Annotated in this window: 44 protein-coding genes, 1 tRNA gene and 1 riboswitch; of the genes, 20 read left to right on the top strand and 25 right to left on the bottom strand. The window is 67.3% G+C overall.

All coding sequences use genetic code 11. The features are described 5' to 3' along the window. Nucleotides 1–26: 26 nt before the first annotated feature. Nucleotides 27–1,250 (bottom strand): GAF domain-containing sensor histidine kinase, encoded by a 1,224-nt coding sequence (locus tag VOI27_RS20035; RefSeq protein WP_323767866.1) that lies wholly within the window; start codon nt 1,248–1,250, stop codon nt 27–29. A gap of 460 nt (nt 1,251–1,710) precedes the next feature. Here VOI27_RS20035 and VOI27_RS20030 point away from each other — a divergent pair, with 460 nt between their 5' ends. Beyond that, entirely contained in the window at nt 1,711–2,043 is a 333-nt protein-coding gene (locus tag VOI27_RS20030) for a hypothetical protein (protein WP_323767864.1), read from the top strand. A gap of 42 nt (nt 2,044–2,085) precedes the next feature. On the opposite strand, the gene VOI27_RS20025 is transcribed toward VOI27_RS20030, so the two are convergent. The 5 genes from VOI27_RS20025 to VOI27_RS20005 form a co-directional block, all read right to left on the bottom strand. Further along, entirely contained in the window at nt 2,086–3,618 is a 1,533-nt protein-coding gene (locus VOI27_RS20025; RefSeq protein WP_323767862.1) for an altronate dehydratase family protein, read from the bottom strand. Then, nucleotides 3,615–4,625: a zinc-binding alcohol dehydrogenase family protein gene (locus VOI27_RS20020; protein ID WP_323767860.1), complete on the bottom strand. Its 1,011-nt coding sequence runs from the start codon at nt 4,623–4,625 to the stop codon at nt 3,615–3,617. Before VOI27_RS20020 ends, VOI27_RS20025 begins: the two co-directional genes overlap by 4 nt. After that, nucleotides 4,622–5,398: an ATP-binding cassette domain-containing protein gene (locus VOI27_RS20015; RefSeq protein ID WP_323767859.1), complete on the bottom strand. Its 777-nt coding sequence runs from the start codon at nt 5,396–5,398 to the stop codon at nt 4,622–4,624. Before VOI27_RS20015 ends, VOI27_RS20020 begins: the two co-directional genes overlap by 4 nt. Nucleotides 5,399–5,473: 75 nt before the next feature. Further along, on the bottom strand, nt 5,474–6,412 hold the full coding sequence (locus VOI27_RS20010; RefSeq protein WP_323767857.1) for an ABC transporter substrate-binding protein: 939 nt from the start codon (nt 6,410–6,412) through the stop codon (nt 5,474–5,476). Nucleotides 6,413–6,498: 86 nt separating this feature from the next. Further along, nucleotides 6,499–7,533 carry an ABC transporter permease gene (locus VOI27_RS20005; protein WP_323767855.1) on the bottom strand — a complete coding sequence of 345 codons (1,035 nt, stop codon included), beginning with the start codon at nt 7,531–7,533 and terminating at the stop codon, nt 6,499–6,501. Nucleotides 7,534–7,681: 148 nt separating this feature from the next. Here VOI27_RS20005 and VOI27_RS20000 point away from each other — a divergent pair, with 148 nt between their 5' ends. After that, the gene (locus VOI27_RS20000; RefSeq protein ID WP_323767853.1) at nt 7,682–8,584 is read left to right on the top strand and encodes a GntR family transcriptional regulator; all 903 of its coding nucleotides are present in this window, start codon (nt 7,682–7,684) and stop codon (nt 8,582–8,584) included. A 2-nt stretch (nt 8,585–8,586) separates the two neighbouring features. Here VOI27_RS20000 and VOI27_RS19995 read toward each other — a convergent pair whose 3' ends face one another. Together VOI27_RS19995 and VOI27_RS19990 are read right to left on the bottom strand one after the other, a co-directional pair. After that, a complete protein-coding gene (locus tag VOI27_RS19995; protein ID WP_323767848.1) occupies nt 8,587–9,555 on the bottom strand; it encodes an aldo/keto reductase in 969 nt (322 codons plus the stop codon). Between the two features lies 1 nt (nt 9,556). Next, complete coding sequence (locus VOI27_RS19990; RefSeq protein ID WP_323767846.1) at nt 9,557–10,648, bottom strand: mannitol dehydrogenase family protein; 1,092 nt, start codon at nt 10,646–10,648, stop codon at nt 9,557–9,559. Between the two features lie 61 nt (nt 10,649–10,709). Here VOI27_RS19990 and VOI27_RS19985 point away from each other — a divergent pair, with 61 nt between their 5' ends. The 3 genes from VOI27_RS19985 (at nt 10,710) to hpaR (ending at nt 12,431) form a co-directional block, all read left to right on the top strand. Continuing rightward, nucleotides 10,710–11,552 (top strand): amidohydrolase family protein, encoded by an 843-nt coding sequence (locus tag VOI27_RS19985; RefSeq protein WP_323767844.1) that lies wholly within the window; start codon nt 10,710–10,712, stop codon nt 11,550–11,552. Next, complete coding sequence (locus tag VOI27_RS19980; RefSeq protein WP_323767843.1) at nt 11,549–11,878, top strand: L-rhamnose mutarotase; 330 nt, start codon at nt 11,549–11,551, stop codon at nt 11,876–11,878. The genes VOI27_RS19985 and VOI27_RS19980 overlap by 4 nt, the downstream gene beginning before the upstream one ends. A 124-nt stretch (nt 11,879–12,002) precedes the next feature. After that, complete coding sequence (gene hpaR / locus VOI27_RS19975; protein ID WP_323767840.1) at nt 12,003–12,431, top strand: homoprotocatechuate degradation operon regulator HpaR; 429 nt, start codon at nt 12,003–12,005, stop codon at nt 12,429–12,431. A 36-nt stretch (nt 12,432–12,467) separates the two neighbouring features. Here hpaR and kduD read toward each other — a convergent pair whose 3' ends face one another. From kduD to uxaC, 3 genes are read right to left on the bottom strand one after another with little or no spacing between them, the layout of a single operon-like run. After that, complete coding sequence (gene kduD, locus VOI27_RS19970) at nt 12,468–13,214, bottom strand: 2-dehydro-3-deoxy-D-gluconate 5-dehydrogenase KduD (protein ID WP_323767838.1); 747 nt, start codon at nt 13,212–13,214, stop codon at nt 12,468–12,470. After that, nucleotides 13,211–14,032 carry a 5-dehydro-4-deoxy-D-glucuronate isomerase gene (gene kduI / locus VOI27_RS19965; protein ID WP_323767836.1) on the bottom strand — a complete coding sequence of 274 codons (822 nt, stop codon included), beginning with the start codon at nt 14,030–14,032 and terminating at the stop codon, nt 13,211–13,213. Before kduI ends, kduD begins: the two co-directional genes overlap by 4 nt. Nucleotides 14,033–14,048: 16 nt before the next feature. After that, nucleotides 14,049–15,452, bottom strand: a complete 1,404-nt coding sequence (uxaC, locus tag VOI27_RS19960) for a glucuronate isomerase (RefSeq protein ID WP_323767834.1) — start codon at nt 15,450–15,452, stop codon at nt 14,049–14,051. Between the two features lie 132 nt (nt 15,453–15,584). Between uxaC and VOI27_RS19955 the strand changes: the two genes are divergently transcribed. The 5 genes from VOI27_RS19955 (at nt 15,585) to VOI27_RS19935 (ending at nt 18,980) form a co-directional block, all read left to right on the top strand. After that, nucleotides 15,585–16,205: a TIGR02466 family protein gene (locus VOI27_RS19955; protein WP_323767832.1), complete on the top strand. Its 621-nt coding sequence runs from the start codon at nt 15,585–15,587 to the stop codon at nt 16,203–16,205. Between the two features lie 72 nt (nt 16,206–16,277). Then, nucleotides 16,278–16,460, top strand: coding sequence for a hypothetical protein (locus VOI27_RS19950; RefSeq protein WP_323767830.1), 183 nt, complete (start codon nt 16,278–16,280; stop codon nt 16,458–16,460). Nucleotides 16,461–16,544: 84 nt separating this feature from the next. Continuing rightward, a complete protein-coding gene (locus tag VOI27_RS19945; protein ID WP_323767827.1) occupies nt 16,545–17,471 on the top strand; it encodes a bifunctional riboflavin kinase/FAD synthetase in 927 nt (308 codons plus the stop codon). Further along, nucleotides 17,468–17,938 carry a YcgN family cysteine cluster protein gene (locus VOI27_RS19940; RefSeq protein WP_323767825.1) on the top strand — a complete coding sequence of 157 codons (471 nt, stop codon included), beginning with the start codon at nt 17,468–17,470 and terminating at the stop codon, nt 17,936–17,938. The genes VOI27_RS19945 and VOI27_RS19940 overlap by 4 nt, the downstream gene beginning before the upstream one ends. Nucleotide 17,939: 1 nt before the next feature. Further along, nucleotides 17,940–18,980, top strand: coding sequence for a threonine aldolase family protein (locus VOI27_RS19935; protein ID WP_323767823.1), 1,041 nt, complete (start codon nt 17,940–17,942; stop codon nt 18,978–18,980). A 263-nt stretch (nt 18,981–19,243) separates the two neighbouring features. Here VOI27_RS19935 and VOI27_RS19930 read toward each other — a convergent pair whose 3' ends face one another. The 4 genes from VOI27_RS19930 to VOI27_RS19915 form a co-directional block, all read right to left on the bottom strand. Beyond that, nucleotides 19,244–20,614 (bottom strand): glutamate--cysteine ligase, encoded by a 1,371-nt coding sequence (locus tag VOI27_RS19930; protein WP_323767821.1) that lies wholly within the window; start codon nt 20,612–20,614, stop codon nt 19,244–19,246. Between the two features lie 61 nt (nt 20,615–20,675). After that, the gene (locus tag VOI27_RS19925; protein WP_323767819.1) at nt 20,676–21,197 is read right to left on the bottom strand and encodes a hypothetical protein; all 522 of its coding nucleotides are present in this window, start codon (nt 21,195–21,197) and stop codon (nt 20,676–20,678) included. Next, nucleotides 21,194–22,048, bottom strand: coding sequence for a GNAT family N-acetyltransferase (locus tag VOI27_RS19920; protein WP_323767817.1), 855 nt, complete (start codon nt 22,046–22,048; stop codon nt 21,194–21,196). The genes VOI27_RS19925 and VOI27_RS19920 overlap by 4 nt, the downstream gene beginning before the upstream one ends. Further along, a complete protein-coding gene (locus tag VOI27_RS19915; protein ID WP_323767815.1) occupies nt 22,045–22,785 on the bottom strand; it encodes a 16S rRNA (uracil(1498)-N(3))-methyltransferase in 741 nt (246 codons plus the stop codon). Before VOI27_RS19915 ends, VOI27_RS19920 begins: the two co-directional genes overlap by 4 nt. A 12-nt stretch (nt 22,786–22,797) precedes the next feature. Here VOI27_RS19915 and ubiA point away from each other — a divergent pair, with 12 nt between their 5' ends. From ubiA to VOI27_RS19900, 3 genes are read left to right on the top strand one after another with little or no spacing between them, the layout of a single operon-like run. Further along, the gene (ubiA, locus tag VOI27_RS19910; protein ID WP_323767813.1) at nt 22,798–23,790 is read left to right on the top strand and encodes a 4-hydroxybenzoate octaprenyltransferase; all 993 of its coding nucleotides are present in this window, start codon (nt 22,798–22,800) and stop codon (nt 23,788–23,790) included. 60 nt (nt 23,791–23,850) lie between these two features. Beyond that, nucleotides 23,851–25,755: an OmpA family protein gene (locus VOI27_RS19905; protein ID WP_323767811.1), complete on the top strand. Its 1,905-nt coding sequence runs from the start codon at nt 23,851–23,853 to the stop codon at nt 25,753–25,755. Continuing rightward, nucleotides 25,748–26,080, top strand: coding sequence for a hypothetical protein (locus tag VOI27_RS19900; protein WP_323767809.1), 333 nt, complete (start codon nt 25,748–25,750; stop codon nt 26,078–26,080). The genes VOI27_RS19905 and VOI27_RS19900 overlap by 8 nt, the downstream gene beginning before the upstream one ends. A gap of 217 nt (nt 26,081–26,297) precedes the next feature. Here the strand turns inward: VOI27_RS19900 and aroC are convergent, their stop codons facing one another. Next, nucleotides 26,298–27,413, bottom strand: a complete 1,116-nt coding sequence (aroC, locus tag VOI27_RS19895) for a chorismate synthase (protein ID WP_323767807.1) — start codon at nt 27,411–27,413, stop codon at nt 26,298–26,300. A gap of 95 nt (nt 27,414–27,508) precedes the next feature. Next, nucleotides 27,509–27,615, top strand: a riboswitch (TPP riboswitch). A gap of 34 nt (nt 27,616–27,649) precedes the next feature. On the opposite strand from aroC, the gene VOI27_RS19890 reads away from it, so the two are divergent. From VOI27_RS19890 to VOI27_RS19880, 3 genes are read left to right on the top strand one after another with little or no spacing between them, the layout of a single operon-like run. Next, nucleotides 27,650–28,636 (top strand): thiamine ABC transporter substrate binding subunit, encoded by a 987-nt coding sequence (locus VOI27_RS19890; protein ID WP_323767804.1) that lies wholly within the window; start codon nt 27,650–27,652, stop codon nt 28,634–28,636. Continuing rightward, nucleotides 28,612–30,114: a thiamine/thiamine pyrophosphate ABC transporter permease ThiP gene (locus VOI27_RS19885; RefSeq protein ID WP_323767802.1), complete on the top strand. Its 1,503-nt coding sequence runs from the start codon at nt 28,612–28,614 to the stop codon at nt 30,112–30,114. The genes VOI27_RS19890 and VOI27_RS19885 overlap by 25 nt, the downstream gene beginning before the upstream one ends. Further along, on the top strand, nt 30,107–30,799 hold the full coding sequence (locus VOI27_RS19880; RefSeq protein WP_323767800.1) for an ATP-binding cassette domain-containing protein: 693 nt from the start codon (nt 30,107–30,109) through the stop codon (nt 30,797–30,799). Before VOI27_RS19885 ends, VOI27_RS19880 begins: the two co-directional genes overlap by 8 nt. Nucleotides 30,800–31,027: 228 nt before the next feature. Here VOI27_RS19880 and VOI27_RS19875 read toward each other — a convergent pair whose 3' ends face one another. The 7 genes from VOI27_RS19875 to dapF form a co-directional block, all read right to left on the bottom strand. Continuing rightward, the gene (locus VOI27_RS19875; RefSeq protein WP_323767798.1) at nt 31,028–31,822 is read right to left on the bottom strand and encodes a cytochrome c1; all 795 of its coding nucleotides are present in this window, start codon (nt 31,820–31,822) and stop codon (nt 31,028–31,030) included. Between the two features lie 18 nt (nt 31,823–31,840). Further along, a complete protein-coding gene (gene petB, locus VOI27_RS19870) occupies nt 31,841–33,184 on the bottom strand; it encodes a cytochrome b (RefSeq protein ID WP_323767796.1) in 1,344 nt (447 codons plus the stop codon). 12 nt (nt 33,185–33,196) lie between these two features. Continuing rightward, nucleotides 33,197–33,760, bottom strand: a complete 564-nt coding sequence (gene petA / locus VOI27_RS19865; protein WP_323767794.1) for a ubiquinol-cytochrome c reductase iron-sulfur subunit — start codon at nt 33,758–33,760, stop codon at nt 33,197–33,199. A 315-nt stretch (nt 33,761–34,075) separates the two neighbouring features. After that, nucleotides 34,076–34,681, bottom strand: coding sequence for a glutathione S-transferase (locus VOI27_RS19860; protein WP_323767792.1), 606 nt, complete (start codon nt 34,679–34,681; stop codon nt 34,076–34,078). Between the two features lie 44 nt (nt 34,682–34,725). Next, entirely contained in the window at nt 34,726–35,355 is a 630-nt protein-coding gene (locus VOI27_RS19855) for an FMN-binding negative transcriptional regulator (RefSeq protein ID WP_323767791.1), read from the bottom strand. A 3-nt stretch (nt 35,356–35,358) separates the two neighbouring features. Beyond that, the gene (gene mtaB, locus VOI27_RS19850; protein ID WP_323767789.1) at nt 35,359–36,612 is read right to left on the bottom strand and encodes a tRNA (N(6)-L-threonylcarbamoyladenosine(37)-C(2))-methylthiotransferase MtaB; all 1,254 of its coding nucleotides are present in this window, start codon (nt 36,610–36,612) and stop codon (nt 35,359–35,361) included. Further along, the gene (gene dapF / locus VOI27_RS19845) at nt 36,609–37,445 is read right to left on the bottom strand and encodes a diaminopimelate epimerase (RefSeq protein WP_323767787.1); all 837 of its coding nucleotides are present in this window, start codon (nt 37,443–37,445) and stop codon (nt 36,609–36,611) included. Before dapF ends, mtaB begins: the two co-directional genes overlap by 4 nt. A gap of 107 nt (nt 37,446–37,552) precedes the next feature. Between dapF and VOI27_RS19840 the strand changes: the two genes are divergently transcribed. The 3 genes from VOI27_RS19840 to VOI27_RS19830 all read left to right on the top strand — a co-directional run bounded on the left by VOI27_RS19840 (nt 37,553) and on the right by VOI27_RS19830 (nt 40,227). Next, nucleotides 37,553–37,628 (top strand) — tRNA-Lys (locus VOI27_RS19840). A gap of 230 nt (nt 37,629–37,858) precedes the next feature. Then, nucleotides 37,859–39,514 carry a mechanosensitive ion channel family protein gene (locus VOI27_RS19835; protein ID WP_323767785.1) on the top strand — a complete coding sequence of 552 codons (1,656 nt, stop codon included), beginning with the start codon at nt 37,859–37,861 and terminating at the stop codon, nt 39,512–39,514. A 233-nt stretch (nt 39,515–39,747) separates the two neighbouring features. Next, on the top strand, nt 39,748–40,227 hold the full coding sequence (locus tag VOI27_RS19830; RefSeq protein ID WP_323767783.1) for a DUF4188 domain-containing protein: 480 nt from the start codon (nt 39,748–39,750) through the stop codon (nt 40,225–40,227). 159 nt (nt 40,228–40,386) lie between these two features. Here VOI27_RS19830 and egtD read toward each other — a convergent pair whose 3' ends face one another. Beyond that, on the bottom strand, nt 40,387–41,337 hold the full coding sequence (gene egtD / locus VOI27_RS19825; RefSeq protein ID WP_323767781.1) for an L-histidine N(alpha)-methyltransferase: 951 nt from the start codon (nt 41,335–41,337) through the stop codon (nt 40,387–40,389). Next, nucleotides 41,337–42,599 carry an ergothioneine biosynthesis protein EgtB gene (egtB, locus tag VOI27_RS19820; protein WP_323767779.1) on the bottom strand — a complete coding sequence of 421 codons (1,263 nt, stop codon included), beginning with the start codon at nt 42,597–42,599 and terminating at the stop codon, nt 41,337–41,339. Before egtB ends, egtD begins: the two co-directional genes overlap by 1 nt. Nucleotides 42,600–43,295: 696 nt before the next feature. Here egtB and VOI27_RS19815 point away from each other — a divergent pair. Next, the coding region (locus VOI27_RS19815; protein WP_323767777.1) for a class I SAM-dependent methyltransferase at nt 43,296–44,015 on the top strand (720 nt) is incomplete at its 3' end.

The following is a 44,015-nucleotide window of genomic DNA, read 5'->3' as shown; positions in this document are numbered from 1 at the left end:
CGATCGGCGGGTCCGGCTGCGAACGCTCAGGCGAAGAGCGGCAGGCGGAAGGCGAAGGTGACCTCGCCGTCGCCGCTCTTGACCTCGAGATGGCCGTTGTGCGCCGTGGCGATGGCCGAGGCGATGTAGAGCCCGAGGCCGAGACCGTCGCTGCCCGACTCCGCCGCCCGACGGAAGGGCTCGAAGAGCTTTCTGGCCAGGTCATCCGACAGCGCCGGGCCGCGATTGGTGACGGCGATGGTCAGCCCGGCGTCATCGCAGAAGGCCGCGACCTTGATCGGTCCGTCCTCAAGACCGTGCTGCACCGCGTTCGACAACAGGTTGGCCACCGCCTGCGCCACCCGCGGCGCATCGCAGCTGACCGGGCGGTCGATATCGAGATCGAGCCGCACCTCATGCGCGGGGTGAGCGATGCGCACCTCCTCGACCACCTGGGTGATCGCCTGGCGGATCGGCGCATCGGAGGTCACCGAGACCGAGAGCCCGCCGCCCAGCCGCTGCTTGGCGTGGATCAGCATGTTGCCGATCAGATCCTCCATCCGCAGCACCGCCGCGCGCATCAGCGAGACGGTGGTCTCGCCGCGCTCGGTCAGGGTCTCGCCGCGCAGCTGGCGCAGGCCGGCGCCGAAGGCGGTCACCGGGTTGCGCAGGTCGTGGCCGAGGATGGCGACGAATTCCTCGCGCGCGGCGGCCAGACGGCGCTCGTGTTCGACCATCTGCTCCTGTGCCTCGAGCCGCATCTCGGTGTCGAGGATGCGGCCGATCAGCTCGGCGAACATCTTGAACATCGCCTGCACCTTGGCGCGTTTCACCCGCCGCGGCACCGTGTCGATGCCGCAGAGCGTGCCGAAGAAGCTGCCGTCGCTGCGGTAGATCGGGATCGAGACATAGCTGACGATGCCGAACTGCTGCGCGATCGGATGGTCGAGATAGGTCTCGTCTCTGGTGACATCGTCGAAGATCACCGGCAACTTGGTGTCCCGGACGGTCTGGCAAAAGGTGCTCTTGATGTCGATCTCGTCGCCGCTATCAAGGTTGAACTGGATGTCGTCGGCGGTGCGACAGGCGACCCAGCGGTCCTCGGTGACGCGCGACACCGCGGCAAAGCGCATCTCGGTCGCCAGGCGCACCGTCTCGAGAATGACCGTCACCGTCTCGCTGGCGGCGATCAGGTCGATGTCGTTCTGAAAGTCATGGCTCCCCGCGCGATAGGCCTGATGGTCCTGCATGCGGGTCTTGATATCGGTCATTTCGGTCCTGCCTGTAAATCCTGCCTGTCGGCCAGCCTGCCGGGGTCGTGCTGACCCCAGTTAGACCGGAAACTTCGACCCTGGCCAAGGGGTTGGACGGAGTCTTGTGGCCGGCCGGATCGAATTTCCCTGGCTTGGCAGGGATCGGACCGGTTCGGCCGGAGACGTCGTTCGTGAAACAGCCGTCCCGGGGCCGCCGGGGCGTTTTTCCGGGATCGGCCCGGCGCTTCGCCTTAGGACATATCAGATCGGCTGCAAAGCCGCAAAATGGCGGATTTTCCCAAGGTCGCGACTGCGTGACCGCGCCGGACCGCCGAGCCGTGGTCCGTCAGGCGCCTGTCAGAAAGTTTTCGGAAAACCGCCGCAATCCCGCCCCGATCGCCTGCGACCTGAGACCCGGCCGGATCGCGCCCGACGGGCGCTTCGCCGCCGGCAGACCATGCTTATTCGGAGACAGACCATGATTGATCGCAGATGCTTTATCCTCGCCGCCCCGCTGGCCGCGCTCGCAGCCGGAGCCTCGGCGCAGGCCGGCGGCGTCACCCTCGACGAGCTGCGCCGCGAGTTCGAAAGCCGCCCGGCCAGCACCCGTCGCGGGGTGCAGAACAGCCTCAAGCTCTCGGGCTATTACACGGGCGCGCTGGACGGGGCCTGGGGCCCTGCGACGGCGAATGCCTTCCGCGCTCTGATGGCTTCGGCGCGCTATCGCCGGCACGCGCCGCACTGGACCTGGGCCCGCCACGTGCAGGTGATCGAGACCCTGTTCTTCCTCGATTCAGACGCCTATCTCTGACGTCTTTGCAGCGGGCAGCCCTGTCAGGCCGCCCCTTGTGCTTCACATCACCGCGCCGATCTGCCAGGGCACGAATTCCACCGCGCCAAAGCCCTGCGCCTCGCTCTTGGTCTGCGTGCCGGACGCCACCGAGAGCAGCAGGTCGAAGATTTCCTGCCCCTTGGCCGCGAGGCTGACACCGTCGAGGATGTCGCCGCAGTTGACGTCCATGTCGGGCTCCATCCGGCGCCAGAGATCGGGGTTCGAGGCGAGCTTGATCGAGGGCACCGGCTGATAGCCCGAAACGCTGCCCCGCCCTGTGGTGAAGGCGATCAGGTTGGCACCAGAGGCAACCTGTCCGGTGACCGAACAAGGATCGTAGCCGGGGCTGTCCATGAACACGAAGCCCGGTGCATCGATCGGCTCGGCGTATTTGTAGACGCCGGAAAGCGGTGCGCTGCCGCCCTTGGCCACGGCGCCCAGAGATTTCTCGAGGATAGTGGTCAGCCCGCCGCGCTTGTTGCCGGGGCTTGGGTTGTTGTCCATCTCGCCGAGGTTGCGGGCGGTGTAGTCCTCCCACCAGTCGATCAGGTCGATCAGCTTGCGGCCGGTGGGGGCATCCACGGCGCGCCGTGTCAGCAGGTGTTCGGCGCCGTAGATTTCCGAGGTTTCCGACAGGATCGAGGTGCCGCCGTGGCGCACCAGGAGGTCAGAGGCCACGCCCAGCGCCGGGTTGGCGGTGATGCCGGAATAGCCGTCCGAGCCGCCGCACTGCATGCCGAGCACGAGGTGGCTGGCGGGGGCCGGCGCGCGGGTCGCCTTGTCAGCCTCGGCGGCAAGATCGCGCAGGATCCACAGGCCCTTGTCGACGGTGGCGCGGGTGCCGCCCTGCTGCTGGATCGTCATGTAGCGAAAGCGCGCGCTGTCCTTGAGCGCCTTGCGGTCGATCAGATCGGGGATCTGCATCACCTCGCAGCCCAGCCCGACCATCAGGATGGCACCGAAATTGGCGTTGTGGCCATAGCCCGCGAGGGTGCGGAACAGGGTCTCATAGCCTTCGCCGCCGCCGGACATGCCGCAGCCGGTGCCATGCACGATCGGCACGATGCCGTCGACATTGGGGAAACCGGCCAGCAGATCGGCGCGCTCGGCCGCCTCGGCGATGAAGCGCGCGACCGAGCCGGCGCAGTTCACCGAGGTGAGGATGCCGATGTAGTTGCGGGTGCCGACCCGACCCGAGGGGCGGTGGAAGCCCATGAATTCGGCCGCGGACTCGGGCGCTGGCAGCGCCTCGGCACCGGCGCCAAAGGCGTGGTCCTGCTTGTGTGCGCCCATCCCGAGGTTGTGCACATGCACATGCGCGCCGGCGGCTATATCGGCGATAGCCACACCGATGATCTGGCCGTATTTCAGGATGGTCTCGCCGGCGGCAATGTCGCGCAGGGCGATCTTGTGGCCCGCCGGCACCGTCTCGCGCAGGCGCACCCCCTGTGGCAAAGTGGTGTCCTCGGGCACCTTGCGCAGGGCCACGAGCACGTTGTCGGCGGGGTGCAGGCAAAGGGCAAAGGGCTGGTCGGTCATCGTTTCGTCCTTCATGGGGTCACCAGGACCTTTATCAGGTGGTCGCGGTCATCGGCGAGGCCGGCAAAGCGCGCCGGCAGGTCCTGAAGCGGCACCACCTCCGAGGCGATGGCGTCGGTGGGCACCGCGCCACTGCGGATCGCCGCCATCACCCGGTCGAAGTCGGCCTTCAGCGCGTTGCGGCTGCCGATGATGCGCGATTCGCGCTTGTGGAACTCGGCGTCGGCAAAGGTGATGCTCTCCTTGACCACGCTGACCAGCACGGTGCTGCCGCCATGCGCCACCAGCGGAAAGCCCGCCTCGATCGCCTTGGCATTGCCGGTGGCATCGAACACCAGGTCGAACCCCTCGGCCAGATCGCCGGACAGGATATCGTCGCCCGGCTGATGGGTGTCGTCAAAGCCGAACACCTCGCGCGCCTTGGCCAGACGCTGGGCGCTGAGGTCCATCAGGTGCACCTCGGCCCCGGCGATGCGGGCAAAGAGCGCGGTGCCAAGCCCGATCGGCCCGGCGCCGGTCACCATCACCCGGTCGCCGGCGCCGCAGCCCGAGCGTGCCACCGCATGGGCGCCGATGGCGAGAAACTCGACCATTGCCGCCTGCTCTGGCGTCAGCCCCTCGGCGGGATAGAGGTTCTGCTCGGGCACAGCGATTCTGGCGCACATGCCACCGTCGGTATGCACGCCCAGCACCGCGATATCGCTGCAACAGTTCGGCTTGCCACGGCGGCAGGCCCGGCAGCTGCCGCAGGACAGATAGGGGTTCACCACAACCAGCGTCCCGGCGTCAGGCCCGTCGGCCAGATGGCCCGAGAGTTCGTGGCCAATGACGCGCGGGTAGTCCAGAAACGGGTGCTTGCCCTCGAAGATATGATAATCGGTGCCGCAGATGCCGATCGCGGCGATATCGACCAGCCGGTGTCCCGCGGGGGCCTCCTGCGGCAAGGCACGCTCTTCCAGCGCAAAGGTGCCCGGCTCGACACAGAGCCCGCATGTCATCACGTCCTGCACGCTATCCTTCATTGCGCCGCCTCCAAGTTGCGGGCCGTCCAATCGGCCGGCAGTTCGCCCTTGACGATCAGGCTGAGCACGTCGTCCTTTGTCACCTCGTCGATGCGATGCGCGCCCACGAGCCGGCCCTTGTTCATCACTACCACGCGGTCGCAGAGGTCGAAGACATCGTGCATGTCGTGGCTGACCAGCAGGATGCCGATGCCCTCGGACTGCAGCTGGCGGATCAGGTCGGCAACCATCGCGGTCTCCGACGGGCCGAGCGCCGCCGTCGGTTCGTCCATGATTAGCACGCGGGTATCGAAATAGATCGCCCGGGCAATCGCGATCACCTGCCGCTGGCCGCCCGAGAGCGAGGAGACCGGATCCTGCAGGTTCTTGAAGTTCGGGTTGAGCCGCGCCAGCACCTTGCGCGATTCCGCCAGCATGCGGGCATCGTCGAGATTGCCTAGCCGGGTCTTGAGCTCGCGGCCGAGAAACAGGTTCGACGGCGCGTCGAGGTGGTCGGCCAGCGCCAGCGTCTGGTAAATCGTCTCGATCCCGGCCTCGCGGGCGTCATTGGGGTCGGCAAAGCTCACCGTCCGGCCGTTGACGCGGATCTCGCCGGCGTTGGGGATCATCGCCCCGGCCAGAATGCGCATCAGGCAGGACTTGCCGGCACCGTTGTGGCCCAGCACGCCGACCACCTCGCCGGGATAGAGGTCGATCGAGACGTGATCGACGGCGCGCACGCCGCCGAAGTGCTTCTCGATGCCGGTCATTTCTACCAGGGGGGGCTGCGACATGGGGTGCCTTTCTGCCGGGGTCGTCGTTTGTTGCGGATCGGAGGGCGCGCCGCGACGCGCCCTCCGGCAGTCTGCTCAGTAGAGCACGTTCTGGGCGACGTCGGTGTCGATGTTCTCCTTGTCCACCAGAACCACGCCGGTGTTGATGAAGCTCTCGACCTCTTCGCCGTTGAGAATGTCGATGATCGCGTTCACGCCCTTTTCGCCCATCGCAAAAGAGCCCTGCACCGCGGTCGCCTCCATCAGCCCGTCGCGCACGAACTGCTGCAGATCGCCGTTGCCGTCAAAGCCGAGGGCGACCAGCTGACCGCCCTTGCCCGCCTGCATGATGGCGCGGCCCATGCCGACAGCGGTCGGCTCGTTGGCACCGAAGATGCCGACCAGATTTGGGTTCGAGGCGAGGATGTCGGTGGTCTGGTTCAGCGCCAGTGCCATCTGGCTCTGAGAGTAGTACGGCCCGACGATCTCTAGGGCGGAATTGGCCTCGATGTAGTCCGAGAAACAGCCCACGCGGCCGATTTCCGAGCCGACGCCCGCGACATAGGACATCACCGCGACCTTGCCCTCGGTGCCGGCCTCCTCGATCATCCGCTTAGCGACTTCCTCGCCGGCGGCGCAGTTGTCGGTCGACAGGAACGCCTGGTAGGTGCCCTCGGCGCTCTCGGTCAGGGCGCTGTCGATGATCACCACCGGAATGCCGTTCTCGTAGGCGCGCTTGACGGCCGGCGCCAGCGCTTCCGGGTCCGAGGGCGCCAGCACGATGCCGGAGACGCCGCGGTTGATCGCGTTCTCGACGAGGTTGACCTGGTCGGCCACCGCGCTCTCGGTCGCCGGGCCGTCGAAGCTGAAGCTGTGCTCGGACTGGTCGGCAATGGCCGCCTCGGCGCCCTTGTTGACGTTCTGCCAGAAGTTCGAGCTGGTGGTCTTGACGATCACCGCGATCTCGCCGGCGGTGGCCATCCCGGCCGAGAGCGCCATCACCGACGCGAGCATTCCAAGCTTAAGGGTCTTCATCTCATTCCTCCTCAGTTGAGATTATGGGTCTTGGTCTTATCTTCTGGCCCGGCCGCCGCCCTCGCGGCGCCGGGCCACGTTCCGGCTCAGCGCCGGTTGCGCATCTGGTCGATCCAGACCGCGCCGATCACCACCGCGCCGATCACGATCTGCTGGATGAAGGCGGAGACGCCCGCCATGTTCAGCCCGTTGCGCAGGATGCCGATGATGAAGGCGCCGATCATCGTGCCCGACACGGTGCCGACGCCGCCCGAGAGCGAGGCCCCGCCGATCACCGCTGCGGCGATGGCGTCAAGCTCGTACATCACCCCTTCGCTGGGCTGCGCCGTGACCAGCCGCGACATCAGCACGTTGCCCGCGAGCCCCGCCAGAGCACCCGACATGACATAGGCATAGAGCTTGGTCTGATCGACGCGCACGCCGGAGAGCCGCGCCGCCTCTTCATTGGAGCCGGTGGCATAGATGTGCCGGCCGATCTGGCGACGGCGCAGCATGTAGGCGGCACCAGCCGCGACAATCAGCAGCAGGATCGCGGGATAGGGGATGCCGGGAAAGATCACCTTGGGAAAGCCGTTGGGCTGCATCTCGACCATGCGTAACAGCGCGCCGTTGCCAAGCCGGCCAAAGGCCTCACCCAGCTGCGAGATCGGCGCCGCGCCGGTCAGTTGCAGCGCCAGGCCGCGGGCCATCAGCATCATGCCCAGCGTTGCCACGAAGGGCGGAATCTTCATCCGGGTCACCACCAGCCCGTTGACCGCACCGCACAGCCCGCCGATCACCACGCCCAGCGCCATCGCCGGAGCCACCGGCACCCCCGCCTTGACCGCCATCGCCGTGCCCACACCGGAGAGCGCCAGCACGGAGCCCACCGAAAGGTCGATACCGCCGGTGATGATCACCATGGTCATGCCGATGCCCAAAAGCCCGATCACCGAGGTCTGCAGCAGGATCGTCAGCCCGTTGTTGACCGAAAAGAACGCTTGGCTCGCTAGCGAGAACCCGGCCACCAGAAGAAGCAGCGTCAGCAGCGCCGAAAGGCGGTGGATCTTGGCCGCCTCCGGCATCAGGGCCGCCAGTGGCGTCGCCCCGCGGCTGGCTGCGGGTTTGGTTGCGTCTGACATGCGCCTCCCCTTCATCACTGACCTGTTCACTGTCTCTGCATTTAATTATTTAGTACATAAACAAGCCTCGCTTGATCTCGTCAATTGTTTTTTATAATATTGTACAAATACACTCTGGCCCGCACGCGGCGGGCGGAAAGGCAGCGAGATGGCGCGCAGTGACACCAGGTACCGTGAGGCCTTCAACCGCATCCTGGGCTATTGCGAGACTTTGCCGCCCGAGGCGCCGATCCCCTCGGAAACCCGGCTGGCCGAGATTGCCGGCGTCAGCCGCACGGTGATCCGCCGCTGCCTGACCCGGATGGAAGAGCGCGGGCTGATCTCCTGGCGGGGCCGCGACAAGCACCTGTTGCGCCAGCCCCGTCCCGAGGATCGCATCGCCCTGCCGGAGGCACCGGCCGACCGGCGCGATCTCGAGCAGCGGTTCCTCGACTGGGTGCTGCGGTTTGACGTGCCGGCCAACACGCCGCTGTCGGTGGCGGAACTGTCGCGCACCTTCGACGTGCCGCAATACGATCTCAAGGAATTCCTCGCCGGCCTCAGCCGCTTTGGACTGGTGTCGCGGCGGCCGCAGGGGGGCTGGATGCTGCTCGGCTTCACCAAGGGTTTCGCCATCGAGCTGTCGGACTTCCGCTCGGTGCTCGAGCTCAACGCGGTGACCCAGGTGGCCGAGGCACCGGTCGACCACCCGGTCTGGGCCGAGCTGGCGCAGCTGCGCGCCGATCACCTTGCTCTGAAACAGGCGATCGACGGCGATTTCCACGAGTTCTCGAAGCTCGACGAGCGCTTTCACCTGGCGATCAACTCGGTGGTCCGGAACCGGTTCATCGCCGAGTTCCAAAAGGTGATCTCGCTGATCTTTCACTACCACTACATGTGGGACAAGTCCGAGGAAAAGCACCGCAACGCCGCCGCCATCGATGAGCACCTGACAATCATCGACGCGCTCGAGGCGCGCGATGCCGGGGCCGCGCGGGAGGCCGCGCAACGCCACCTGCGCACCTCCAAGACGACGCTGCTGTCTTCGCTGCGCCATCACGATCTGGGCTGAGCTCAGGCCAGCATCTCCGCCAGACCCTCGGGCACCGGTGCCGCCAGCGCATCGAGGTTGCGGGCAAGCGACCCTGGTTTCGCGGTGCCCAGCAGCACCGAGGCGGTGGCCGGATGGCGCATCGCGAACTGCAGCGCCGCGGTGGCCAGCGGCACGCCCAGCGCCTCGGCCTGCGCCTGCAGCGCCGCCACCCGGCCCAGCACCTCTGTCGGCGCGGGGCCGTAGTCATAGGTCGCGCCTGCCACTGGCCCGGTGGCCAGAATCCCTGAATTGAAGATGCCGCCCAGCACCAGGCTGGTCCCCGCCGCGCGACAGGCCGGCACCAGCTCGGCCTCGGCGGCGCGGTCAAGCAGCGTCAACCGACCGGCCAGCAGGATCACGTCGAGCGGCCCGGCGTTCTGCATCACGTCGAGGCAGACCTCGCATTCATTGACGCCCAGACCGAAGGCCTTGATCCGCCCCTGCTCCTTCAACCGCACCAGCCGGGCATAGCCGCTGCCGAGAAACGCCTCGCGATGCGGCGCATTGCCAGCAACGCCGTGGGTATATTCCCCGATATCATGCACATAGAGGATATCGACATGGCTGCGCCCAAGCCGTTCGCAGCTCTGCTCGAAGCTCTCCTGCAGCCCGTCGCCGGAATAGTCGTAACGCACGTCGTTCTGCGCCGGGTTGACATAGCAGTCGGCCTCGGCGATCGGCACCTTCGCCGGCGACAGCACCCGCCCCACCTTGGTCGAGATCACCGCCTCGGGACGCGATGCCAGAAAGGCGCCCAGCCGCGTCTCTGACAAACCGCGGCCATAGTGCGGCGCGGTGTCGAAATAGCGGATGCCGGCCTGCCAGGCGGCGGCGAGCACCGCCACGACATCGGCGTCGCTGGCTTCGCGATAGAGGTTGCCGATGCTGGCGCAGCCAAAGGCGACCTCGGTGACCGACAGGTCGGTGGTTCCGATGCGGCGTGTCTTCATGTCATTTCCCCTCGAGTGCGGCGCGCAGTTGCGGTTTGGCGGATGTGTCGCCGTTCTCCTCGGCCCAGGTCAGGAAGGCACCGATGCGCCGCTCCAGCTTTTCGCCATGGTTCTGGGCGATATCCTCCAGTCGGTGATCGAGGAACGGGTTGGCGAACCGCTCGAGCGTGGTCTGCACATAGTCCGCCACGCCATCGCCCTCGCCCGCGGCGGCAAAGCCCGGCATGACCTCCTGCGCATAGACCCCGCGCAGCCTGTCCGCCCAGGCGGCATCCGCCATCACCTCGCGCACCAGCGTCGCGCCGGCGCGGTCGCGTGACAGCCAATCGGCGACGATCCAGCTGTGGCCGAGGTTGAGCACGAACAGCTTGCGCCGCTCGATCGGCCCGAGATCGGGCACCACCCGTATTGCCGGATGAGTGCAGGGCAGCACCAACCGCGGCTGCGCCTTGATCGCCCAGAGCGCATAGGGCTCGGCGATCGCGCCGGCCGGCTGCAGCGGCTCCGAGACGATGCGGTCGACCAGCGAATTGACCCAGACCACCTCGTCGCGGAGCCAGTCGCGATAGGCCTGCGGCATGGCCTTTGCCGCCGTCAGCACGAGATCGCGCAGCACCGTGCCATTGTTGCGCACCAGTTCGGTCGGCATGATCTGGGGCGCGGTGCCGCCGGCGTCGAAGCGCGCCCGCAGCAGATGCGCCAGCTTGGCCGGGTAGGACATCGCCATGTCGAAAGTCTCGCCCCGGTCGGCGGGCTGCGGCGCGAACCCGGCGTCAGCGGTGTTCGACAGGATGATCTGCACCTCGGTGGCGATCAGCCGCCTGACCTCGTCCAGGTCCGGCCCCAGCGACAGCCCCCGCGCCACCGAGGTGACATGGCGGGTCTCGTCCAGCGCCGCGCCGTCCTGCAGGCCGCGGATCCGGACATCGTAGCCCCGCGCCAGCGCCTTGACCCGGCCGGCGCGCGAGGCGTCGCCGCTCGACTGCACCACCACCAGCGGCTGGGTGTCGGGCAGCGCCTCGGCCAGGAACAGATCGGCATGGGCCTGCAGAAAGCGGCTGGTGCCGAACTGCAGGATGGATAAATTGGCCATTGACGTACCTCCCGATTTGGTTTGTTATTATTTAGAACAATGCAGCTTGCAAGGAAATTTCGTGACCATCGACGCGCATCAACACTTCTGGCGGATCGACCGGGGCGACTATGGCTGGATGGATGACAGCGTGGCCGCGATCCGGCGCGACATCCTGCCACCGGACCTCGCCCCGCTGGCCGCCGCCTGCGGGGTGCGCGGCACGGTCGCGGTGCAGGCCGCGCCGACGCTCGAGGAGACCGCCTTCCTGCTGGCGCTGAGCGACGACGCGCCGCTGATCCGCGGCGTGGTGGGCTGGCTCGACCTCACCGGCGACGTCCCGGCGCAGCTGGCGCGGCTGGAGCACCCGTTGCTGCGCGGCATCCGGCCGATGCTGCACGACATCCCCGAGACCGACTGGATCCTGCGCGACGACGTGCTGGCAGGGCTGCGCGATGTGGCGGCGGCCGGGCTGCGCCTCGATGCGCTGATCACGCCGCGGCACCTGTCGGTCATCGACACGCTGGCGCGCCGCCTGCCCGATCTGCCGATCATCATCGACCATTGCGCCAAGCCGCGGTTTGCCGGCGACGATCCCGGCGACAACTGGCGCGCCGGCATCGCGGCATTGGCCCGGCACCCGCAGGTCAGCTGCAAGCTCTCTGGTCTGGCCAATGAATACGGCCCCGGCTGGTCGGCCAGAACCCTGCGGCCGGTCTTCGACCACGTCCAGGGCTGCTTCGGGGCCGACCGGCTGATGTGGGGCAGCGACTGGCCGGTGCTGGAGCTGGCCGGCGATTACGCAGCCTGGCACGACACCGCGCAGACGCTGGCCGCAGAGCTTTCGATCCCCGAGCGCGACGCGCTCTTTGCCGGTACGGCGCGCCGGGTCTACGCGCTCGACATCACAGGAGACACCGCATGAAACGCATGGCCCATGTCATCGGCCTGAAGCCGGAACACGCCACCGAATACCGTCGTCTGCACGCCGAGGCCTGGCCACAGGTGCTCGACCGGCTGCGGCGCTCGAACATCACCAACTACTCGATTTTCCTGCGCGAGCCCGAGATGCTGATGTTCAGCTACTGGGAATACACCGGCAGTGATTTCGACGCCGACAGCGCCGCCATCGGCGCCGACCCGGTGACCCGCGACTGGTGGAAAATCTGCGGCCCGATGCAAAGCCCGCTCGAGACCCGCGCCGAGGGCGAATGGTGGGCCGGCATGGAGGAGGTCTTCCACCTCGACTGACCGTCCGCGGACCGCTGCGAATTGGGGCATCGCCCGCGGGCCGATTGGTGCTAAAATGTGGTGTGAGATCAGGCCTTGTCGCCCCGACTCGGTCGCATCGCCACGACGCATCACGAGGATCGGCATGACCGCCAGGCTGCCAGCCCCCCACCGCTCGCTTCCGATCGCCCTGCTGCGGGCGCGCGAGGGGGTGATGGCCCCGATCCGCGACATGCTGGCCGAAACCGGCATCACCGAGCAGCAGTGGCGGGTGCTGCGGGTGCTGTCCGAAGATGGCGTGATGGACACCAAGACCCTGGCCAACCGTGCCTGCCTGTTGTTTCCCAGCCTGACCCGCATCGCCTCGACCCTGCGCGACAAGGGGCTGGTGACCCAGACCCGCGACACCCGCGACCGGCGGCGGCAGTTCATCGAGATCACGCCCGAGGGTCAGGCCTTTATCGACGCCAATGCCGCCCGTGCCGCGCGGATCATCGACGGCTACAAGGCGACCCTCGGCGCCGAGGCCTACGAGCGCCTGCTCGACCTGCTGGCCGAGCTCGACCCCCACTGAGGGGGCGCGGTGACGGCCCCGACCCTGCGTCCGCGATCAGCGGGCCAGCCAGCCGCCGTCGACGTTGAGCACCGCGCCGGTGACATAGTTCGACGCCGGCATGCACAGAAACGCCACCGCCCCGGCGATATCGGCCGGATCGCCCCAGCGGCCCGCCGGGATGCGGCCGAGGATTTCCGCCGAGCGCTTGGGGTCCTTGCGCAGGTCGGCGGTGTTATTGGTGGCGATATAGCCCGGTGCCACGGCGTTGACGTTGATGCCATGCGCCGACCACTCGTTGGCCAGCAGCTTGGTCAGCCCCGCCACGCCATGTTTGGCCGCGGTATAGGCCGGCACCCTTATGCCGCCCTGAAAGCTCAGCAGCGAGGCGATGTTGACGATCCGCCCGCCGCTGCCCCGCGCGATGGCCGCCTTGCCGAAGGCCTGGCACATCAGGAACACCGCCTTGAGGTTCACGTCCATCACGTCGTCCCAGTCGGCCTCGGTGTAATCCTCCGAATTCGCCCGGCGGATGATGCCGGCGTTGTTGACAAGGATGTCGAGATCACCGGCCTCGCCCAGCCGCGCCGCCGCGGCCACGGGATCGGCGAGGTCGAGCAGCAGCGCCTCGCCGCTGCCCCCCGCCGCCTCGATCTGCGCCACCGTCTCGTCGCAGGAGCGCCGGCCGACGGCCACCACATGTGCGCCGGACTCGGCCAGCCCGACCGCGATCGCCTGGCCGATGCCGGTGTTGGCGCCGGTGACCAGCGCCCGCTTGCCGGTGAGCTGGAACGCGCCGCTCATCGCAGATCCTCCATTGCGACCATGTCCATGTCGGTGAAGTCGACGTTGTCGCCGGCCATCGCCCAGCAGAAGGTATAGGCCGAGGTGCCCGCCCCGCAGTGGATCGACCAGGGCGGCGAGATCACCGCCTCCTCATTGGCCATGACGATATGGCGGGTCTCTTCGGGCTTGCCCATGAAGTGAAAGACGCGCTGATCCTCGGGGATGTCGAAATAGAGATAGGCCTCCATCCGGCGATCATGGGTATGCGCCGGCATGGTGTTCCAGACCGATCCGGCGGCGAATTGGGTATACCCCATCAGAAGCTGGCAGCTGTCGCAGACCTCGGGGTGCAGGAACTGGATGATCACCCGTTCGTTGGCGGTCTCGCGCGCGCCCATCTCGACCCGGCGGGCATCCTCGAGACGGATCAGCTTGGTCGGGCAGGACCGGTGCGCCGGGGCAGACAGCACGTAGAAGCGCCCGCCAGAGAAGGTCACCGCACCGGCGCCCATACCGATATAGAGCACCTCGCCGCGGCCCAGCGTGTGGGTCTCGCCGCCGACCTCGACCGCGCCGCTGTCGGCCAGGTTCAGGATGCCCATCTCGCGGCGGTCAAGAAACGACGCGGTGCCGGTCTCTGGGACATTGTCGAGCGTCAGCGGGGTGCCGTCTGGCACCACCGAGCCGAGGATCAGCCGGTCGTAATGCGAATAGACCAGCTTGATCTCGCCGGCGGCAAACAGCCCGCCGACATGGAAATGCTCGCGCAGCCCCTCGGTGTCGAGGGTCTTGGCGGTGGCAGGATCGATGGCATAACGGGTTTCGGCGGTCGTCATGGAATTCCTTTCGGCGTCAGAGGTTGTAGGCTGCCTTGGCAAGCCCGTAGGTCAGGTCATGCGCCAGCTCGAAGGCCTCGGCCTCGCGCAGGCGGCCGGTGCAGACGAGGGTGGCGAGATAGGCGCAATCGGACCGGCGGGCGACGTCATGCCGGGCCGGGATCGAACAGAAGGCGCGGGTGTCGTCGTTGAACCCGGCGGTGTTGTAGAAGCCGCAGGTCTCGGTGGTGGCCTCGCGGAACCGCTTGATGCCCTCGTAGCTGTCAAAGAACCACCAGGGCGGGCCGAGCTTCAGCGCCGGATAGGCCCCGGCCAGCGGCGCAAGCTCGCGGCCATAGGCGGTCTCGTCCAGCGTGAAGAGAATGATGGTGAGGTCTGGCTCGAGGCCGACCGCGTCGAGCAGCGGCTTGAGCGCGGCGACGTAGTCGGTGCGGCCGGGGATGTCGAAGCCTTTGTCGCGGCCATGGCGGTCAAAGACCGTGGCGGAATGATTGCGCCGGCTGCCCGGGTGGATCTGCAGCACCAGCCCGTCGTCAAGGCTCATCCGCGCCATCTCGGTCAGCATCTGGCCGCGGAACCGGTCTGCCTCTTCCGCCGTGGCCTGCCCGCTGCGCACCCTGTCGTAGAGCGCGGCGGCGGCCTCTGCGCCCAGATCCTCGGTGCGCGCCGTGGGGTGGCCGTGGTCCGAGGCGGTGGCGCCGTGCTCCTTGAAGACCGCCCGCCGCGTGCGATGCGCCGCGAGGTAGCCGGCCCATGTGGTGGTGTCCTCGCCGGTGATCTCGCCCAGCGCGGCGAGGTTTTCGGCAAAGCCCTCGAACTCGGGATCGACCACCGCGTCGGGGCGGTAGGTGGTGACGATCCGCCCCTGCCAGCCGCTGTCACGGATCATCCGGTGCCAGCGCAGGTCGTCGAGCGCGCCCTCGGTGGTGGCCAGAAGCTCGATGTTGAACCGCTCGAACAGCGCCCGGGGCAGATAGGCAGGCTGCGCCAGCCGCGACTCGATGTGATCGTAGTGCGCCTGCGCCACCTCGGCGCTGAGCGGCGTGTCGAGGCCGAAGACATGCTCGAAGGAATGCTCCAGCCACATGGCCGAGGGGGTGCCGCGAAACAGGTGGAACTTCTCGGCAAAGCGCTGCCAGATCCGCTGCGGATCGCGCTCGGTCGCGCCGCCATCGGCCCGCGGCACGCCGAGGTCGGTCAGCGCCACGCCTTGGCTTACCAGCATGCGAAACACATAGTGGTCGGGGATCACGAACAGCTCGGCCGGATTGGGAAAGCGCTGATTCTCGGCAAACCAGCGTGGATCGCAATGGCCGTGCGGGCTGAGGATCGGCAAATCCTTGATGCTGTCATAAAGCGCCCTGGCCGTTTCACGCAGGGTCGGCTCGACCGGAAACAGCCGATCTGGATCGTTCAGCATGGCGGGGATCCTTCGGGGAAAGTCAGCAAATGCACTAATATTCTAGACTACCAGTTGTGTCAAACTCCTGTGCGCGGCGCGGGCCAAGATTTGGCCTCGCCGAATCCTGCGCCGCGCGCTAGATCGCACATCATGGCACATATCCGCTCTCTCTTTGTCACCCGACTGTATCGCGCCGCCCTTGCCGAGCAGAGTCCCGCGATCGACGCCGGCCAGCTCGAAGCCTCCTGTCTCTCGATCGCCGAGGATGACGAGGCCGGTCAGGATTGGTGCGAGGCCAATGACTACCCCGGCTATACCTCCTATGCCTCGCTGAGCGATCTGCCGTGGCGGTTTCCGATCTTTGCCGATCTGGTGGCGTCGCTCGATGCCCATGTGGCGGCCTTCGCCGAGGATCTGGAGTTCGATCTCGACGCGCGCCAGCTCAAGCTCGAGGACCTCTGGATCAACATCCTGCCGGAGGGCGGTTTCCATTCCTCGCATCTGCACCCGCATTCGGTGATTTCCGGCACCACCTATGTCGCGATGCCAGAAGGCGCCTCGGCGCTCAAGCTCGAGGATCCGCGCTCGGCCCGGATGATGGCCGCCCCGCCGCGGCGCAAGGGCGTGCGAGAGGATCTCCGCACTTTTGTCTACGAATCCCCCGCCGTCGGCGAAGTTCTGCTCTGGGAGAGCTGGTTGCGCCATGAAGTGCCGATGAACACCGCCGAAGAGCACCGGATCTCGATCAGTTTCAATTATACTTGGAGTTGAGCGCACCAGCCGCGCCGAAATGTGCTATATTCCCTGCGCCCAAGTGAGTCTTTAGGTACGGGAGTAACCACCATGAATGCGATAGAAGTCACCGACTACGCCAGCCGACTGGTCTCGGCCCATGGCGACAAGGCGATCGTCGAAGTGTCGCAGAAGATGCGCGACTGCGAGGCCCAGGGCAGGACCGACGAAGCCCGCGACTGGGCGCGCGTGCGCGAGACCATCCACCGGATGCGCGGTCCGCGGCAGAAATAGCCCTCGGGGTGTGACGCAACGGGCAGAGGCGACGGGCAAACGCCGCCTCTTGTCAGCGGCTGGCGGCGAGGCTACCCCTGCGCCATGCGTATCATCCGCGATTATCAGTTCACCCGGCCGCCGGATCGCGGCGCCAGCGTTGCCATCGGCAACTTCGATGGCGTGCACCGTGGCCACCTGTCGGTGATCGACCTTGCCCGCCGGCCCGATGCGCCGCTGGGGATTCTCACCTTCGAGCCGCACCCGCGGGAATTCTTTGCCCCCGAGGCGCCGCCGTTCCGGCTGATGTCGCCAGAGGCGCGTGCCGCGCGGCTCGAGAAGCTGGGCGTCGAGGTGCTCTACGAGCTGAATTTCAACCACGCCATGGCCGGCCTTAGCCCCGAGGAATTCTGCGCCCGCGTGCTGCGCGACGGTCTGGGCCTGCGGCACGTGGTGGTGGGGGCGGATTTCTGCTTTGGCCGCAAGCGCGCCGGCACCGCCAAAGACCTCGTGCGCTTCGGCCGCGAGATGGGCTTCGAGGTCACCATCGCGCCGCTGCTGCAAAAGGGCACGGCACAGGTCTCCTCCACCGCGATCCGACAGGCTCTGACTGACGGCAAGCCCGAGCTGGCGGCCGAGATGCTGGGCCATTGGCACCGCATCGCCGGCCCGGTGGTGGGCGGCGAACAGCGCGGCCGCACCTTGGGCTTTCCCACCGCCAACATGGACCTGACCGGGCTGCACCTGCCGGCCTTCGGGGTCTATGCGGTGCTGGTCGATGTCACCGACGGTCCACATAAAGGCAGCTATCGCGGCGCCGCCTCGCTCGGCGTGCGGCCGCAATATGCCGGCGAGGTGCCCAACCTCGAGACCTTCCTGTTCGATTTCTCCGGCGATCTCTACGGCGCGCATCTCTCGGTCGGGCTGGTCTCCTATCTGCGCCCCGAGACGACCTTTGACAGCGAGGCCGCCTTCGTGGCCCAGATGCAGGCCGATTGCGCCCGCGCCCGCGATAGTCTGGCCGCGCGATGAGCGATCCGATCGACCGCAAGGGCCTGGCGCCGCGTTTCTGGGAGAAGAAGGCACTCAAGGACCTCTCGCCACCGGAGTGGGAGGCGCTCTGCGACGGCTGTGGCAAGTGCTGCCTCAACAAGCTCGAGGACGAGGACACCGGCGAGGTCGAGCTGACCTGTGTCGCCTGTCGGTTGTTCGACGACAGCAGTTGCCGCTGTTCGCAATATGAGATCCGCCACGAGTTCGTGCCGGAATGCATCGTGCTGACCCCGGCGAATATCGACAGCCACGCCTACTGGATGCCGCGGACCTGCGCCTATCGGCTGCTCTGGCAGGGCAAGCCGCTGCATGACTGGCACCCGCTGATCTCGGGCACCCCCGACAGCGTGCATGCCGCCGGCGTATCGATGCAGGACAAGACGGTGCCCGAGTTCGAGATCGACGAGGACGACTGGGAAGACCATATCATCGAGGAGCCTGTCTGAGATGTTTTTCGCCTCCGACAACACCGGCCCGGTCCACCCGCGCGTGATGCAGGCGTTGGTGCAGGCCAACGAGGGCCATGTGCCCTCCTACGGCAGCGACGACCTGACCCGCGCGGTCGAGACGCGGATCCGCGAGGTCTTCGAGGCGCCAGAGGCCGCGGTCTACCTTGTGGCCACCGGCACCACCGCGAATGCCTTGGCGCTGGCCTGCCTGTCGCGGCCCTGGGACACGGTGTTCTGCACGCCAGAGGCGCATGTGCAGGTCGACGAATGCAACGCGCCCGAGTTCTACACCGGCGGCGCCAAGCTGACGCTGGTGGGCAAGGCCGACCGGATGACCCCGCCGGAGCTCGACGCGGCGCTGGTCCATCATGGCTCTGGCGACGTGCATATCGCCCAGTCCGGGCCGGTGACGCTGACCCAGGTGACCGAGAACGGCAGGCTCTACACGCTGGACGAACTGCGCGCGCTCTGCGACCTGGCCCGGCGCCATGGCAGCCCGGTGCATCTGGATGGCGCGCGCTTTGCCAATGCGGTGGCCGCTCTGGGTTGCACCCCGGCCGAGATGACCTGGAAGCTGGGCATTGATGCGGTGAGCTTTGGCGGCACCAAGAACGGGCTGATGGGGGTCGAGGCGGTGGTTCTGTTCGACCCGGCCCGCGCCCGCGAGTTCGAGCTGCGGCGCAAGCGCGGGGCGCATCTGTTCTCCAAGCACCGCTACCTCGCGGCGCAGATGCTGGCCTATCTCGAGGACGGGCTGTGGCTGGAGATGGCGGCGCAGGCCAACGCCAATGGTGCGCGTCTCGCCGAGGGGTTACGGGGCTGTCCGCAGGTGGTGTTCGACTACGAGGTGCAGGCCAACATGATCTTCGCCACTCTGCCGCGGGGTCTGCATCGCAGGCTGCACGAGGCCGGCGCGAAGTATACGCTGTTTGGGTCACTGGAGGGACCGGAGGAGGACACGGTGCGCGCCCGCTTCGTCTGCGACTGGTCGCTGCGCGCCGAGGAGATCGACCGGTATCTCGCACTGCTGAACGCCTGATCCCCGCCACGAAGTCGCGCGATCGCCGACCCGCGGGGTGGCGACGCAACGGCAGTGACTGGCACTTTATCCCTCGATACCCGAAGAAGCTCGCGATGGCGTGATACGGCCAGCCAAATCGCCGCCCGTCACGCGGTGGGCGGGCCACTTAAGAGCGGCGCACCTTTGGTGCGACGGGGCGGGTCGGCGATCGCGCGGCGGCCTGCGGCCTTGACTCCGCGCTGGGTGAGTCACATCGGTCGGCGCGTGAAGCCAGCCTGCACTCAGTACGAATGCGCCGCGAAAATCCGCGTCAGGTCGCCATCCCAGTCGCCGTCATATTCTTCCAGCAACTCATCCGCCGGCACCTTGCCGCTCTCTACGCTCTCGCGCAGCGCGTTGAGGAAATGCGTCTCGTCCGGCACCAGCCCGCCGGAACCCGCACGCCCCCGCGCCACCAGACCGGCCTCCGAGATCGCCAGCACCTCGCGCGCCAGATCGTGCATCTTCACGCCGCCCGCCTCGGCCTGCAGCCCGTCCACCGAGGCCGCCACCCGCAGCGCCTCGCGGGTCTCGGCATCCCAGCCCTTGACCAGATCGCAGGCCGCGTCCAAAGCGCCCTGATCATAGGTCAGCCCGACCCAGAAGGCCGGCAGCGCGCAGAGCCTGCGCCACGGCCCGCCATCGGCGCCGCGCATCTCGATGAATTTCTTGACCCGCGCCTCGGGGAAAAGCGTGGTCAGGTGATCCGCCCAGTCGCTCATCAGGGGCTTCTCGCCGGGCAGCGCCGGCAACTCGCCGTTCAGAAAATCGCGGAACGACAGGCCCAGCGCGTCGATATACTGACCGTCGCGATAGACGAAATACATCGGCACATCGAGCGCGTAGTCGACCCAGCGCTCGAACCCGAAGCCTTCGTCAAACACAAACGGCACCATCCCGGTGCGCGCATCATCGAGATCACGCCAGATCCGCGACCGCCAAGACTTGTGGCCGTTCTTCTGCCCCTCGAAGAACGGCGAATTGGCAAACAGCGCGGTGGCCACGGGCTGCAGCGCAATCGCCACCCGCATCTTCTGCACCATGTCGGCCTCGGAGCCGAAATCGAGGTTGACCTGCACCGTGCAGGTCCGCCGCATCATCGACCGGCCCATGCTGCCGACCTTGCCCATATAGGCATCCATCAGCTTGTAGCGGCCCTTCGGCATCAGCGGCATCTCGTCGTGGTCCCAGATCGGCGCGGCGCCGAGGCCGATAAAGCCGACGCCGATCTCGTCGGCGATATCCTTGACCTCGCGCAGGTGCACGTTCACCTCGTCGCAGGTCTGGTGGATGGTCTCCATCGGCGCGCCCGACAGCTCCAGCGCACCGCCCGGCTCGAGACTGACGTTGGCGCCATCCTTTTCCAGCCCGATCAGCTTGCCGCCTTCGGTCACCGGCGCCCAGCCATGCCGGTCGCGCAGCCCCGAGAGCACTGCCTCGATCGAGCGCGCACCCTCATAGGGCAAGGGCTTCAGCGTGTCCTTGCAGTAGCCGAACTTCTCGTGCTCGGTGCCGATGCGCCAGTTTTCCTTGGGTTTGCAACCGGATGCGAGGTAGTCGGCCAGTTGCTCGGGGCGTTCGATCACACCGCCGCCGGATTGAGGAATGGACATGGGCGCAGCTCCGATCGTGGCCTTCAGGGTGTGCAAGGGATGGGCGGAAATGCCCCGGCTGTCAATGCAGGGCTCGGACCTCAGCATGGCGCTGCCAGATCACCGCCTCGGTCGCGCTGTCGCGCGCCAGCTCGCGCAGCATGTATTCGGTGCGCAGCCCCGGCAGGGTGGTGAAGGCATCGAACAGCTGGTCGGCGCCCTTGGCGGTGACGGGAATGTGAAGCGGGTCATGGCCGGGCTGCACAAGGACCCATTGCGCCGGCTGGCCCCGCCGGTCGAGGCCGAGGCGCGAGAGATCGGCCATATCCACCGCGCCGCCGGTGAGCGGGCCGAAATAGGCCACCCGGCCCTCGGTGATCTGCACCACCCCCGGCCCGTCGGCGCCGTCACGAAACCGGCCGCGCTGCAGCCCGAGCACCAAGAGCGCCAGCGCCATGAGCGAGAGCAGATGGCCCAGCCCGTTGATCATCCAGCCGGTGGCCCCAAAGCCCCACCAGAGCCCCAGTGCCAGCAGCGCGCCGCCGGTCAGCACCTCGCGCCAGCGCCAGAGCGTGGCGCGCACCTCCGGGCGGACAAAGCTCATGCCGCCACCCCCAGCACCTGCGGCGCCTTCAGCATCGCCACCCGGTAGTGGCCGATGTGACGAAAGCCGATGCGCTCATAGGCGCGCGCGGCGCTGGTGGAGGCGGCAAAGAGGATCGCGGTCTCAACATCCTCGGCCCGCAACCGGTGCAGCTGCGCCGCCACCACGCGCCCGGCAAGGCCCTGCCCGCGCAACGGCGGAGGCACAAAGACGCCGCCGATCTGCACCGCGCTCCCGGCCCGCACGGTGTGCTGCGACAGGGCCACTGGACGGCTGTCCTCGATCAACAGCACATGCCGGTCCGATCCCACCGCAGCCCGCGCCCGCCGCGCCGCCTGGGCCTTGGCCTGCGCACCGGTGGCCAGCCCGGTGTCGAGGTGATAGGCCAGATACCAGCCCTCGAGCATCTCGAGATCGCCAGCCCCGGGCGCGCGGATCACCTCGGCAGACGCGCCCAGCGCCTCCAGCTCGAGACGATAGAGCGGCTCGATCTCATCCATCTGCCAAGCGTCACGCGGCAGAGCGAGCTCGGCCAGTACCCGCTCGACCTGCCCCGCCACGCCGGTGATGCCCACGATCCGGTGGCCCTGCAGCGCCGACGCGAAGGCGCTCGCCGCCTCCCGGGGGATCGCCGGCATCTGGCACATCAGGTCGCCATCGGGGGTCACGCCGAACACGCCGGAGAGCCGCCCCGCCTCTTCCCAGAGGAAGTAACGCGTCGCCTTGGGATCGGTCGCGCGCTCCAGCCCATGCGCCTCGAGATTGCCGAGCAGGAACATCGAGGTCTCGACATGGGCGGCGAGGAACGCGCGCAGGGTGCCGACGTCCTCCGCACCGGCCGGCCGCATCATTGCCAGTCTCCCAGCGCCGCCTGCCAGAGCGTCAGCGCCGCCACCGCCGCGGTCTCGGCGCGCAGGATGCGCGGGCCCAAGGCCACCGGGTGGGTGAAGTCGAAGCCCTGCAGCCGGGCGCGTTCGGGCTCGGAAAACCCGCCCTCAGGGCCGATCAGGATCGCCCAGGGACCGGCGGCCCGGTCGCGCAGGGCGAGGAGGCCCGCAAGGGCCGAGGAGCCCCCCGCCTGCGCCTCGTCACAGAACAGCAAACGCCGCTCGGCCGGCCACTGATCGAGCAGCCGCGACAGCTTTTGCGGTTCCGCCACCTCCGGCACATAGGTCGCGCCACATTGCTCCGCCGCCTCGATCGCATGCAGCCGCGCCTTGTCGACGCGCAGGCGCTCGGAATTGGTGAACTCGGTCAGCACCGGCTGCAGATGCGCCACCCCCATCTCCACCGCCTTTTCGACGATGAACTGCGTCTGCGCCTTCTTGACCGGGGCAAAGACCAGCCAGAGATCCGGCGGCGCGGCTTGCGCCCGGCTCTGTTCGCGGCAGACCAGCACGCCGCCGCGCTTGCCGACCTGGGCCACCTCGGCACGCCATTCGCCGTCAGCCCCGTTGAACAGCAAGAGCTCCGCCCCGGCCTCCAGCCGCATCACCCCGAAGAGGTAATGCGCCTGCGCCCGTTCCAGAGGAATGGTTTGCCCCTGCCCCAGCGGGTGCTCTACATACAGCCTGACCGTGCCACTCATGGGATGACAGATATGACAGAGCAGAGCCCGACGCCAGAGGTCTTGGAGGGGCAGGCGACCCCTGACGCCGACGGTCAGGTGTCCGACGCGGTGCGCGGCAACTGGGTCGACCGGCTGGCCCCTGCCGCCACCCGACCCTACCTGCGGCTGAGCCGTGCCGACCGGCCGATCGGCACCTGGCTGCTGCTCTTGCCCTGCTGGTGGGGGCTGCTGCTGGCGATGCTGCACACCGGTCGGGCGCAGTGGCACGACCTGTGGATCTTTGCCGGCTGCGGCCTGGGCGCGCTGCTGATGCGTGGCGCCGGCTGCACATGGAACGACATCACCGACCGCCATATCGACGGTTCGGTGGCGCGCACCGCCTCGCGGCCGATCCCCTCGGGGCAGGTCTCGGTCACCGGCGCGCTGCTGTGGATGGCGGCGCAATCGCTCGTGGCCTTTGCCATCCTGCTCAGCTTCAACATGGCCGCCATCGTGCTTGGCATTGCGGCGCTGGTGCCGGTGGCGATCTACCCCTTCGCCAAGCGCTTCACCTGGTGGCCACAGGTCTTCCTCGGGCTGGCCTTCAACTGGGGCGCGCTGCTGGCCTGGACGGCGCATACCGGGCGGCTCGAGTGGCCGGCGCTCGTGCTCTATCTCGCCGGGATCGGCTGGACCTTGTTCTACGACACGATCTACGCCCATCAGGACAAGGAGGACGACGCGCTGATCGGGGTGAAATCCACCGCCCGGCTGTTCGGGACCGCCACGCCGAAGTGGCTCGGCCGCTTCCTGCCGGCCAGCGTCAGCCTGATGGGGCTGGCGATCGTCCTGGCGGTACCACGCGAGGGGCTGCTGGCGCTGGTGATCGCGCTTGGCGGGCCCTGGGCGATGGGCTGGCACATGGTCTGGCAGATGCGGATGCTCAGGATGGACGACATGGACCGGCTGCTGATGCTCTTCCGCTCGAACCGCAACGCCGGGCTGCTACCTGTGCTGTTTTTCGCCGCCGCGCTGCTGGCCTGATTGAAACCGCCCGGCGACCGGCGTATTGCTCTGCAACCGTTCACAGTCCGGACCCGCCTTATGCGTCTTTCGACCTATGTGCTGCCCGCCTCCTCCTTCGCCGTTGCGGCGGTCCTGTCCATCGTCGCCGCCGGCTTTGCGGTCACCCTTGTCGAAGACGCCTCGGAAGAGGCCGTCACCGAGCAGTTCCAGACCGCCGGTCTGAGCTGGGCCTCGGTCGATGCCACCGGGTTGCAGGTCTACCTGTTCGGCACCGCGCCCACCGAGGCGGCACGCTTCCGCGCCCTGTCGAACGCCGGGCAGGTGGTCGACGCCGCGCGGGTGATCGACCAGATGGATGTGGTCGACACCCAGGGCCTCGCACCGCCGAAGTTCTCGGTCGAGATCCTGCGCAATGATGCCGGGGTGTCGCTGATCGGCCTGGTGCCCAAGGGTGCCAAGCACGCCGAAATGGTCGCCCGGCTGGGCAAGATCGTCGGCAAGGACAAGGTCTCGGACCTGATGGAGACCGCCGAACATCCGGTGCCCGAGGGCTGGGACGGCGCCATGCGCTTTGCGCTCGAGGCGCTGACCCGGCTGCCGCGCTCGAAGATCTCGGTCGAACCTTCGGAAGTATACGTCACCGCCATGACCGAGAGCGAGGACGAGCGCGTGACCACCGAGGCGGCGCTGCTCAAGCTGGCGCCGGAGGGGGTGCGCGTGCAGTTGGCGATCTCGGCGCCGCGGCCGGTGATCACGCCGTTCACCCTGCGCTACGTGATCGAAGGCGGGGCCGGCCGTTTCGAGGCCTGTTCCGCCGACACCGAGGCGGCCCGCGACCGCATCCTCGCCGCCGCCACCGCCGCCAAGGGCCTGGACGGTGACACCGAATGCCGCATCGGTCTGGGCGTGCCGACCAAGCGCTGGGCCGAAGGGGCCGAGCTGGCGATTGCCGCGCTCGACACGCTGGGTGGCGGCGCCCTGACGATCAGTGATGCCGAGATCTCGATGATCGTGCCCGAAGGCACCGACCAGGACCTCTTCGACCAGACCGTCGGCGGGCTGGAAAATCAGCTGCCGCCGGTGTTCGATCTGACCGCGGTACTGCCGGAAACCCCCGAGGAAAACGACGACGGCCCCCCCGAGTTCGTTGCCACCCTGAGCCCGGAAGGCCAGGTGCACCTGCGCGGCCGGGTCTCGAGCGAGATGACCCGGCAGACGGCGGAGAGCTATGCCAAGGCGGCGTTCGACAGCGGCGCGGTGCGCAGCACCGCCCGGGTCGACGAGAACCTGCCCGCCGGCTGGCCGGTGCGGGTGCTGGCGGCAATCGAATCGCTGTCCTATCTCGCCAATGGCGCGGTCACCGTCACCCCCGACGACATGCGCATCTCGGGTCGCACCGGCGACCAGTCGGCCAGTGTCGCGATGGCGGCCCTGATGACCGAGAAGCTGGGCGAGGCGGCGGAATTCACCATCGAGGTCGAGTATGTCGAGGCGCTCGACCCGCTGGCCGCCCTCCCCACCCCAGAGGAATGCCTCGGCCGCATCGCCACCGTCCTCGGCGACCGCAAGCTGAGCTTCGAGCCCGGTTCCAACACGCTCGACGCCACCGGCAAGGACATCCTCGACGACATCGCCGAGGTGCTCTCGGGCTGTGGTCAGATCGACCTCGAGATCGCCGGCCACACCGACAGCCAGGGCCGCGAGAGCATGAACCTCGAGCTCAGCCAGGCCCGGGCCGACGCGATCCTGACCGAGCTGCGCAACCGCCGGGTGCTGACCTCGACCTTCCGCGCCAGAGGCTATGGCGAGACCCAGCCGATCGAGAGCAACGACAGCGAGGCCGGCCGCGAGGCCAACCGCCGGATCGAATTCCGCCTGCTGCAGGTTGAAGATGCGGCCGAGGCGGAATCGGAGCTTGAAAACACTGGGGAATCCGTAGAAGAAGACGGCGCTTCTGCTACGGAGGACGCCGCGGATGAGTAGGACAGAATTTATCATCGCCACGGCGATCGTCCTGTTTGTGGCCTTCTGCCTCGGCTGGTTTGCCAACTGGCTGCTGCACCGCTTCACCGCGGTGTCGAAATCCGACGTCGGCGAGCTCGAGCGGATGAGCCAGGAGTTGCACGAGGCCGAAGAGACCCGCGATCAGGCGATCACCTACCTGCAGCAGCGCGAGGCCGAGCTGACCAACCAGCTGGCCCAGACAGAGGCCGAGCTGACCGCCGCGATGGAGGGCCTTCGCGACGCCCGCCACGAGGCCGAAGAGCTTCGCGCCTACGCCGAGCGCCTGCAACAGACCGCCGGCTGAACGGGTCGCGCCGCGGCTGCCGGCCTGGGTCCTTTCCCACCCCTCACGATCTTCACGCTGCTGTCCTGGCCCCCGAGCCGGGACCTCATCGCCAGACACAAACCAAGAGGCCCCGGAACAGGTCCGGGGCGCGGATCGCTCTCACTTCGAGGAGTTCAGCGGCCACCCGACCGGACCCCGCAACGCTCTCAACCAAAGCGCAGCGCCGTCCCCTGGCTCAGCCGATCTTCCCCAGGGTCTCGCCGACATCGCCGCCGATCTGCCCACGGTGCATCAGGATGTGATCAAGCAGCACGCAGGCCATCATCGCTTCGCCAACCGGTACCGCACGGATGCCGACGCAGGGGTCATGCCGGCCCTTGGTGATGATCTCGGTCTCCTCGCCGCCTTTGGTGATCGTCTTTCGGGTGGTCAGGATCGACGAGGTCGGCTTGACCGCGAAACGCACCACGATCTCCTGACCGGTGGAAATCCCGCCCAGAATGCCGCCGGCGTGGTTCGACGAGTACACCGGCCCGTCAGGTCCCATGAAGATTTCGTCGGCATTTTCCGACCCGGTCAGCGCCGCCGTCGCCATGCCGTCGCCGATCTCCACCGCTTTGACCGCATTGATCGACATCATCGCCGTCGCCAGATCGGTATCCAGCTTGCCGTAGACCGGCGCCCCAAGACCCGCCGGCGCGCCCTGCGCCACCACCTCGATCACCGCGCCCACCGAATTATGCGCATCCTTGCGCAGGTGGCCGAGATAGGCATCCCACTCCGGCACAGCCTCGGCATCCGGCACCCAGAAATCGTTGCGGCCGATCTCGTCCCAGTCAAAGCGACTCCGGTCGATGTGCTTCTCGCCCATCTGCACCATGTAGCCGGTGATCTTCAGCCCCGGCAGCATCTGCGCCAGCGCCGCCCGCGCCACGCCGCCGGCCGCCACCCGCGCCGCTGTCTCGCGCGCCGAGGAGCGGCCGCCGCCGCGGTAGTCGCGGATGCCGTATTTCTGCCAATAGGTGATGTCGGCATGACCGGGGCGGAACTTCTCGACGATGTCGCCGTAATCCTTCGACCGCTGGTCGGTATTGCGGATCATCAGCTGGATCGGCGTGCCGGTCGTGCGGCCCTCGAACACCCCCGAGAGGATCTCCACCGCATCCGGTTCCTTGCGCTGGGTGGTGTTCTTGTTCTGCCCCGGTTTGCGCTTGTCGAGCCACTGCTGCAGGAAGCCTTCGTCGATCTCAACCCCCGGCGGGCAGCCGTCTACCGTCGCCCCCAGCGCCGGCCCGTGGCTCTCGCCCCAGGTGGTGACGCGGAACATGCGGCCAAAGGTGTTGTAGCTCATGGTTCTAGCCCTCCGTTTGCCCCATCCTCTAAGGCCGCGGCCGGCGACGCTCAAGCACTATTGGCTTGATGCGCCCCTCAGCGCGCCCTAGGTATGACCCCACCTCGGGGTGCCGTTCCGCGCGAACGGCTGAGATGCGCTCTGCGAACCCGTTGAACCTGAACCGGCTAGAACCGGCGGAGGGAAGGTCGGCCCTACAGGCGCTCCCCACCCGCCCCGAAGATGTGGAGACCCCCATGCTGGGACGCACCCTCGCCGCGGGACTGATTGCAGCCACGGCCCAGGCCGCGACTGCCGAGACCCCCGTGCTTACCGTCTATGCAGGCGATTACTTCAATTCCGAATGGGGCCCCGGCCCCGGCATCGAGGCGGGCTTCGAGGCGCGCTGCGGCTGCGACCTGGTCTACAAGACCGGCGACCTGCTGCCGCGCCTGCTGCTCGAAGGCGAACGCACCGAGGCCGACGTGGTCATCGGCCTCACCTCAGACGTCACCAAGAAGGCCCGCGAAAGCGGCCTCTTTGCACCGCACGGCCGCGACACTGCGGCGCTGACCCTGCCCGTCGACTGGTCCGACGACACCTTCCTGCCGTTCAACTACGGCCACACCGCCTTTGTCTACAACACCGAGAAGATCGCCGAACCGCCGGCCTCCTTCGATGCGCTGCTCGACGCTCCCGACGACCTGCGGCTGGTGATCCAGGACCCGCGTTCCTCGATCTCGGGCCTCGCGCTGGTGCTCTGGGTGCATGCGGTCTATGGCGACGGGGCGCAGGCCGCCTGGGCGAAACTCGCGCCCAAGATCGTTACTGTCACCAAGGGCTGGTCGGAGAGCTACGGTCTCTTTACCGATGGCGAGGCCGACATGGTGCTGAGCTACACCAGCTCGCCGGCCTATCACATCATCGCCGAGGGCGATGAGACCAAGGCCGCGGCGATCTTCCCCGAAGGCCACTACTTCATGGTCGAGCTGGCCGCCAAGCTGGCCACCACCGACACCCCCGAGCTGGCCGATCAGTTCCTGGATTACATCCTCACCGAGGAGTTCCAGACCATGATCCCAACCACCAACTGGTCCTTCCCCTCGGCGCTGCCGCGCGAGAAATGGCCCGAGGGCTTCCGCGAGCTGCCGGTGCCCGAGACGGTGCTGTTCTATTCCGAGGACGAGGCCGCCGCGCTGCGGGACGAGGCCATCGAGGCATGGCGCAGCGCGCTCTCCCGCTGATCTGGGCGCTGCTCGTCGCCGGGCTGGTGATCGGCCCGGTGACGGCGGTGGTCTGGCGCGCCGGCGGGCTGGCTGCGCTCGGCCCGGCCGAGTATGATGCGCTGTGGTTCACCCTCTGGCAGGCGGCGGTCTCGGCGGCTTTGAGCATCGCTCTGGCGGTCCAGGTGGCGCGCGCCCTGTCGCGCCAGCGCTTCCCCGGACGCGGCCTGCTGATCGCCCTGCTGGGCGCCCCCTTCATCCTGCCGGTGATCGTCGCGGTGCTGGGCCTGCTCGCCGTCTTCGGCGGCAGCGGTCTGGTCAACCAGCTGGGCGCGATGCTGGGCCTGCCGCGGATCGATATCTACGGTTATCACGGCGTGATCTTGGCGCATGTCTTCTTCAACCTGCCGCTGGCCACCCGGCTGATCCTGCAGGGCTGGCTGGCGATCCCGGCCGAGCGCTTCCGCCTCGCCGCCACGCTCGATGCCCCGGTCGGCCGGCTGCTCGAACGGCCAATGCTGCGCCGCATCGCGCCCGGCGCCTTTGCGGTGATCTTCGTGATCTGCCTGACCTCCTTTGCCGTCGCCCTGACGCTCGGCGGCGGGCCGCGCGCCACAACGGTGGAACTGGCGATCTACCAGGCCTTCAAGTTCGATTTCGACCTCGGCAAGGCGGCAACTCTGGCGCTGGTGCAACTGGCGCTCGGCGTGGCCTCGGCCCTGGCCCTGCTGCGGCTCTCGCCGCCGGACGGGTTCGGTGCCGGTCTCGACCGCCTGCAGGCCCGCTGGGATGGCCGGACCGGCCCCGCGCGGCTCGGCGATGCGCTCTGGATCGGCTTTGCCGCGCTCTTCCTGCTGACCCCGCTGGCGATGATCGTGATCGCCGGCCTGCCGGGGCTTCTGTCACTGCCCACCGAGGTCTGGCAGGCCGCTCTGCGCTCGCTCATCGTGGCTCTCGGCGCCACCGCGCTCACCCTCACGCTGGCCCTGCCGCTGGCCACGGAGCTTGGCGAACTGGCCGGCCTGCTCGGTGTCGCGGTCTCGGGACTGGTGCTCGGCACCGGCCTCTTCCTGATCGTCCAGCCATTCATGCGCCCGGCCGACGCCGCCCTGCCGGTCACCCTGCTGGTCAACGCACTGATGGCCCTGCCCTTCGTGCTGCGCATCCTGCGACCCGAGCTCGACGCCGCGCGCGCCGATTACGGCAATCTCGCCGCCAGCCTCGGGATCACCGGTCCGGCGCTCTGGCGCATCGTGCTGCTGCCGCGGCTGCGCCGGCCGCTGGGCTTTGCCGCCGGGCTGACCGCGGCGCTGTCGATGGGCGATCTCGGGGTCATCGCGCTCTTTGCCGACGGCGAACACGCCACCCTGCCGCTGCAGCTCTACCGGCTGATGGGCGCCTACCGGATGGAGGCGGCTCAAGGCGCGGCGCTGCTGCTCCTGATGCTGAGCCTCGGTCTGTTCTGGCTGTTCGACAAGGGAGGCCGCGCCGATGCTTGAGCTGCGCCAACTCGCCTATACCCAGGGCGACTTCCACCTCACCGCCGACACCACGATCTCCGCGGGTTTCACCGCCCTCATCGGGCCCTCGGGCGCCGGAAAATCCACCGTGCTCAACATGATCGCGGGGTTTCTCGCGCCGACCTCCGGCCAGGTGCTCTGGGACGGGCAGGACATCACCGCCCTGCCGCCGGCCCGCCGCCCGGTCAGCATCCTGTTCCAGGACAACAACCTCTTCCCGCATCTCACCGTGGCCGCCAACCTGGCGCTGGCGCTCACCATCCGCCGCCCCGACGCCGCGCAGAGGCGCCGCGTCGACGCCGCCCTCGCCGAGGTCGGTCTAGAGGGTCTCGGCCCCCGCAAGCCCGCCGCGCTCTCCGGCGGCCAGCAAGGCCGCGCCGCACTGGCCCGGGTGCTGCTGCAGGACCGCCCGCTGATGCTGCTCGACGAGCCCTTCTCGGCGCTCGGCCCGGCGCTCAGGACTGAGATGCTCGACCTCGTCGCCCGCCTCGCTGCGGAGCAAGGCATCCAGGTCCTGATGGTCAGCCACGCCCCCGAGGATGCCCGCCGCGTCGCCGGCGAGGTCGCCCTCGTCTCGCACCATCAGCTGCACCCGCCGGAGCCCACCGACACTCTCTTCGCCACTCCCTCGGCCCACCTGAAGGCCTATCTCGGCGACGCCTGACCCCCCAAAACCCCCCTGCCTCTTCTGGCCTTCAAATATCCCTGGGGGAGGCCGCAGGCCGGGGGAACGCCCCCTCTCCACTTCCCCGAAGCACCCCTCCTCCACTATTGCCTGCCCACCAATTCAGGCGGGCGGAGCCCGCCCCCCCGTCGACGCGCGCAGGCGCGGCGAAACAGAAAAAGGCCCCGCCGAAGCGAGGCCTTTTCCGAAATCAAGGTTCGTCGAAACTCACCCCTTCGAGGCGTATTTGATCGGCTTCCAGATTCGCTTGTTGGTCAGGTAGAGCAGCACCGAGAGCAGCACCAGGAAGATTACCCCGGTGAGGCCCGCCTGCTTGCGCGCCATCATCTTCGGCTCCGCCGTCCACATCAGGAAGGCCGAGACGTCTTCGGCCAAATGATGGGTGTCATTGGCGTGGCCATCGGCGAATTCCACCAGCCCGTCGTCGAGCGGCGGCGCCATCGAGATCCAGCCGCCCGGAAAGGCGGTGTTCTCGTAGAGCGTCACCCCGGCTTCGGTCTTTTCCTCGCCGGTATAGCCGGTCAGGATCGCGGCGATGTATTCCGCCCCGCCCATGCCCTTGACGAACTGGTTGATGCCGGTGCCGTAGGGGCCGTGGAACCCGGCCCGGGCCTTGGCCATCAGCGACAGGTCGGGCGCGCCGGCAGCGGTGTTGGCCGGGAAGTTGTCGGTCTCTTTCGCCGGGCGGAAATCATCCAGCTCGGCGTCGAAGACCTCGAAGTTCTGCGCCGCATAGGCCCGGACCTGGTCTTCGGGCAGATGCGGCCCGCCTTCGTCGGCCAGGGTGCGGATCGGCACGTATTGCAGTCCGTGGCAGCCGGCGCAGACCTCGGTATAGACCTGCAGGCCGCGCTGCAGCTGGTTCTGGTCGAAGGCCCCGAAGGGACCCTCGAAGGAGAAGTCCACATCTTCGATATGGCCTGCGTCACCGGCGGCAAAGGCCCCGGTCGCCGTCAACGCCAGCGCGGTGACGGCAGAGATCGTGAGGGTCTTGATGGTCATCTGTCTCTTGCCTCTCGATTATTCGCCGGGGGACACGACGGTCTTGGTGCCGCCGGTCTTGGGGGCATAATGCGCGTCGAAGTCGTCTGCGATGGTGGCGGGCGGGGTCAGCGGTTTCTCGATCACGCCGAGCAGCGGCAGGATCACCAGGAAGTAGGCGAACCAATAGGCCGAGGCGATCAGCGAGAAGGTGGCATAGGGCTCTTCCGCCGGCATGGCGCCAAGCCACATCAGCAGCATGAAGTCGAGCGCCAGCAGCCAGAACCACCACTTGAACATCGGCCGATAGCGGCCCGAGCGCACCGAGGAGGTGTCGAGCCAGGGTGCCAGCGCCATCACCGCGATCGCGCCGAACATTGCCAGCACGCCAAAGAACTTGGCGTCGACGATGCCGCCGGTCACGAAGGACGCGAACTGCACCACCCAGACTTCCGAGGTGAAGGCGCGCAGGATGGCGTAGAACGGCAGGAAGTACCATTCCGGCACAATGTGCGCGGGTGTCGCCAGGGGGTTGGCCTCGATGTAGTTGTCAGGGTGGCCGAGGTAGTTCGGCATGAAACCGACGATGGCAAAGAACACCACCAGGATCACCGCCAGGGCAAACAGGTCCTTCATCACGAAGTAGGGCCAGAACGGCACGGTGTCCTTCTCGGCTTCCGCCTTCGAGGTGCGGCGCACTTCGACGCCGGTAGGGTTGTTGTTGCCGGTGGTGTGGAAGGCCCAGATGTGCACCGCAACCAGCGCCGCGATGACGAAGGGCAGCAGGTAGTGCAGCGAGAAGAAGCGGTTCAGCGTGGCGTTGTCCACCGCCGGTCCGCCCAGCAGCCAGGTCTGGATCGGCTCGCCGATGAACGGGATCGCGCCGAACAGGCCGGTGATCACCGTCGCCCCCCAGAAGGACATCTGGCCCCAGGGCAGAACGTAGCCCATGAACGCCGTGCCCATCATCGCCAGATAGATCAGCATGCCGATGATCCAGGTGATTTCGCGCGGGGCCTTGTAGGAGCCGTAGTAGAGACCGCGGAAGATATGCATGTAGACCGCGACAAAGAACAGCGAGGCGCCGTTCATGTGCACGTAGCGGATGAAGTGGCCGCCGTTGACGTTGCGCATGATGTGCTCGATCGAAGCAAAGGCCAGATCGACATGCGGGGTGTAATGCATCACCAGGATGATGCCGGTGACGATCTGCAGCACCAGGCAGAAGGTCAGGATGATGCCCCAGATCCACATCCAGTTGAGGTTCTTGGGCGTGGGGATCATGATCGTGTCATAAAGCAGACCGACGATCGGCAGCCGCTTGTGCAGCCACTTCTCGCCACCGGTTGTCGGTTCGTAATGGTCGTGAGGAATACCAGCCATTTCTTACGCTCCTTATCCCAGCAGCAGAGTGGTTTCGTCTTCGAAGACGGCGGGCGGCACATGCAGGTTCTCGGGTGCCGGACCTTTGCGGATGCGGCCTGCGGTGTCGTAGTGCGAGCCGTGGCAGGGGCAGAACCAGCCGCCGAACTCGCCGGCACCGTCGCCCAGCGGCACGCAGCCCAGGTGGGTGCAGACGCCCATCTGGACCAGCCATTGGCCGTCAGCGTCGAGGGTGCGGTTCTCGTCGGTGGCGGCGGTGTCACCAGCCAGATTGGGGTTGCGCGCGATCGGGTCGATCAGGTCGCCCAGGTCGACGGCGCGGCCCTCTTCGATCTCGGCGTCGGTGCGGCGGCGGATGAAGACCGGCTTGCCCAGCCACTTCACCGTCAGCTGCGTGCCCTGCTCGACGCCCGAGACGTCGACCCGGATCGAGCTGAGTGCGCGCACGTCGGCGGAGGGGTTCATTTGATTGACAAGCGGCCAGACCGCGGCACCGGCCGCAACGGCGCCCGCGCCTGCGGTGGCATAGTAGAGAAAATCTCTGCGGGTGCCTTCGTGATCGTCTGCGTGGGACACGAGTGATCTCCATTTCAACGCCAGATGACTGGCTATAAATTCGAGGGCCGCACGCGTGACCGAATGCAGCTTACTGGTGGGGTATGTAACCAAGCCTCAAAATGGCGTCCAGCGTTCAAAAGCGCGCAGGGGCCATCGCGCCCTATTGTCGCGGCAAAAAATCATTGAAATCGCGCCTCAAAGGCCCATGGGCCGGCCGGCTGTGACAAATTCGCCAATCCGGCGAAGCGCTTGACGCCGAGATCCGCACCGTCGGGGCGACTCGGACGAATCCTCGCGCCCGGCCCCGCGGAAGCCGGTGGCCGGGCCGCGGGATCAGTCCTTCGGGGCCGTGGCCAGCATCGCCGGGCGCTGCGAGAACGCCTCGTACCACTCGGCCAGCGCCGGGTTGCCTGTGCGCCAGGCCCGTTCGCCATGGCGGAAGTCGAGATAGGACAGCGCGCAGCCGACCGCGATCTGGCCGATATCAAGCGGCCCGCGCAAGTGGCTGATCCAACGGGTGTTGAGCGCCGATACCGCGCGGTCGATCTTCTGCCACTGGCTCTCGACCCATTCCGCCGACTGCTTCTCCTCGGGCCGGAAGCGCGCCTCGTAGACCATCAGCACCGCGGCATCCATCATTCCGTCGGCCGTCGCCTCGAGCGTCAGCACATCCCATTGACGCCGCTCGGGATAGAGCCCGGCGCCGACCCGGGCGTCGAGAAAGCGACAGATCACCCGGCTGTCGTAGATGGTCGGCGCATCGGGGCGGATCAGCGCCGGGATCTTGCCCACCGGGTTGGCCGCGATCAGCTCGGGCGAGGGGCCGGTCGGCGACGCGACGACGGTGACATATTCCACCGCATCGACCTGGTCGGTCTCGTGCAGGGTCACCAGGACCTTGCGGACAAAGGGCGACGGCCCCGCCATCAGTAGTTTCATGCCGCTGTCCTCTTGGTTGCGGATCGCAGGCGCAGGTTAGCAGCCTATCCGCCGGTGTCCACGCCCCGCATCAAGGCAGCAAGCCACGCCAGCTCCTGGCCCTGACCATAGGCGGCAACGCCATCGGCAGCGCGCGCGCGCACCGCGTCGGGCTTGTTCTGGCTCAGCTTCCATGTGCCGTCGATCCCGGTCACCTCGAGCCGGAAGGGCAGGATCATCCGCATCATCTTGTCCATCACCCCCGGCGACATCTTGTCGGTGGTCCAGGGCGGTTTCGGCAACAGCCGCTCCTCGAAGAATGCCGCCTGCCGGTCGAGCAGGTCCCAGAGCGCATCGGGCGGCAGCGGCCGCAGCCGGCCGGTCAGATGCACTGCAACGTAATTCCAGGTCGGCACCTGATCGGCGACCTCGTACCAGTCTGGCGAGACATAGCTGTCGGGCCCGGTCACCGCGATCCGCGCCGCCAGCTCGTCGGTGCCGGCGCGGGCGATGGGGTTGGAGCGCAGCAGGTGCAGATCGGCCTCGGTGCCGGCGGCGTCGAGCAGGAAGGGCACATGCGACAGCAGCGGCGCGCCGGCGCCATCGGTCACCGCCAGCGTCCCGAAGCCGCGCTCGCGCGCGAAGCTCAGGTTGCGCGCCTCTTCCTCGCGGCGGAAGACCGGGTTGGGATGCATCGCTCAGGCCACCAGCTGCTGGCCGTCATGGCCGGTGATGGTTGCAGTCACGATCTCGCCCTCGGGCTGGGCCGCGGCAAAGCGCACCTCGGCAAACTGTTCGGTCCGTCCCATGTGGGGGTTTTCCATCAACATATGATGAACCCGGCCCTGTTGTCCCGCCAGATGCGCCGCAACCTGCGCCGCGCCCGCCGCGCGCAGCCGTCCGGCGCGCTGCTTGATCGCCCGGCCGTCGACCTGCGGCATCCGCGCCGCCGGGGTGCCGGGGCGCGGGCTATAGGGAAAGACATGCAGCCAGGTCAGCCCGCAGTCCGCGACCAGCTTGAGAGAGTTCTCGAACATCGCCTCGGTCTCGGTCGGGAACCCGGCGATGATATCGGCGCCATAGGTCATGTCTGGGCGCAGCCGGCGGGCCTCTTCGCAAAAGGCGATGGCATCGTCGCGCAGGTGGCGGCGCTTCATCCGCTTGAGAATCATGTCGTCGCCAGCCTGCAGGCTCAGGTGCAGATGCGGCATCAGCCGCGGCTCGGTGGCAATCGTTTCCATCAGCGCCGGGTCGGCCTCGATCGAATCGATCGACGAGATCCTGAGACGCGCCAGATCCGGCACCAGTTTCAGGATCCGCCGCACCAGATCGCCCAGCCGCGGCGTGGCCGGCAGATCGGCGCCCCAGGAGGTGAGGTCGACCCCGGTCAGCACCACCTCATTGTAGCCGCGATCCACCAGCCTCTTGATCTGGTCGACCACCACGCCGGCGGGCACCGAGCGCGAATTGCCCCGGCCATAGGGGATGATGCAGAAGGTGCAGCGATGATCGCAGCCGTTCTGTACCTGCACGTAGGCACGGCTTCGCGTGCCGAAGCCATCGATCAGATGGCCGGCGGTCTCGGTGACCGACATGATGTCGTCGACCTTGACCTTCTCGGTCTCGCCAACGAAATCTGCGGCCATGCCTTTCCAGGTCTCGGGCTGCATCTTCTCGGTGTTGCCGATCACCGCGTCGACCTCCGCCATGGCGGCAAAGGTCTCTGGCTCGGTCTGCGCCGCGCAGCCGGTGACGATCAGCCGGGCTTGCGGGTGCTCGCGCCGAAGCTTGCGGATCTCCTGACGCGCCTTGCGCACCGCTTCGGCCGTCACCGCGCAGGTGTTGACCACCACGGCGCCGTCAAGGCCGGCCTCGGCGGCGAGTTCCTTCATCGCCTCGGTCTCATAGGCATTCAGGCGGCAGCCCATGGTCGAAAAGACAGGCGCGCTCATGTCAGGCTCTCCAGAAAGGCATCGGTCAGGGTGCCGGTAAAGACATGTGCCGTGGGGCCGGTCATCCAGACGCCCTCGTCGGTCACGCGGATGTGGATCGTGCCGCCATCAAGATGGATCGTCACCTCGGGCCCGGTCAGCCCGCGGCGGTGCGCCGCCACGGCGGTGGCGCAGGAGGACGAGCCAGAGGCCAGCGTCACCCCGGTGCCGCGCTCCCAGACCCGCATCCGCAGGGTATTCTCGCCCATCAGGCTGGCGAATTGCACGTTGGTGCGTTCGGGAAACAGCGGGTGGTGCTCGATCTCGGGGCCGCGGGTTTCGAGGTCGATCGCCTCGGCATCTTCGACAAAGAAGGTGCAATGCGGGTTGCCCATGCCGGTGGCGGTGGGGCCGCCCGCGATCGGCAGCTCCAGCGTCTCCATCGCGCGCGCCAGCGGCACCCCCTGCCAGCGGGTCTCGGGGCGCCCCATGTTGACCGAGGTCAGCCCCTGCCCGGCATCGCGCGCCGCCAGCACCCGGGTGCCGGCGCGCAGCCGCAGCGCGGCCGCGCCAGTCTCGGCCATCAGGTGGCGGGCGATGCAGCGGGTGGCATTGCCGCAGGCAGCGGAAATCGAGCCATCGGCGTTGTAGAAGATCAGCTCGGCATCGACGCCCTCGCCCGGCACGATCACCGCCAACTGGTCAAAGCCCACGCCACGGTGCCGGTCGGCCAGCGCCATGGCCAGCGCCGGGGTCATCGCCACCTTGCGCGTCCGGGCATCCAGGACAACGAAGTCGTTGCCCAGCCCGTGCATCTTCATGAAGGTGCGATCTGTCTGATCCGAAGTGTTCATGGCCGCGCATATACGCCTCTGTCAGAACTTATTCCAGAGCCTCGCGTTTTTTCGCGTTTTCGGGGTTGACCCTAACCCCCACAGTTTTTAGAAGCCGCGAACACAGTGGGCCGTTAGCTCAGTTGGTAGAGCAACTGACTTTTAATCAGTGGGTCGCAGGTTCGAATCCTGCACGGCTCACCACTGCACCAACAAGTTGAGGCATCGTGAGCGATGCCAGCGCCCCGCGGGGTCCGGAGCGGTTGCCCGGCGGTTCGTGTTTCGGCCGTTCCGGAGCGGGTGTCCGGTGTCTCGCAACTCCGTGTGGCCCGCGATTTCGGTGGCCAGCACGATGAGTGTCGGGCCACGACGGTGCGCCGCGCCGCTGTTTCCCCCCCACGTGGAACCATCCCGCAGGCCCGGCGTTTGCCCGTATGATTCACCGCATCCGGCTCCTCCTCCTCGCAGTCCTGATCGGTCTCGCGCTTCCCCTCACCGCCCAGGAGCCGGACAGCCAGTCGTGGTACGAGGTCGACGCGCTCAACGCCGGCCTCGACGCCCCGCCCGAGGGGCTCAACCGCGCCTCGCCGCGGGCCTCGATGCGGGCCTTCGTGGAACTGGCGGACGCCGGACACTTTGCCGCAGCGCAGCATCTGCTCAACTTCAACGACATCCCGCCGGAGCGGCAGGCGGTGCAGGGCGAGATCTTTGCCCGCCAGCTCTATCAGGTGATCGACCGCCGGGTCTGGCTCGACTGGTCGGGCCTGCCGGCGCGGCCCGATGCGCTGGTCGAGGATGGCAGCAGCAACAATCCGCAGGCCGGCCAGACCCGCCGCGACCTGGGTATCAAGCTGTTCCAGCTGAACGGCCGCGCCTACGAGATACGCCTCGCGCGCTACAAGGCACCGGGCCTGGACGAGGCGGTCTGGCTGTTCACGCCGCAGACCGTCGAGGACGTGCCGGCGCTGCATGATGCTTATGGCCCACGCGCCTTCGAACGCCACATCCCCGACGCCCTGCAACGCGAGATCGGCGCGCTGCGGCTCTGGGAGTGGATCGCCCTGCCGCTGCTGCTGGGCGCGCTGATCGCATTGGGCTGGACGGTCAAATCCGTGCTCGACACCGCCTCGGGGCGGTTCAGCCGGCCGTTTCTCAAGACCGCTTTCGAACGCGCCAGCTTTCCCCTCGCGCTGTTCATGGTGGCGCTGGCGGCGCAGGCAGTGCTGGGGCTGGCGGTGTCGTTCTCGGGGCCGGTGACGGCGGTGGTGCAGCCGGTGCTGGTGGTGATCATGACCTCGGCGGTGGGCATCGCCATCCTGCGGGTGATCGACGCCGTGCTCGACCGCATCACCCGGCGCTATGTCAGCGAGATCGACGATGCCAGCGGTGTCGACAAGCGCGAGCTCTATACCTCGATCTACGCGCTGCGCCGGGTGATCGTGCTGCTGATGGTGGGTTTTGCCACGATCTTCGTGCTGGTGCAGCTCAACCTTTTCGAATCGCTCGGCATCACCCTCCTGGCCTCGGCCGGGGTGCTGACCGTACTGCTGGGCATTGCCGGCCAGGCGGTGCTGGGCAATATCCTGGCCTCGCTGCAGATCGCCCTGGCCAAGCCGGTGCGGATCGGCGACAGCGTGCTGTTCGAGGGCCACTGGGCCTATGTCGAGAGCATCTTCTACACCTTCATGCGGCTGCGCACCTGGGACGAGCGGCGGATCATCGTGCCGGTGAAATACTTCGTCTCCAATCCCTTCGAGAACTGGTCGGTCAAGGATGCGCGGATGATGAAGACCGTGCGCCTGCGGCTTGACCATGCCGCCGATGCCGAGGCCCTGCGAGAGACCTTCGAGACGGTGGCGAAGGAGGAGGAGGGGGTGATCGAGCATGACACGATGTGCGTCTTTGTCACCGACCACGATGCGCACGGACAGGAGATCACCTTCTACGTCATGACCCCCGACCCCTCGACCGGCTGGGAGGTGGAGATGCGGCTGCGCGAGAAGCTGATGGCGTTCATCCGCGAGGAACATCCCGAATGGTGGCCGCGCGAGCGCGTCACCGGCGGCCGTCACGTGCCGGACGGCGACTGAGAGGCCGGGATGGTGGGAATGTACTTTGCTGGCTGTGCTGACGGACGTGACCTGCGTGCGCGACTGTGGGGCGTCACTGTCCGCCCAGAGCCCTTCCCGACGTAGAATGGCGCGTTGAAATTTGGTGAGTCAACAGGCTTGCACACCTCCTTTGGGCCTCTTTTTCGTTTCTAACTCTCCAGCAGTCCGGTAGGTTTTTACCGCTGAGGAAAATGATTGCGGGGGAACTATGCATGGTGGCCATCCACGGCGAGAGGCTAGCTGCCCACATTGAGGGCGACTTCGTAGTCTTCCTGATCGGTGCGCGGTTGAACAAATGGTGGCAGGTTCGAGACATGATCTGGTTCTCGAAAACAATGCCGAAGATGCTCAAAGAGCTTTCTGCCCTGCCGCGCGAAGAAACCGGGTTTCTTGGCTTTCAAACCTTGAGCTTGTTGGTGAATGTCCAGTACTGGCGGAGTTTTACTCATCTTGAAGCATACGCGCGTTCTAAGGACCACGAGCACTTCCCTAATTGGATCGAATTCAACCGACGCTTCAAGACCCGTCGGGGCGATGTTGGGATCTGGCATGAAACGTACTTGGTGAGGGACGGCGCTTACGAGGCGGTCTATTCCGGCATGCCGGCTTACGGCCTTGGAAAAGCCGGGGAACTTGTACCAGCAACTGGAAGTCGTGAAGGCGCCAGGCAACGCCTGGAGGGGGGCGCCTGAGAGGATATGAATGCTTCGAGAGCGTAGTTGAATGTCGGTTTTGTCCGCACAGCAGACAGTCCATATACCGATGCCCTTGCGAACTCCTGCGAGAGCCGGGCCATGCCACATAGCGGTCCATCCCGCCCCCTAGCGGGCTCGCGGCGCGCGCCCGTCCACTCATCCCGGCGACAGCACCGCCATGGCAAAGCGCTCCGCCTCGTCGAACAGAAGCTCGGCCAGCTGCCAGCCGGCGGGCGCGACCAGGGCCGAGAGCGACTCCCGGGTGTACTTGCGCGAGGCGCTGACGTGGATCGGCTCGCCGGGCGCGAAATCGATGGTCTCACCGTCCAAGGCCACGCTCTGGTGGCAGGTCGAGACCAGCTCCATGTCGATCCGTGCCGCCGCGGCGTTCCAGCGCGCGCGGTAGGCAAACTGCGTCAGCTCGAAATCGGCCCCGGCCTCTGAATTGAGCCGCTGCAGGATATTGCCGATGAACTGCGCGGTGACGCCCTGGCTGTCGTCATAGGCGGCGACCAGCTCGCCGCGGTCCTTGACCAGGTCGACCCCGAGGATGAAGCCCTGCGCCCCGGGCCAGGCGCGGGCATGGGCCAACAGCGCGGTGGCGGTCTCTGGCGGCAGGTTGCCGATGGTCGAGCCGGGAAAGAACCCCACCTTGGGCGCATCGGCAAGCCCCTCGGGCAGCGTCACCGCCTCGCTGAAATCGGCCACCACGGGGGCAATCTGCATCCCGGGATAGGCCGCGCGCAACCCTTGGGCTGTCTGCTGCAGGAAGTCCTCCGAGATGTCGATCGGCACATAGGCCCCGAAATGCCCGCCGGCGTCGAGCAGCGTGCGGGTCTTGACCGAGGCGCCGGAGCCGAACTCGACCAGCGCCCCGCCCTCGGGCACCAGCCCTGCCAGACGGTCGGCATGGGCGCTCAGGATCGCCGCCTCGCTGCGGGTCAGGTAGTATTCCGGCAGGGTGGTGATCTGCTCAAAAAGCGCGCTGCCGCGCGGATCATAGAGCCATTTCGGGCTCAGCACCTTGGGCGTGCCACGCAGCCCGCGCAGCGAGTCCTCGACAAGGGCCGTGGCGGTGGCGGCGCGGGCCTGGACCGAGCCGTCCATCAGGCCAGGTCCCGGGCCAGCCGCAGCCCCATCATCTGCCAGCGTTGATGGGGATAGAAGAAGGTCCGGTAGGTCGTCCGCATCTGCTCGCGCGGGGTGGCGCAGGAGCCGCCGCGCAGCACCCGCTGGTTGACCATGAACTTGCCGTTGTATTCACCAAGCGCGCCCTCGGGCGGACGAAACCCGGGGTACGGCGCGAAATCCGAGGCGGTCCATTCCCAGACATCGCCCCAGACGCCCGTGCCGGGGATCGGCCGCAGCAGGCCGATGTCATCGGCCTCGCCCATCAGGTTGCCGGCGATCGGGGTGTCGCGGAACGCCAGCTCGTGCTCGGCCTCGGTGGGCAGCCGCGCGCCGGCCCAGCGGGCGTAAGCCTCGGCCTCGTAATAGCTCACATGTACCACCGGCGCCTCGAGCGCGACCGGCTGCGGGCCGCGCAGGGTGTAGGTCCACCACTCCCCGTCCTGCTGCCACCAGTAGAGCGGATGCTGCCAGTCCTCGGCCTGCGCCACCGCGAGCCCCTCCATCAGCCAAAGGCGCGCGTCGCCATAGCCGCCATCCTCGATGAAGCCGATCCAGTCGCGGTTGCTGACCGGGCGGTTGGCGATCTCGAAGGGTTGGAGCCAGACCCGGTGCCGCGGCCCCTCGCAATCATAGGCAAAGCCCCGGCCGTCATGGCCGATCTCGACCAGCCCGCCGTCGTGACGGTCAAAGTGCAACTCGGGGCCGGTGGTGACCTCGAGCGGCTCGGGTTCCTTGTAGACCGGCAGAAGCGGGTTGAAGCTCAGCCCGTGCAGCAGGTCGGTGACCAGCAGCTCCTGGTGCTGCATCTCGTGGTGACAGCCCAGCTCGACCAACGCGGCGATCTCCTCGGCATCGTCGCGGCGCTGGGCCAGCAGGGTGGCGAGGCTGTCCTCGACATGGGCGCGATAGTCGCGCACCGCCTCCCCGCCGGGCCGCGAGACCAGGCCGCGCTTGTCGCGGGCGTGGCGCGGGCCGGCCTGGGTGTAATAGGAGTTGAACAGAAAGGCGAAACGGTCATCGGGCGAGTTGTAGCCGGGCTGGCGTTTCCTGAGGATGAATTCCTCGAAAAACCAGGTGGTATGGGCGAGGTGCCATTTCGCCGGCGAGGCGTCCTCCATGCTCTGCAGCATCGTGTCTTCGGGAGAGAGCGGCGCGGCCAGCGCATCGCTGCGCGCACGGGTCCGGGTGAAGAGAACCATCGCCTCGTTCGGCGTCAACGGCGCGAGTGCTGGGGTCATGAAAACGTCCTTGGCTCGGAAATGGCGAACTGTGGTCCGGGACAACATAGAAGAGGTTCTGGCAGATCAAGTCTGGGAGAGAGATTTGACAGGTGTGTGACAGGTGGCGGGCAACGCGGCTGCGGGAGTTGCCTGGAACGTTGACAGCGCGCACAGCCCATCGTGCATCGCCGGGCCGCCCCCAGGCGCGGCGATTTGGCAGCCACAAGCATGTTGATCGGGTCCTACGGGCTTTGCAGGGATAAAGTGGACCCCGCCTCCGTCGGATCGCCGCACCACGGCCCGACTCTGCGCCGCTGATCTCAGGCCAGGAAGTTCTGTCTCTCGACATTGGTCCGTAAGGAAAGCTTGCCTATCACCGCGTGCTGGCAGCAGGAGCGCCAGCGCATTGACCGGAGGTCGTCGGGGAGTGCAACGATAAGCAGCCCCCGCTGAAAAAAGGTTACCGCGTCTCACGGCGGCAGAACTTGCGCTGGCGCAAGGTGCGGAAAACATTTCTGGCGTAGAGAAGTCGCAGAGCGGCGCGCGCGAAACTGGCGTGAGGGCGCGTTGGTCAGTATCTTCTTCACAAACCGAAATTCTGCTACAGTGACACATCCGACTCGTGCAGTTGGCGGCTTGCGGTCTCCGGTCCGGTCATCCCCGAAACCTCAGCATCCAGACCCGCAGAGCGTGCTCGCTAACGGAGGACGCGCGATGGAACTGACTCTCGACACCCCCACAGATGCAGAGGCCCTGAAGGCGCGGGTTCGCGCGCAGTGGGACCAGGCGGCCGAAGGATGGGACCGCCACGAGGCGAGCATCGGCAGATGGCTCCACGATGTCACCGCCGCGATGATCGACCTCGCGGGCATCGCCTCCGGCGCTTCGGTGCTGGACCTCGCGGCTGGCAACGGCGCCCAGTCGGTCGATCTCGCCAGACGCGTCGGTGTGTCCGGAAGGGTTGTCGCCACCGACCTCTCGCCCACCGCTGTCGAGATCGCATCGCGACGCCTCGGGGCACTCGCCATGGACGGGGCCTCGGCGATGGTGGCCGATATCGAAGCTCTTCCGTTCGAAAGTGCGACCTTTGACGCAGCGACCTGCCGGCTCGGCCTGATGTTCCTGCCGCACCCTTCCATTGGCCTGGCCGAGATGCGCCGGGTGCTTCGGCCGGGCCGCCGCGCCGTTTCGGTCGTTTTCTCGCGCCCCGAGCGCAATCCCTGCGTCACCACGCTGATGCGCGTCGCCTGCACGCAGGTCGGTGTCGCGCCGCCCGACCCTGCCCGGCCCGGCAGCCTGCTGAGCCTCGGGGCGCCCGGAGTGCTCGCGCGGCTCTACCGCGAGGCCGGGTTCTCGGGCGTCCATGAACTCGTTGTCTCGGCACCGTTCCGCATGCCTTCGGCGCGCCATTACGTGGATTTCGTCCGTGACGGC

It is taken from the genome of Marinovum sp. (genome assembly GCF_034669705.1).
Classification (GTDB): domain Bacteria; phylum Pseudomonadota; class Alphaproteobacteria; order Rhodobacterales; family Rhodobacteraceae; genus Marinovum.
The sequence above is the reverse complement of the archived record's forward strand: the minus strand, read 5'-3'. Positions and strand labels throughout refer to the sequence as shown.

Bases quoted from the DNA above. Each gene is read 5' to 3' on its own strand.
- VOI27_RS20035 (WP_323767866.1), bottom strand. From the start codon at position 1,250: ATGACCGATATCAAGACCCGCATGCAGGACCATCAGGCCTATCGCGCG.
- VOI27_RS20030 (WP_323767864.1), top strand. From the start codon at position 1,711: ATGATTGATCGCAGATGCTTTATCCTCGCCGCCCCGCTGGCCGCGCTC.
- VOI27_RS20025 (WP_323767862.1), bottom strand. From the start codon at position 3,618: ATGAAGGACGAAACGATGACCGACCAGCCCTTTGCCCTTTGCCTGCAC.
- VOI27_RS20020 (WP_323767860.1), bottom strand. From the start codon at position 4,625: ATGAAGGATAGCGTGCAGGACGTGATGACATGCGGGCTCTGTGTCGAG.
- VOI27_RS20015 (WP_323767859.1), bottom strand. From the start codon at position 5,398: ATGTCGCAGCCCCCCCTGGTAGAAATGACCGGCATCGAGAAGCACTTC.
- VOI27_RS20010 (WP_323767857.1), bottom strand. From the start codon at position 6,412: ATGAAGACCCTTAAGCTTGGAATGCTCGCGTCGGTGATGGCGCTCTCG.
- VOI27_RS20005 (WP_323767855.1), bottom strand. From the start codon at position 7,533: ATGTCAGACGCAACCAAACCCGCAGCCAGCCGCGGGGCGACGCCACTG.
- VOI27_RS20000 (WP_323767853.1), top strand. From the start codon at position 7,682: ATGGCGCGCAGTGACACCAGGTACCGTGAGGCCTTCAACCGCATCCTG.
- VOI27_RS19995 (WP_323767848.1), bottom strand. From the start codon at position 9,555: ATGAAGACACGCCGCATCGGAACCACCGACCTGTCGGTCACCGAGGTC.
- VOI27_RS19990 (WP_323767846.1), bottom strand. From the start codon at position 10,648: ATGGCCAATTTATCCATCCTGCAGTTCGGCACCAGCCGCTTTCTGCAG.
- VOI27_RS19980 (WP_323767843.1), top strand. From the start codon at position 11,549: ATGAAACGCATGGCCCATGTCATCGGCCTGAAGCCGGAACACGCCACC.
- hpaR (WP_323767840.1), top strand. From the start codon at position 12,003: ATGACCGCCAGGCTGCCAGCCCCCCACCGCTCGCTTCCGATCGCCCTG.
- kduD (WP_323767838.1), bottom strand. From the start codon at position 13,214: ATGAGCGGCGCGTTCCAGCTCACCGGCAAGCGGGCGCTGGTCACCGGC.
- kduI (WP_323767836.1), bottom strand. From the start codon at position 14,032: ATGACGACCGCCGAAACCCGTTATGCCATCGATCCTGCCACCGCCAAG.
- uxaC (WP_323767834.1), bottom strand. From the start codon at position 15,452: ATGCTGAACGATCCAGATCGGCTGTTTCCGGTCGAGCCGACCCTGCGT.
- VOI27_RS19955 (WP_323767832.1), top strand. From the start codon at position 15,585: ATGGCACATATCCGCTCTCTCTTTGTCACCCGACTGTATCGCGCCGCC.
- VOI27_RS19950 (WP_323767830.1), top strand. From the start codon at position 16,278: ATGAATGCGATAGAAGTCACCGACTACGCCAGCCGACTGGTCTCGGCC.
- VOI27_RS19945 (WP_323767827.1), top strand. From the start codon at position 16,545: ATGCGTATCATCCGCGATTATCAGTTCACCCGGCCGCCGGATCGCGGC.
- VOI27_RS19940 (WP_323767825.1), top strand. From the start codon at position 17,468: ATGAGCGATCCGATCGACCGCAAGGGCCTGGCGCCGCGTTTCTGGGAG.
- VOI27_RS19935 (WP_323767823.1), top strand. From the start codon at position 17,940: ATGTTTTTCGCCTCCGACAACACCGGCCCGGTCCACCCGCGCGTGATG.
- VOI27_RS19930 (WP_323767821.1), bottom strand. From the start codon at position 20,614: ATGTCCATTCCTCAATCCGGCGGCGGTGTGATCGAACGCCCCGAGCAA.
- VOI27_RS19925 (WP_323767819.1), bottom strand. From the start codon at position 21,197: ATGAGCTTTGTCCGCCCGGAGGTGCGCGCCACGCTCTGGCGCTGGCGC.
- VOI27_RS19920 (WP_323767817.1), bottom strand. From the start codon at position 22,048: ATGATGCGGCCGGCCGGTGCGGAGGACGTCGGCACCCTGCGCGCGTTC.
- VOI27_RS19915 (WP_323767815.1), bottom strand. From the start codon at position 22,785: ATGAGTGGCACGGTCAGGCTGTATGTAGAGCACCCGCTGGGGCAGGGG.
- ubiA (WP_323767813.1), top strand. From the start codon at position 22,798: ATGACAGAGCAGAGCCCGACGCCAGAGGTCTTGGAGGGGCAGGCGACC.
- VOI27_RS19905 (WP_323767811.1), top strand. From the start codon at position 23,851: ATGCGTCTTTCGACCTATGTGCTGCCCGCCTCCTCCTTCGCCGTTGCG.
- VOI27_RS19900 (WP_323767809.1), top strand. From the start codon at position 25,748: ATGAGTAGGACAGAATTTATCATCGCCACGGCGATCGTCCTGTTTGTG.
- aroC (WP_323767807.1), bottom strand. From the start codon at position 27,413: ATGAGCTACAACACCTTTGGCCGCATGTTCCGCGTCACCACCTGGGGC.
- VOI27_RS19890 (WP_323767804.1), top strand. From the start codon at position 27,650: ATGCTGGGACGCACCCTCGCCGCGGGACTGATTGCAGCCACGGCCCAG.
- VOI27_RS19885 (WP_323767802.1), top strand. From the start codon at position 28,612: ATGGCGCAGCGCGCTCTCCCGCTGATCTGGGCGCTGCTCGTCGCCGGG.
- VOI27_RS19880 (WP_323767800.1), top strand. From the start codon at position 30,107: ATGCTTGAGCTGCGCCAACTCGCCTATACCCAGGGCGACTTCCACCTC.
- VOI27_RS19875 (WP_323767798.1), bottom strand. From the start codon at position 31,822: ATGACCATCAAGACCCTCACGATCTCTGCCGTCACCGCGCTGGCGTTG.
- petB (WP_323767796.1), bottom strand. From the start codon at position 33,184: ATGGCTGGTATTCCTCACGACCATTACGAACCGACAACCGGTGGCGAG.
- VOI27_RS19860 (WP_323767792.1), bottom strand. From the start codon at position 34,681: ATGAAACTACTGATGGCGGGGCCGTCGCCCTTTGTCCGCAAGGTCCTG.
- VOI27_RS19855 (WP_323767791.1), bottom strand. From the start codon at position 35,355: ATGCATCCCAACCCGGTCTTCCGCCGCGAGGAAGAGGCGCGCAACCTG.
- mtaB (WP_323767789.1), bottom strand. From the start codon at position 36,612: ATGAGCGCGCCTGTCTTTTCGACCATGGGCTGCCGCCTGAATGCCTAT.
- dapF (WP_323767787.1), bottom strand. From the start codon at position 37,445: ATGAACACTTCGGATCAGACAGATCGCACCTTCATGAAGATGCACGGG.
- VOI27_RS19835 (WP_323767785.1), top strand. From the start codon at position 37,859: ATGATTCACCGCATCCGGCTCCTCCTCCTCGCAGTCCTGATCGGTCTC.
- VOI27_RS19830 (WP_323767783.1), top strand. From the start codon at position 39,748: ATGGTGGCCATCCACGGCGAGAGGCTAGCTGCCCACATTGAGGGCGAC.
- egtD (WP_323767781.1), bottom strand. From the start codon at position 41,337: ATGGACGGCTCGGTCCAGGCCCGCGCCGCCACCGCCACGGCCCTTGTC.
- egtB (WP_323767779.1), bottom strand. From the start codon at position 42,599: ATGACCCCAGCACTCGCGCCGTTGACGCCGAACGAGGCGATGGTTCTC.